We start from the raw sequence: 56,863 nt of genomic DNA on the forward strand, positions 1-56,863 counted from the left end.
GCGACCCGCTACGACAAGACCGCTGAGAGCTTCCTCGGCTTCATTGACATCACGTCGATCCGTCTCTGGGTCCGCCATTTGTCAACATGACCTAGTCCCGGGGCGTCCGGGCCGCCGCCTCGCGCGCCATTACCCTGCGGGTCCGGGCCACCAGCGCCGGCACCACGACCGTCAGCATCAGCAGGCGAAAGACGTGATGCGTGGTCACATAGGCCGGATCGGCGTTCAGCAGCAACGACATGGCGATCATCGTCTCAAGCCCGCCCGGAGCGAAGGCGATCAGCGCGCTCAGGATCGGCAGGCCCAGCAGCTTGGAGACCAGCGCCGCCGCCGCCAGCGAGACCAGCGTCGCGAACAGGGTCAGCAGGCTCGCGGCCCCCAGCGCCTTCCCCAGCATCCTTGGCGTCACGCCGGAAAAGCGGGTGCCGATCAGGGTGCCCATGGCGATGAAGGCCGGAACCGACAGCCAGGCCGGGACCGACCCCGGGATCGTCCCGGTCGCATGGCCCAGCGCAGAAAGCCCCATCCCGCCCAGCAAAAGCGCCGCCGGGACCCGCAGCCGCAGCAGCACAAGCCCGGCCAGGGCCGACAGCGCCACAAGCGGCAGCAGGATCCAGAGCGCCATCGGCGGCGCCCCTTGCGGCGGCAGCACCGGCAGGTCGCCATGGCCCAGCAGCGGCGCCAGGAACGGCACCAGCAGGGTCAGCGCCAGCACCCGGATCGTCTGGATCATCGTGACCTGAAGCAGGTCGGCCCGGACATCGGTCGACAGGCTCAGCACGAAACTCAGATGCCCCGGCGTCGCGGTCAGCAGCGCGCTCATCCGGTCGAAGCCGAACAGGCGCCGCAGCAGGCGCGATCCCAGCAGGATGATCGCCAGCACCGAGAGTGCCAGCACGACAAGGCTCAGCGGCCAGCGGATCGCGGTCTCGATCGCCTCGGGGGTGACGCTGGCCCCGAGATTGACGCCCACCAGCACGAAACAGGCATCGCGGAACCGGTCGGGAAGCCGGGCCTGCAGACCCGCCAGCGCGGCCAGCGTCACGCTCAGCGCCGGGCCGGTCAGGAACGGCGCGGGCATGTGCAAAAGCGCGGCGAAAGCCGCGCCCGCGGCGCCGATGGCGAGGGTCAGGAGGGCGGGGCCCAGCGAAGAGTCGGTCGATGTCATGCGCGCTTCCGCAGGCATCGTCCGCCTGCCGGGTCCAGAAACCTGTCTGCCGCCGGATTGTCAATTCCGGGTGGCCGCTCCGTACCCCGGCGACCACAGGCGTGCGCCCGCCGCAGGAGCGGCAGGCAAAGCACGGTTGACTTGAGCCGCGCGCCGTCGCATGCGGCGTTGCAACAGGTTTCGAGGAGACTTTGCATGAAGATCGCGATGGTGGGAACGGGCTATGTCGGGCTGGTCTCCGGGGTCTGCTTTTCCGATTTCGGGCACGAAGTCGTCTGCATCGACAAGGACCCCCGCAAGATCGAGATGCTGATGCGCGGCGAGGTGCCGATCTACGAGCCGGGGCTTGAGGACGTCATGGCGCGCAACGTGGCCGCGGGGCGGCTGTCCTTCACCGGCGATCTGGCCGCGGCGGTGGCCGGGGCAGATGCCGTCTTCATCGCGGTGGGCACCCCCACCCGGCGCGGCGACGGCCATGCCGATCTCAGCTATGTGATGGCCGCGGCGGAAGAAATCGCCAAGGCGCTGACCGGCTATTGCGTCATCGTCACCAAGTCGACCGTGCCCGTCGGCACCAACCGGCAGGTCGCCGAGGTCGTGTCGAAGGCCAATCCGGCGGCCGAGTTCGACGTCGCCTCGAACCCCGAATTCCTGCGCGAGGGCGCGGCCATCGACGACTTCATGCGGCCCGACCGGGTCGTGGTGGGGGTCGAGTCCGACCTTGCCCGGGCGGTGATGTCCGACATCTACCGGCCGCTTTTCCTGCGCGAATTCCCCATCGTCTACACCGATCTGGAATCGGCCGAGATGATCAAATACGCGGCCAATGCCTTCCTCGCGACCAAGATCACCTTCATCAACGAGATGGCGATGCTGTGCGAACGGGTGGGCGCCGACATCAAGGCCGTGTCCAAGGGCATGGGGCTCGACGGCCGGATCGGCAACAAGTTCCTGCATGCGGGCCCCGGCTATGGCGGCTCGTGTTTCCCCAAGGATACCAATGCCCTGGCCCGGATCGGGCAGGATCACGCCTCGCCTTGCGCGATCACCGAGACGGTGATCGAGGTCAATGACCGGGTCAAGCGGCGGATGATCGACAAGCTGGTCGATCTGTGCGGCGGGTCGGTCAACGGCAAGGCCGTGGCGGTGCTGGGCGTCACCTTCAAGCCCAATACCGACGACATGCGCGAGGCGCCCTCGCTGACCATCGTGCCCGCGCTGGTGGGCAGCGGGGCGAAGGTCCGCGTGGTCGATCCGCAGGGACGGCGCGAGGGTGAACACCTGCTGCCCGGCGTCGACTGGGTCGAGGACCCCTATGCCGCTGCGACAGGGGCCGATGCGCTGGTCATCCTGACCGAGTGGAACGAATTCCGCGCGCTCGACCTCGGCCAGATGGCCCGGTCGATGGCGACGCCGCGTCTGGCCGATCTGCGCAACATCTACCCGCCCGAGGATGTACGCGCCGCCGGGTTCGAGGCCTATGTGGCGGTCGGCCGCCGGGGCTTCGGCCTCGACGCCTGATCCGTTCGGGTTCGCGCTTCCCGCCCGGCGGGCGGGGGCGCCGATGCGCAAGGTCGCACGACGCGTCAGGCCGTCGCCAGCGCCTCCAGCCGGGCATGGGCAGAGACGCTGCGCGCATCCAGCGTCACGTCATGCAGGAACCGGCCCAGCGCGAGGCTGGTGATATGCATCCTCTCTTCGGTGAACTCGGCGTCGAACAGGGTGTCGCGGATCAGCTGGCGTTCTTCCTCGTCCATCTCCAGGATCTGGGGCTCCGGCGTCGCGGTCTGCAGCGACACCAGCGTGATCGGCGGAATTCGCGCCAGCGAGGACTGTTCGATCACCAGATGCAGATCGCCCGCCCGCATGCCGCGTCGGGCCGCGATCCGGGTCAGGATCTCGCGGCCGCGCACCCGGGCGATATCGGCGCCGCGTTCGGCCTCTTCCTCGGGCATCAGCCGGTGACGCCGGTCGGCATTGTCGACGGACAGCACCCGCGACTCGACCAGATAGACGACAAGGAACATGAAGGCCGGAAACTGCCCGATCGGCAGCGCCGCCTCGGGAAACAACAGCATCGCGACCGGAAAGGGCGTCAGCGCGGCGCAATAGCGCAGGAAGGAAATCTCGGTCGCCATGCGCCAGAAGATCGCGCGCCCGAACGAGCCGTGGGGCAACAGCCCCATCCCGTGCCCGATCAACTGGCGCGGTACTTTCCGGATCCGCATGACGGCCCGGTTGGTCACGGTCGACGGCGTCACGACATGAAGCATCGGCAGGACTCCGCAAGGTTGTCACTGATTAGATCTAACCGCCCACGGCCCCGCGTCCAGCCCGGCGCCCGTCCCCATCGACAGGCACGGGACGGGCCTGTTAGGCTGCCTCCGGGACCCGGTGGAACGGCCGCGCACGGCGCGATGCAAGAAGACTGCGGCAAGAGCGGGGCATTGACCTGACCCGGTCGGCCCCTTAACCCCTGATCGACAGTGACCGGAGGAAGGCCAATGCGACCCGCCAACGAAGCCCTGATCGTCGTCGACATCCAGAACGACTTTTGCACCGGGGGGGCGCTTGCCGTGCCGGGCGGCGAAGAGATCATTGCCCGCGTCAACGCCCTGCTCGACGAGTTCCAGCTTCGCGTCTTCACCCAAGACTGGCATCCGGCCGATCACAGCTCGTTTGCGGACAATCACGAGGGCCGCAAGCCCTACGAGGTGATCGACATGCCCTACGGGTCGCAGATCCTGTGGCCGGTGCATTGCGTGGCCGATACCGTCGGCGCCGCCTTTCATCCCGATCTTGACGTTGCGAAAGCCGATCACGTCGTGCGCAAGGGTGGCGATCCGGCCATCGACAGCTATTCGGCCTTCTTCGAGAACGATCACGAGACGCCCACCGGGCTTGACGACTACCTGTCGTCCAAGGGGATCGAGAAGATCACCCTGGCCGGGCTCGCCACCGATTTCTGCGTGCTCTATTCGGCGCTCGACGCCAACCGGCTGGGCTATGCGGTGACCGTTCTGGAAGGCGCCTGCCGCGGAATAGACCTGAACGGGTCGCTCGAGGATGCGCGCACCACCATGCTGGATGCCAACATCGTCCTGGAGCCCTGAGCGATGGCCGACATCGCGACCCGGGTCTACAATCACAAATGGAAGATCGACCCGATCGTCCGGTCCCTGCTGGATACGGACTTCTACAAGCTTCTGATGTGCCAGTCGGTGTTCCGCAACCATCCCGACACCCAGGTCCGGTTCTCGCTGATCAACCGCACGACCGATATCCGGCTGGCCGAGCTGATCGACGAAGGCGAACTGCGCCAGCAGCTGGACCATATCCGCACGCTGCGGCTGACCCGGGGCGAGTCGACCTGGCTCAGGGGCAACACCTTCTACGGCAAGCGCCAGATGTTCCGCCCCGAATTCATGGAGTGGTTCGAAGAGCTCCGCCTGCCGCCCTACACGCTGGAAAAGCGCAACGGCCAGTACGAGCTGACCTTCGAAGGCCGCTGGCCCGAGGTCATGATGTGGGAAATCCCGGCGCTGTCGGTGCTGATGGAGCTGCGCTCGCGCGCGGTGCTGGAACGGCTCGGCAAGTTCGAGCTGCAGGTGCTTTATGCGCGCGCCATGACCAAGCTCTGGGAAAAGATCGAGCGGCTGCGCGGGCTCGAGGACGTGAAGGTCGCCGATTTCGGAACCCGGCGGCGGCATTCGTTCCTGTGGCAGGACTGGTGTGTGCAGGCGATGATCGAGGGGCTGGGCGACCGCTTTACCGGCACCTCGAACTGCCTGATCGCGATGCGCCACGACATCGAGGCCATCGGCACCAATGCCCATGAGCTGCCGATGGTGCAGGCCGCGCTGGCCGAAACCGATGCCGAGCTGGCCCGCGCGCCCTACAAGGTGCTTGCCGACTGGCACGAAGAACATGACGGCAACCTGCGGATCATCCTGCCCGACACCTTCGGCTCGCGCGGGTTTCTGGAAAACGCGCCCGACTGGCTGGCGGGCTGGACCGGCATCCGCATCGATTCCGGCGACCCGGCCGAAGGCGCCGAGGCCGCCATTGCCTGGTGGAAGGCCCGCGGCGAGGACCCGACGCGCAAGCTCATCATCTTTTCCGACGGTCTCGACGTCGACAAGATCGTCGAGCTGCACCACCGCTTTGCGGGCCGCGCCAAGATCAGCTTCGGCTGGGGCACCCTGCTGACCAACGATTTCCGCGGCCTCGTGCCCGGCGACGGGCTCGCGCCGTTCAGCCTGGTCTGCAAGGCGGTCAGCGCCAACGGACGCCCCACGGTCAAGCTCAGCGACAACCCGAACAAGGCGATGGGACCGGCGGGCGAGATCGAGCGCTACAAACGGGTCTTCGCGGTCGGTGCCCAGGCGCCTATGGAGGTCGTGGTCTGACACCCTGACGGCCCGCCCTTTGCAAGCCTCGCGTATTGGGTATTTAAGCCAAGAAGAAGCAGAGATACGCGCTTCTTCTTGGTCCAAATACCCAAGGCGCACCACAGGCCAGAGGCGCGGCGTCTGGGCGGCTCACCCGATCCGGAACAGCGGGCGGCCTTCCATCACCGCATGGGCGGTGCGCACGGCCCGGTTCAGATACGCGCGGATGCGCGGGTCGTGGGGCTCGAGCCGGGGCATGGTCCAGCCCACCGAGGCCAGCGTACGCAGCATGACGAAGACCGGCAGCATCGCCAGATCGGCCTCGCTCAGCCCCCGTTCGGTGGCGTAGCCCTCGACGAGACCTGTCGCGATGGCATCGAGCCCGGGTTCCTCGAGATTGGGCACCAGCGCGGTCCCGAGGTCGTAGATCCGGAAGCCGAAGCCGCAATCGTCGAAGTCGATCAGATGCGCCTGGGCCCCGTCGAACAGCACGTTTTCCCGCATCAGATCGGCATGGATCAGCCCCGCGTCGCCGCCCGCCGCGGCATAGGCCGACAGCTTTTCGCGGGCGAAGCGGCGGGCTTCCTGCAGCAGGATCGCCTCGGCATCGCTGGCCGCCGGATGATCCCAGAACCGGCCCCAGAACGGCGCGGGGCCAAGCAGGCTGTCGGCGTCCCACCGGGGCCGGACAAAGCCCTGGGGCAGGGTCAGCCGGTCGGTCGCCACATGAAGCCGCCCGATGGCCCGCCCGAGCCCGGCGAACCGCGTCATCTGCTCGGCCGGGGTGCCGTCGAGCGGCCGTGCGCCAAGGCCGAGCGGCGCGCCCTCGACCCAGCCCAGAACCGAGGCCACGCGCCCGTCGCCCAGATGGGCCAGGAGGGCGCCGTCGCGGGTCGTCTCGGGGTCGGGTACCGGTATTCCGGCCTGCGCCAGGGCGGCCATCCACCACAGTTCCGACCGGATCGCGTCGACGCTTTGATAGCCGCGCCGGTGGAGCCGCAGCACGCCGCGGCGGTTCTCGGGCAGGGCGACGGCGAAGACCGCGTTCTCGCGATGCGACAACAGCCGGGGGGCGGTGCAGCCCTCCCAGTGGGTGGCGGCCTCCTCGGCCAGCGACAGCGTTTCGGCCTCGGTCATCGCGGCACCTCCGTACGGACCAGGACCCGGTCCAGACTATCGAGCGCAAGATCCGCATGCGCGCGCGAAAACGGCATCGGCGGGCGGAACTTGAGCGTGTTCATCGCGCGCCCGATCCGCCCCGCAAGGATACCCTCGGCGCGGAGCCCCTCGACCAGCCGGGCGGCGAATTCGGTGGCAGGCGCGCCAGTCTCGTCGACGAATTCGGCGCCGAAGAAAAGCCCCCTGCCCCGCACCTCGGCCAGCCAGGGATGGCGAAGCGCCCCGAGCCGTTCGAGTGCGTAGGCGCCGACCGCGCGGGCGTTTTCCATCAGTCCCTCCTCCTCGATCACCTCGAGGGTCGCCAGCGCCGCGGCCATCGAGACCGGGTTGCCGCCGAAGGTGTTGAAATAGCCGAAGGCGCCGCGGAAGGCGGCCATGATCTCGGGCCGGGTCACCGCCGCACCGACCGGGTGGCCATTGGCCATCGGCTTGCCGAGCGTCACCACATCGGGCGCGAAGCCCAGAACCTCGTGCCCCCAGAAGGCCGTGCCGAGCCGACCGAAGCCCGGCTGCACCTCGTCGGCGAGGATGAGTCCGCCCGCCTTGCGCACCGCCTCGACAGTCGGGTCGAGAAAGCCCGGGGCGAGGGTCGGGAAGCCCTCATTGGCGAAGAACGGGCAAAGCATGAACCCTGCGAAGCCGTAGCCCGCCGCGTCCAGCTCGGCGATGGCGCGGGCGACATTGGCGGCGAAGGCCCTGGGCTGGGCCTCGGCGCTGCCGCCCAGCGGAGCGAGGCTGTCGGGGGCCGGCACCAGCCGCACATGGGGCGGGTAGCCGCCGATCGGCGGGCGCCGGGTCGAGAGCGCGCTGACCGCAGCCGTATTGCCGTGATAGGTGTTGTCGGTCGCGATCAGCCCCGTCCTGCCGGTCGCGGCCTGCGCCATCCGCAGCGCGACGTCATTGGCCTCGGACCCGGTGCAGACCATCACCGCCTGGCTCAGCCCATGGCCGAGTGTGGCGGTCAGCCGCTCGACATAGTCGAGGATACCCTCATGCAGGTAACGGGTATGGGTGTTCAGCCGTGCGGCCTGGGCGGCAATGGCCGCGACCACCTTCGGATGGCAATGGCCGACATGGGGGACGTTGTTATAGGCGTCGAGATAGCGCCGCCCGGCGGCGTCCCAAAGCCACACGCCCTCGCCCCGGACGATATGGGCAGGCTCGTCGTAGAAGGTGGGCACATTCGGTCCCAGCAGGCGTGCGCGCCGCTCGATCAGGGGGTCGGTCATGAAAGGGCACCTCGAACGTCTGCGTCCCAATCAGAGCGCAGTGGCGGGGCGCTTGCAAGGCCCAGTTCAGGCGAAGCCCGGTGCCAGCCGCATCTGGCCGGTCTCGATGCCGCGCCAGTTGACGATCGGACCCACCATCCGCTTGCGCGCGGCCGGATGGGCCGGGTCGAGCGCCCCCAGATGGACCAGAAGCCCGGCAATGGCGGCCTCGGCCGCGCGGGTGGCGCCATCCTCGATCTTGACCGCGACGCCAAGGCCGCGTTCGGGCAGGAAGGCCACGAAGACGCCCTCGGCCCCGGTCTTGACCGCGACGCGGCCCTCTGTCGCCCGCATGAGCTCGGTACAGGCCCGGCCCTCGCCCGCGACCAGATCGGGATGGTGCCGCATCGCCTCGCTCAACCGTCCGGCGGCGCGGGACCGGGCGTCGCCCGCATCGGGCCGGGCGGCGGCAAAGACCGCCATCGCGCGGGCAAGCCCCGCGACCGTGGTGGCGAAGTTGGGCGCCGAACAGCCGTCGATGCCGAAACCCGGGCTCGCCCTCCCGGTGACCTCTTCGAAGGCGGCACGGACCGCGCGCTGCACCGGATGGGCGGGATCGACATAGTCGGGTCCCGCGCCCAGATGCCGGGCGAGCGTCAGAAAGCCCGCATGCTTGCCCGAACAGTTGTTGTGCAGCTGGCAGGCGCTTTCGCCCGCGCGGATCATCCGGACGCGCTCGTCGCGGTCGCGGGTCGGTTGCACGCCGCACAGCAGGTCGGCCTCGCCAAAGCCCACCCCGTCGAGCCAGGCCGCGACCTTGCCCACATGGAGCGGCGCACCCTGATGCGAGGCACAGGCCAGCGCCAGATGCTCGGCCCCCAGACCGGCCGCGTCGGCCGCGCCGCTTTCGACCAGCGGCAGCGCCTGCACCATCTTGCAGGACGACCGGGGCAGGATCAGCGCCTCGGGGTCGCCCCAGGCGGCCACAAGACCCGAGGCATCGCAAATCGCCGCATGGCCGCGATGGCAGGATTCGACCATGCCCCCGCGCAGCAGCTCGACCATGGCGACGGCACCGGTCATTCCTTGCCTGCCATCCGGTCCGGGTCCGGCATCGTGTCCCTGCTCCCCTTCAAGTCCGATTGACTTTGTGCCATGAAGACTTTCATTTCCCCGCGTGCCTAGGCTAGGCTGCGGATATCGAGTTCGGACCTGCCACGCCACTGGAAACGCTTCCCCAAAAGGCGGGCCGAGAGGCAACGACAGCTGGAGGCTGTAAGACGATGACATCCCTTTTCAGAGCGGCCATCGCGGGCGGCGCTTTGGCGTTGGCGGTGACAGCGGCACATGCCCAGGAGGAATCGACCAACAACGTGGCGGTCAAGACCGACTGGAACGTGTTCGTCGAGACCGATCCCACCGAATGCTGGAGCGTCTCGCCCCCCAAGAAGACGGTCAACAGCCGCGACGGTCAGGTCGTGTCCGTGCGGCGGGGCGAGATCCTTCTGTTCGTGACCTTCCGCCCCGGCGACGGCATCAAGGGAGAGGTGTCTTTCTCGGGCGGCTATCCGTTCAAGCCCGGCTCGACCGTGGCGCTGACCGTGGGCGACAGCAATTTCGACCTGTTCACCGAAGGCGAATGGGCCTGGCCCGCCTCGAAGGCGGACGATGCCAAGATCATCGAGGCGATGAAGCGCGGCGCCGAGGCCGAACTGGTCGGGTTCTCGTCGCGGGGGACCAAGACCGCCGACACCTTCTCGCTTTACGGCTTCACCGCCGCGATGGACGAGGCCGCGCGCCGCTGCTCGGGCAACTGATCCGGCCACCCGGTCGCCAAGGCATGACGTCGATGCCTTGGCCAGGGAAGCTCAGGACCGGCGGAGGACAAGACCGAAGGCCGCGAGCCCCGACAGCGGCAGGGGCGCGGGCACCGGCACGGGCGCCGGATCGTCCGCCAGGACATAGCGATAAAGCCGCGTATAGGCGTCGAGTTCGCCCTCGACAGCCTGCGGGTCGATCACCCTCTCGACATGCATCTCAAGGCCGCCATCGGCCAGTTCGCGCGGGGCAAGCCCCTCGGTTTCGAACCGGATGTCGCCCTCGAAGATCGGCAGCTGGAACAGCTCCGCGACATGGGCGGTCGCCAGATCGAGACTGTAGACCGATTTCGTGCCGATATCGGTGGAAAGATACATCCTCCCGTCCAGAACCTTGGCGCCCTGAACGCGCTTCAACTCCTGATCCATCGGCAGCGTGCCGAGATAGCTCCTGTCGGTCGTGTCATAGACGTTAAGCGTATCGCCAAGCGCCCATTCCTTGCCGTAGCCCAGCCCGGTCTCGGGGTCGATCGCCGTCCAGATGGCGACATCGTCGCGCCGGTTGGTCGAAGCGCCCATCATTTCGTGACGCGCGCCGGGATAGGCCAGGGTCGAGGCGTCGAAGGACGCCACGTGGCCGTTCTGATGGTCGCCTTCGGCACTGTCGGGAGAGGCGTGAACGATGCCGTCCTTGATCTCGAAATCGCCGATATGGTCGAAGCCCCGATCGGCCAGCGCAGCCGGAATGCCGCTGACGACCTGCCCGGTTTCAGGATCGCAATGCCCGCTGGCCTCGATGAACTGCCAGTCTTCGGTGAAGCGGGCGAGCCCGTATTGCTAGGAGGTGACCCATTCATTGGCCGCGACGTTCCAGGCGATGCGCTGGGTCATCTGAAGCCCGGTCTGGTCTTCTTCGAGGACGGGCATAAACGGCAAAGCTGTCGAGCGTCCAGCTTGCGGCATGAACCGAGCCGGCCGCCAGAACGCCCGCGGCAGTGGTGAACAGAAGACGCATTCGTCTCTCCAAGATCTGAGTCCTGCCCCAAGTGCGGGCGCCGCCAGCGGTAGGCGCGGCGCCTCACAGTCCGGTAACGTTCTGCGCCCCGGATTGTGACGCGATGCCGTTCCGTAGCGAAGCGGACCAAAGCTGCCCGCGGCCCTTTCAAAACGGGCACGACTCTGCTAAGGGGTACCGCTTTCCGAACAGGAGTCCTCCGATGTCCGCGCCCATCGTCCAGGATGTGCTGCCGCTGCCCCGCAAGCTGCCGGAAACCGACCGGGTCAATCTGGTCGGCCTGACCCGCCCGAGCCTGCGCGAGGCGCTGATTGCCGCCGGAACGCCCGAGGTCCAGGCCAAGATGCGGGTGAACCAGCTTTGGCAGTGGATCTACCAGAAGGGCGTGCGCGACTTCGACGCCATGACCAACCTGGCCAAGGACTACCGCGCGCTTCTGAAGGACCATTTCGCCATCGAGGTGCCCGAAATCGTCACCCGCTCGGTCTCGGCCGACGGCACCCGCAAGTATCTGGTGCGGATCGCGGGCGGCCATGAGGTCGAGGTGGTCTACATCCCCGAGGACGGGCGCGGCACGCTGTGCATCTCGTCGCAGGTGGGCTGTACCCTGACCTGCACCTTCTGCCACACGGGCACCCAGCGGCTGGTGCGCAACCTCACCGCGGCCGAGATCGTGGGCCAGGTCATGCTGGCGCGCGACGATCTGGGCGAATGGCCGAAACCCGGCCGCAACCCGAAGGACGAGACCCGGCTGATTTCGAACCTCGTGCTGATGGGCATGGGCGAGCCGCTTTACAATTTCGAGGCGGTGCGCGACGCCATGCTGATCGCGATGGATGGCGAAGGCATTTCGCTGTCGCGGCGCCGGATCACGCTGTCGACCTCGGGCGTGGTGCCGGAGATCGCGCGCGCGGGCCGCGAGATCGGCTGCATGCTGGCGATCAGCCTGCACGCGACCACCGACGAGCTGCGCAACAAGATCGTGCCGATCAACCGAAAATACCCCATCGCCCAGCTGTTCGAAGCGCTCCGGGCCTATCCGAAGCTGTCGAATTCGGAACGGATCACGTTCGAATATGTGATGCTGAAGGGGGTGAACGACAGCGATGCCGATGCCCGCCAGCTGGTCCGGCTGATTGCGGGCATTCCGGCCAAGATCAACCTGATCCCGTTCAACGAATGGCCCGGCGCGCCCTATCAGCGGTCCGACTGGGACCGGATCGAAGCCTTTGCCAATATCGTCTACAAGGCGGGCTATGCGAGCCCGATCCGCACACCGCGGGGCGAGGACATCATGGCCGCCTGCGGCCAGCTGAAATCGGCAACCGAGCGCGCCCGCAAGAACCGCTTCCAGATCGCGGCCGAGGCCGGTCTGCCCGAGCCCGAACGCATCGTCCGCCGCCCCGACGCCCCCGACGTTCACTGACCTCCAGCCATTGCGCGCGGCGGTCTCTGGCCGCCGGTTTGCGCAGCTTCCGGGTCGCCTGCGCTGGTCTGCAGCGCCAGTCTGCGCGAAAGCGGCAGGAGGGCATGACATGACAACCATCGCGGACCCGGCAGAGCGTCTGACCATGGGGCGGGCCGAATGGGCCATGCTACTGGCCCTGTCGGTTCTGTGGGGCGGGTCGTTCCTGTTCGTGGGCATCGCCGTGGCCGAACTGCCGACCCTGACGCTGGTCTGGCTGCGGGTGGCGCTGGCGGCGCTGGTGCTATGGGCGGCGGTCGCGGCGACCGGGCGGCGGCTGCCGCGCGCGCCGAGGGTCTGGGCAGCCTTCCTCGGCATGGGGCTTCTGAACAATGTCATCCCGTTCAGCCTGATCGTGGCCGGACAGCACAGCATCGCCTCGGGGCTGGCCTCGATCCTCAACGCCACGACGCCGCTTTTCACCGTGGCGGTGGCCGGGCTGCTGCTGGCCGACGAACGGCTGAGCCGATTGAAACTCTGCGGCGTTGCGGCGGGGCTGGCCGGTGTGGCCGTCATGATCGGCCCCGACGCGCTGGCCGGGCTCGGGACGAATGCGCTGGCCCAGCTGGCGGTGCTGGGCGGGGCGCTGTCTTATGCCTGCGCGGCGGTGTTTGGGCGGCGGTTCCGCCGGATGAGGGTCGATCCGCTGGTCACGGCAGCCGGCCAGGTCGGCGCCGCGACGCTGCTGCTGAGCCCGGCGATGCTGATTGTCGACCGGCCCTGGACGCTGCCGATGCCCGGTGCGGCCACCTGCGCCGCGGTTCTGGGACTGGCGGTGCTGTCGACCGCGCTGGCCTATCTGCTGTATTTCCGCATCCTCGCCCGCGCCGGGGCCACCAGCCTCTCGCTGGTGACTTTCCTGATCCCGGTCTCGGCGATCCTGCTGGGCGGGCTGGTGCTGGGCGAGCGGCTGGCCCCCACCGATTTCGCCGGCATGGCCTGCATCGCGCTGGGGCTTGCGGCGGTCGATGGCCGGATCTTCCGGCGCTAGCGCGGCGCGGTCCAGCCCTCGATGATCGCGACGGCCTCTTCGGCGGTCTCGACGAAGGAAAACAGCTTCAGGTCCTCGGGGCTGATGGTTCCGGCCTCGGCCAGGGCCTCCCAGTTGATGACGCTTTCCCAGAAGGCGCGCCCGAACAGCAGGAACGGCACCGGGTCCATGCGCCGGGTCTGGATCAGGGTCAGCGCCTCGAACATCTCGTCCAGCGTGCCGAAGCCGCCGGGAAAGATCGCGATCGCCGCCGCGCGCAGCAGGAAATGCATCTTGCGCATCGCGAAATAGTGGAAGTTGAAGCACAGCTCGGGCGTCACATAGGGGTTCGGCACCTGTTCATGCGGCAACACGATGTTCAGCCCGATCGACACGCCCCCCGCATCGGCCGCGCCGCGATTGCCGGCCTCCATCACCCCCGGCCCGCCGCCGGTCACGATCACATGGTCAAGCCGGTCGCCCTGCTGCCCCTTCAGCGTCATCCGCCGGGCGAATTCCCGCGCTTCGTCATAGTATCTCGACAGGTCCGCCAGGGTTTCGGTCCGGGCCGTGTCGCGATGCGCGGGGTCGGGGATGCGGGCGCCGCCGAACAGCACGATGGTGCTTTCGATGCCGTAGTCCCGCATCATCAGCTCGGGCTTCAGCAGTTCCAGCTGCACCCGGACCGCGCGCATCTCGTCGCGGCACAGAAATTCGGGATCGGCAAAGGCCAGCCGGTACGAGGCCGACCGGGCCTGCGCCGTGTCCGGGCTGTCCCGCGCGCTTTCGATATCGCGGAAGGCGTCGCGGAGCGGGCGGCGGGCATCGTCATGCATGGGGGTCTCGCTTGGATTGCGCGTTGAGCAACTAGCGTCTATAGCCTGACCGCCAACGAGACCAGAAACCTTTTGACGGGAGGTTACGCCCATGTCCAATGCCCAGCTCGAAACGGCCATCGAGGCCGCCTGGGAGGCCCGCGACACGATCACGCCCGCCACCCGGGGCGAGACCCGCGAGGCCATCGAGGCCACGCTGGAGGCGCTGGACAAGGGCACGCTGCGCGTCGCCGAAAAGCAGGCCTCGGGCGACTGGCATGTCAATCAATGGGCCAAGAAGGCGGTGCTTCTGGGTTTCCGGATCAAGGACATGGAGTGCCACGAGGGCGGGCCGCAGGACGGCGGCTGGTGGGACAAGGTCGACAGCAAGTTCAAGGGCTGGGGCCAGGCCGACTGGCGCGCCGCGGGCTTTCGCGCGGTGCCGAACTGCGTGGTGCGCAAATCGGCCTATATCGCGCCGGGCGTGGTCCTGATGCCCTCCTTCGTCAATCTCGGCGCCTATGTCGACGAGGGCACGATGGTCGACACCTGGGCCACGGTCGGATCCTGCGCCCAGATCGGCAAGGGCGTGCACCTCTCGGGCGGCGTCGGCATCGGCGGCGTGCTCGAACCGATGCAGGCCGGCCCCACCATCATCGAGGATAACTGCTTCATCGGCGCCCGGTCCGAGGTGGTCGAGGGCTGCATCGTGCGCGAGGGCTCGGTGCTCGGCATGGGCGTCTTCATCGGCAAGTCGACCAAGATCGTCGACCGCGAGACCGGTGAGGTGATGTATGGCGAGGTGCCGCCCTATTCGGTGGTGGTGGCGGGTTCGATGCCCTCGAAGGGCGGCGTCAGCCTCTATTGCGCGGTGATCGTGAAACGCGTCGACGCGAAAACCCGGTCCAAGACCGGCATCAACGAGCTTCTGCGTGACTGACAGACCCGCCAGCCGCCAGCAGGTCTACACCCTGTTGGTCGAGGTCGGGCGCAAGCCCGATGACGGCCTGCCCGACGGCGCCACCGGGGCGGGGCTGATGTGCTACGCCTCGGGCGTCGACGAGGCCGAGGCGGTGCGCGAGACGGTCGCCGTGCTGAAACAGGCGGGCCTCGCCCCGCTCGACGTCACCGGCTATGGCACCGCCGCAGACCGTCGCGAAGAAGGCCAAGAGATCGGCCCCGAGGAAGAGGCCCTGATGGCCCGCGCCCTGGCCGAGAACGCGGTCATCGTGGCCCAGATGGACCCCTTCTTCGACTAGAGCCGCCGATCCCCGAACAGCCCCGCGCCCCTCTTCTTCTTGGTCGAAATACCCCGGGGGTGCGGGGGCAGAGCCCCCGCCCTGCCGCCTCCCGCCTCAGCGCAGCGCCTCGACCAGCATCAGCGACAGCTGCGGCAGGCCCGCGACCACGGCAAGACCCAGCAGGCTCGTCAGCAGGAAGGGCGCCGCCCCCCGCGCGATCTGCTCGATGGAAAGCCGGGTCACGTTGGCCGCCACATAAAGGTTGATGCCGACCGGCGGGGTGAACAGCCCGATCCCCAGGTTGACCATCACCACCACCCCGAACCAGACCGGGTCCCAGCCCATCTCGCGCATCACCGGCAAAAAGATCGGCAGCGAGATGAACATCACCGTGATCGCATCCATGAACATGCCCGCGACCAGCAGGATCACCATGATCGCCAGCAGGATCACCCACTGGTTGTCGCTCAGCCCCAGCAGTGCGCCGGAATAGCTGCCGACCAGATCCTCGACCGTCACCACCCAGCCGAACAGCCCGGCATAGGCCACGACCAGCATCACCACCGCCGACGACGCGGCGGCATCGGCCAGCGCCTCGTACAGCCCGCGCAGGGTCAGGGTCCGGTAGGCCAGCGCCCCCACGCCCAGCGCATAGACCGTGGCGACAAGCGCGGCCTCGGTCGGGGTGAAGACGCCCGAATAGATGCCGCCCAGAATGACCAGAGGCGTCAGCAGGCCCCAGAACGCCTCGCGGAACGCGACTGCCAGCCGCCGCCCATAGGGCAGCCCGGCATGGGGCGCGGGGCTCAGCGCGTCAAGCGCCGCCCGCCCGGCGCCGCGCCGCCCGGCGAAGGGCAGCGTCGCCAGCATCACCAGCCCCATGAACAGCCCCGGCACCACCGCGGCGATGAACAGCTGCGAAATCGAGGTTTCTGCAATCACCCCGTAGATCACCAGCCCGATCGAGGGCGGGATCACGATGGACAGCGCCGCCCCGGTGCAGACCAGCCCCGCCGCATAGGCGCGGTCATAGCCGTCTTCCTCCATCCCCTTGACGATCATCGGCCCGATGGCCGCGACCGAGGCCGGGCCGGACCCGCTGACCGCGCCCCAGAACAGGCAGACCACGGTGCCCACGACCCCCATGCCGCCCGGCATCGACCCGATCAGCACGCGGAAAAACCGGATCATCCGCTCGGCAATGCCCAGCGTGCCCATCAGCGTGCCCGCCAGGATGAAGAACGGGATCGCCAGCAGCGAGAACTTGGTCACGCCCGCCGCGATCAGATCGCCCGCGATGTCGAAGCCGAAGCCCATCTGTCCCATCGCGTAGAAGGCCGACAGCCCCAGCGAGAAGGCGACCGGCACCCGCAGCGCCATCAGCAGGAAGAACAGGATCACCATTTCGGTGCCCGCGCCGAGACCGGGGAAAAGATCAGACATGGGGCGTCTCCGGCGGCAGCCTGTGCGGGCCGCCGCGCAGCGCCTCGCGGACATGCTGCAGATAGCGGATCAGGATCAGGGCAAAGCCGAAGGGAACTGCCGCCTGATAATACCAGGCCGGGATGCCAAGCGCATAGGACCGCATCCCGTTGGCGTGCAAATTGACCAGCACATCCCAGGACACCCGGGCCGACAGCGCCAGCAGCAGCGCCGAAAGCGCGGCGGCCAGCATGAACAGCGGCCTGCGCAGCACCGGCGGCAGGAGGTCCTGCACCAGCGTCACCGCCAGATGCTCGCCCCGCCGGGCGGCGATGGCGGCGCCGAACACGGTCAGCAGCAGAAAGCCGTTGGTCAGAAGCTCTTCGCTGGCGGCCAGCGAATAATGGGTGCCGTAGCGCACCACAACATTGGCAAAGCCGACCGCCGTCATGCCAAGAAACAGCAGGGCGCAGACGATCTTCTCGGCCTCTCGAAGCACAAAGCGCATGGGCAGGCTCACCGGGTTCCGCGAAATGCAGGCAGGCGCCGGACGGGCCCGCCTGTCGGCGAACCCGGCCCCGGCGCCCGCGGGCTCAGTTGGTGCCGACGATGGCCGACTGGAACGCCTCGACGATCTCGGGGCCGACCTTCCCGGCCCATTTGTCGAAGGCGGGCTTGGTCGCGGCGCGGAACGCCTGCAGTTCCTCGGCGGTCGGCTCGTAGACCTCCATGCCCTGATCGCGCAGGAACTCGATGCCCGACGCGGTCGCCTCGCGCGAGATCTGGCGTTGCCAGGCCATCGCCTCGATCGCGGCCTTGCGCATCTTTTCCTGCGTTTCTGCGTCGAGACTGTCCCATTTCGCCTTCGACACGCCCAGGAAGACCGGATCGTAGGAATAATGCCAGGCGGTCAGGTATTTCTGCATCTCGTAGACCTGCTGCGGGATGATCACCGCGCCGATCGGGTTTTCCTGCCCGTCGACCACGCCCTGCTGCAGCGCGGTCAGCGTCTCGGACCATTGCATCTGGGTCGGGTTGGCGCCAAGCGCGTTCATCACGTCGATATACATCGGCCCCGACACCCGCATGTTGAGGCCCTTCATGTCCTCGGGCGATTTCACTGGGCGGACATTGTTGGTCAACTCGCGAAAGCCGTTCTCGCCCCAGGCCAGAACGACGATCCCCTTCTCCAGCAGGATCTTCGCCATCATCTCGCCCGGCGCGCCCTGGGTCGTGGCGTCGACCTCGTCATAGGAGCTGTACAGATAGGGCAGCGAGAAGATCGCCATTTCGGGCACCAGAGGCGTCACATTGATCGCCGAGGTCACCACCAGATCGAGCGCCCCGCGCCCGACCATCTCGGCCTGTTTCATCTGGTCGCCGCCCGAAAGCTGCGCATTGGGAAAGACCCGGACGGTCATCTCGCCATCCGTGGCCTCGGACAGCAGCTCGCCGAACTTCTCGGCGCCCTTGTGCCAGGTCGTGGTGTCGCCGACATTATGCGACAGACGCAGGGTCTCGGCCGAGGCCGTCCCCAGCATCAGCGCCCCCGCAATCAGGGCGGCCAGCGCGCGCCCTCCCAGTTTCGCAGCCTTCATGGTTCTCCTCCGTCTTTTTGCCCGGCCCTGTGGCGCGGTGCCCGATGGCGGGCCGCACGGACCCGCGGGCAACATCAAGACCAGAAGCGGGACCGTGGCACAAGCCATCAGACGCCCTCTGATGGCGTCGGGCGTCGCATCACGTCAGCGCAGGACCCCGCCGCGGCCCCTTCGGCGAGAGCTTGCCCGCACGACGCGGCACCGATTGCCCCAGGCGGCATTTCCTGCAATCGAGGGGGCAAGCACGACGCGGGTCCCCGCGCGCCCCACGCATCCGGAGGATCGGCATGCCCACATTCCGCACCCCCTGGCGCGGCGCCGCGGCGGCATTCGCGCTGAACGGCTTCCTTTTGGGCGCCTGGGCCTCGCGCGTGCCCGCCGTGGCCGAGCGTCATGGCCTGTCCGAGGCCGAGCTTGGCTTCATGATCCTGCTGATGGGGCTCGGGGCGCTTGTCTCCTTCCCGCTGGCCGGCCGGCTCAGCGACGCCTTGGGCGCGGTGCGCCTGACCCGGCGGATGGCCCCGGTCTATCTGCTGAGCCTCGTTCTCGCCGGTCTGGCCCCCAGCCCCCTGACGCTGGGCGCGGCGCTGGTCCTGTTTGGCGCGGCCCATGGCGCGATGGATGTGGCCATGAACGGCTGGGCCGCCGAGGTCGAACGCCAGATGGGCCGCTCGGTCATGTCCTCGATTCACGCGATGTGGAGCTTCGGCGCCGGGATCGGCGCGGCATCGGGGCTGGCGGCGGTCGGCCTTGGCCTGACGGTCGGGCTGCATTTCGCACTGGCCGCCCTGGCGGTCGGGGCCGCGATGGGGCCCTTCCTGTCAGTGCCCTGGACCTCGCGCATCGCCCCGCGCCAGGGCCGGGCGCCGGTCTTCGCGCTGCCTCGCGGGCCGCTGATCCTGGTCGGGCTGATCGCGCTGTCCTCGGGCTTCGGCGAGGGCGCCATGGTCGACTGGAGCGCGATCCTGCTGCGCGAGGGCATCGGCGCCACCGAGGCGCGTGCGGCCCTGGGCTATACCGTCTATTCGGGCAGCATGGTGGCGATGCGGCTTTGCGCCGACCGGCTGGTGGTCCGCCTCGGACCGGGGCCGGTGGCGCGGGCGAGCGGGCTGACGGCGGCGCTGGGCGTGGCGCTCGTCACCGGACCGATGAGCTTTCCGCTGGCGCTGGCCGGGTTCGCGCTGATGGGGCTGGGGCTTGCGGTGCTGGTGCCTCTGGCCTTCAGCCGCGCCGCCGACGACCCCGAGATCCCGCCCGGGCAGGCCATCGCCTCGGTCGCGACCATGGGCTACGGATCGGTTCTGATGGGGCCGGCCCTGATCGGGCTGATCGCCGAGGCGACCTCGCTGCGCCTGGCCTTCATGCTGCTGGGGCTGTGCGCGCTGCTGGCCGCGGCCCTTGCGCCGGTGCTTGGCGGCAAGGGGACGCGGCCCCCCGTGGCGGCGGCCGGTCAGGACATCATGTCCTTCAGCCGGAAATAGGCGCCCACCACCGGCAGGAACCAGGGCTTGCCGGTATTGAACGGGATCGGCGGCCAGTCGAGCCCGCTCAGCGGGTTGGTGTCGTCCCGCCCCATCGCGATATCGGCCAGCGCCGACCCGATCAGCGTCGACATCTGCGCGCCATGGCCGGAATAGCCCATGCCATAGATCATGCCGTCGGCCCGACCCGCGCGCGGGAAGCGGTCCTTGGTCATGCCCACGAGCCCGCCCCAGCAATGGTCGATCTCGACCCGGGCCAGATCGGGGAAGATCGCCGCCATCGAGGCGCGCAGGATCTTGCCCGATTTCGCGTCCGAGCGCTGGTCGGACACCGCCGAGAACCGCGCCCGTCCGCCGAAGATCAGCCGGTTGTCGGGCGACAGCCGGAAATAGTTGCCGACATTCATCGAGGTCACGCAGGTCCGGTTGCCGGGCATGGCCTGCGCGGCTTCCTCGGCGCTCAGCGGCCGGGTCGCGACGATGAAGGACCCGACCGACAGGATGCGGCGCCGGAAATAGTCAAAGGTCCGGGGCGTATAGGCGCCGGTCGCGAGGATCACCCGGTCGGCGGTCAGCGTGCCCTTGGGCGTCGTCACGGCCCAGCCGGTCACGCCCTTTTCGCGTGCCGTCACCGGCGCGCCTTCCCAGATCACCGCGCCGTGGCGCCGGGCGGCCTCGGCCAGCCCGGTCCCATAGCGGCCCATGTGCATCATCGCCGATTTCGGATAAAGTACCGCTCCGTGAAACGCCTCGGACCCGACCTCGCCCGCCAGATCGGCGCGCTCGAGCCATCGCGTCTCGGGGTCGACCTCGCGGTGGATCAGCTCGTAATTCGCCTTCAGCCCGTCCACATGACCCGGCTTCGAGGCCAGCTTCAGCTTGCCCGACCAGCGGAAATCGCAGTCGATGCCTTCTTCCTGCGTGATCGCCTCGATCATCCGGATCGAGGCGTCATAGGCCTTGTAAAGCCGGTGCGCGGCCTCGGCGCCCAGCGCGGTCTTGGCCTCGGCATAGCCATGGGCCACGCCGTTGTTCAGATGCCCGCCATTGCGCCCCGACCCGCCCGCGCCGACATGCGCGGCCTCAAGCAGCGCGACCTTGACGCCCGCCTTGGCCAGCTGCCGCGCCGCGTTCAGCCCGGTGAAGCCGCCGCCGATCACCGCCACGTCGAAACGCCCCGAGACCTTGTCGGGGCAGGCGCCCGCAAAGCGTGGCGCGGTCTCGTGCCAGTACGAGGAATAGTCCATCGCCCGTCTCCGCCTACAGCCCGACGACGCCGGCCAGCCCCGAGATGTCGTTGATCTCGGTATAGCCGTAATAGGGGTTCGCCGGTTCGTGGCCGCGATTGACCCAGACCTTGTTGACGATGCCCAGATCATGCGCGGTCATCAGGTCGTAGCGGAAGGACGAGGACACATGCAGGATGTCCTCGGGCCCGACGCCGAGGCTGTCGAGCATGTATTCGAAGCCGCGCATCCGGGGCTTGTAGGACTGCGCGTCCTCGGCGGTGAATACATGGGCGAAGGGCGCGCCCAGCCGGGCCACGTTCTGGTGGATCTGGGCATTGTCGGCATTCGACAGGATCACCAGCGGGATTTCGTGCGCCACCTTCGAAAGCCCCGCCGGCACGTCGGGATGCGGCCCCCAGCTCGGCACCAGATCGTAGATCCTGGCGGCCTCGGCCGGGTCGAAGGGCAGACCGTTGGCCTTGCAGGTCCGCTCGACCGCATTATGGACGACCTCGGCATAGGGCTTCCAGGCGCCCAGCACCTCGTCCAGCCGGTAGGCCGCGAAATTCCTGATGAATTTTGCCAGTTTCTCGGGCGACAGACGGGGCCCCCAGATTTCGGTGGCGGCCTCGGCCATCGCGAAATGGATCAGCGTGCCGTGGCAATCGAAGGTGATGTATTTCGGGCGGAAGGTCATGGGGGTCTCCGGTCAGTTCCGCCAGAGCATGCGCCCGGCACGACGGAAGACCTTGCCGCCTTTGCCCGCAGGGGCGCATGAAATTGCGTATCGTCCCCGGGCCGCGGCAGGTCGTGCCGCCAGAGCGCCAAGAACGGCCGCATCGCGCGGGGCGCCGCGGGCATTCTGGGGACAGCGCCGCGGAGCCCCTGCCCCGCCCCACCCCGGAACCGGATCAAAGACCCCATGCCCCCCGAACTGATGCTTGCCCATCTCGTCGCCTTCCGCACCGTCGCCGGACGGCCGAACGGGGCGCTGATCGACTTCGTCCGCGACTATCTGATCGAGAACGGCGTGCCCTTCTCGGTGATCGCGGGGCCCGAGGGCGACCGGTTCAACCTCTTCGCCAGCATCGGCCCCGTGGGCGTGCCGGGCTATATCCTGTCGGGCCATGTCGATGTCGTCCCCGCGGGCGAGCCGGACTGGCGGGCCGATCCCTTCACGCTGCGCGAAGAGGCCGGGCGGCTGATCGGGCGCGGCGCCTGCGACATGAAGGGGTTTGTCGCCGCCGTGCTGTCGGCCGTGCCGGATCTGGCGCGGCGCGAACTGGCCGCCCCCATCCATATCGCGCTCTCTTATGACGAAGAGGCCGGCTGCCTTGGGGTGCCGCATCTGATCAAGCGGCTGCCGACGCTTTGCGCGGCACCTCTGGGCTGTATCGTCGGCGAACCGACCGGGCTGGTGCCGGTGCTGCGCCACAAGGGCAAGGCCACGATCCGCGTCTCGGCCGAAGGCATCTCGGGGCACAGCTCGCGCCCCGATCTGGGCTGCAACGCGATCCACCGGCTGATCCCGGTGCTGACGGCGGCCCGGGCGCAGTCGGCCGCGCTCGAGTCCGGGGCGCAGGACCCGCATTTCGCCCCGCCCTGGTCGACGCTGCAGGTCGGCACGGTTTCGGGCGGGCAGGCGGTCAATATCCTGCCCGCCGCAGCTCAGGCAATGATCGAGGCGCGCGCCATCGCGGGCGTCGATCCGCAGGGTCTGCTGGCCCCGGTCATCGCCGCCGCGGGCGAGGGTGTGACGGTCGAGCTTCAGTCCGCCTACCCTGCGCTCTCGCTTGACGAGGCCAGCCCGCTGGCCGCACTCGCCGCCGATATCTCGGGCCATACGCCGCTTGCGGCGGTCAGCTTCGGAACCGAGGCAGGGCTTTTCCAGGCAGCAGGTGTGCCGTCCGTGGTCTGTGGCCCCGGCGACATCGCCCGCGCTCACAAGCCCGAGGAATATCTGACGGTCGACGAACTGCATGCCGCGCGGGCAATGGCGCTGCGGCTTGGCGACCGGCTCGCGGCCGCCTGAACGCGGCATATCGTGTCGCGCGAGCAGGGCGCACCACAGAAAATGCCGCCCGGTCCGGCGATCCGGTGGCTTCTGCCGGGGTCGCGCCCCTAGCCTTCGGGGCAGGCGGCGCCCCGGCGCCCCACCCGGCGCCCGAACGGATGGAGGTTCAATGATCCCGATCGTGCCTTTCGACGACAGCCATCTGGCGGATGGCGTGCGGCTCTCGCAGCAGGCGGGCTGGCCGCATCGGCGCGAGGACTGGGCGCTGGTCCTGTCGGTCTCGACCGGCGTGGCCGCGCTTGACGCCGAGGGCCGCGTCGTGGGAACCGCCTTCTGTTCCACCTTCGGGGACCGGGCCGCGCTGAACATGATCATCGTCGATGCGGCGCTGCGCGGGCAGGGGCTGGGCCGCCGTCTGATGGAGGCGGTGATCGCGCTTGCCGGCGACCGCGCGCTGTCGCTGGTCGCAACCCCCGAGGGCCGCCCGCTTTACGAAAAGCTGGGCTTTGCCGCCACCGGCGAGATCGTGCAGCATCAGGGCGAGGTGGTCCGCCATCTGCCGCCGCCAGGGCTGCCGGTACGAACCGGCGGGGCCGATGATCTCGACCGGATCGCCGCCATGGACCGGGCCGCGACCGGCGCCGACCGGCGCGCGCTGCTGACAAGGATCGCCGCCTCGGGCCGGATCCTGATGGCCGAAGGCGGGTTCGCGATGCTGCGCGAGTTCGGCCGGGGCACCGTTCTGGGCCCGCTTGCGGCCGACACCCCGCTGACCGCCCGGGCGCTGATTGCGGCCGCGGCCCAGGGGATGCCGGGCCGGTTCCTGCGGATCGACACCCGGCCCGGCCTCGGCCTCGGGCCGCTTCTGCAAGAAATCGGCCTGCCGCATGTGGGCGGCGGGACGGAAATGCACCGGGGCCCCGCCCCCAGGCGCGACAACAGTTTCACAACCCATGCCCTCGCCTCGCAGGCCCTGGGCTGAATTTCGGAGACCGCAGCCATGTTGTCGAATTCGCTGATCGAGCTCGATCGCGCGCATCTTGTTCACCCGGTCGCCTCCTGGCAGGGCCACGAGGCGCGCGGCGTTCGTCTTCTGCAATCGGCCAAGGGCGCCACCGTCACCGATGCCGAAGGCCGCGAGTTGATCGACGGCTTCGCCGGGCTCTGGTGCGTCAATGCGGGCTATGGCCATGACAGCATCGTCGAGGCCGCCGCGGAACAGATGCGCCGCCTGCCCTATGCGACGGGCTATTTCGACCTTGGCGCCGAGGCCCCGATCCGGCTGGCCGCCGCTCTGGCCGAGCGCGCCCCGGGCGATCTGAACCACATCTACTTCGCTCTCGGCGGGTCGGATTCGGTCGACAGCACGATCCGCTTCGTGCGCTATTACTGGCATGCGAAGGGCCAGCCCGGCCGCGACCAGTTCATCTCGGTCGCCCAGGGCTATCACGGCTCGACCACGATGGGCGCAGGCCTGACCGCCCTGCCGTCCTTCCATACCGGCTTCGGCGTGCCCTATGAGTGGCAGCACAAGATTTCGTCCCATTACAGCTACCGCAATCCGGTGGGCGACGATCCCGAGGCCATTACCGCCGCCTCGGTCGCCGAACTGAAGGCCAAGATCGAACAGATCGGCCCCGAGCGTGTCGCCGCCTTCTATGTGGAACCGATCCAGGGTTCGGGGGGCGTGCTGGTGCCGCCGCCGGGCTGGGTCAAGGCGATGCGCGAGACCTGCCGCGACTATGGCGTGCTGTTCGTCGCCGACGAGGTCATCACCGGCTTCGGCCGCACCGGCCCGCTGTTCGCCTGCGAGGACGAAGGGATCGTGCCCGACCTGATGACCACCGCCAAGGGGCTGACCTCGGGCTATGTGCCGATGGGCGCGGTCTTCATGGCCGATCATGTCTACGAGACCATCGCCGAGGGCGCCGGCGCCGCGGCCGTGGGCCATGGCTTCACCTATTCGGCGCATCCGGTCTCGGCCGCCGTCGCGCTTGAGGTGCTGCGGCTCTACGAGGACGGCGGCCTGCTGGAAAACGGCCGCAAGATGGGGGCGCGGCTGATGGCGGGGCTGCAGGGGCTTGCCGATCACCCGCTGGTGGGCGACGTGCGCGGGCGGGGCATGCTGGCCGCCATCGAGATGGTGACCGACAAGGCCAAGAAGACCCCGGTTCCGGCCGAGCTGAACGCCGCGACCCGGCTTTTCGACCGCGCCTGGGACCAGGGCCTGGTGATCCGCGCCTTCGCCAACGGCATCTTCGGCTATGCGCCGCCGCTTTGCTGCACCGAGGCCGAGATCGACGCCATCGTCGAGCGCACCCGCAAGGTGCTGGACCTGACGCTGGACGATCCCGAGATCCGGCAGGCGATGGCCTGATGGCCTTTCTGCTGCTGTCCTACCCAGAACGCGGTGCCATCTGGCGCCGTGTTTTTCACGAGGCGGGCGAGGATCTGTGGGTCGGCACGGACGAGGTCCGGGACGCGGCCGCCGTCACCCATCTGGCCTGCTGGCAACCGCCGGACCTGTCCGCCTATCCCAACCTGCGGGTGCTTCTGTCGGTGGGTGCAGGCGTCGATCACATGCCGCCGCTGCCGCCGGGAGTGGCGCTGGTCCGCACCGTCGCGCCGGGGATCGACAGAATGGTGCGCGACTGGGTGGTGATGGGCACGCTGATGCTGCATCGCGACATGCCCGCCTATCTGGACGCCGCCCGGCAGGGCCGCTGGTGCCAGCGCCCGGTGCGACTGGCCGGCTCGCGCCGGGTCGGAATCATGGGGATGGGGCGGATCGGGCGGCTGGCCGCGGAAACCCTCGCGGGCCTCGGCTTCGAGGTCGCGGGCTGGAGCCGGTCCGGCACGCCGGTGCCCGGGATCGAGATCCATGGCGCGGCCGGGCTCGACGCCTTTCTTGCCCGCACCGACATCCTGATCTGCCTGCTTCCGCTGACCGGCAGCACCCGCGGCATCCTGAACGCCGGTCTCTTTGCGAAGCTGCCCCAAGGCGCGCATCTGGTCCATGCCGGGCGTGGCGCGCAGCTCGACATGGCGGCGCTGTCGGGCGCGCTCGATGCAGGCCGTCTGGCCTCGGCCATGCTCGATGTGACCGCCCCCGAGCCGCTGCCGGCAGACCATCCCGCCTGGGCCGATCCGCGGATCGTCATCACCCCCCATGTCGCGGCCAATACCGACCCCGAGGAAGGCGCCCGCCATGCGCTGGCGGTGCTGATGGCCTGGCGCGCAGGTCAGACCCTGCCGGGACTTGTCGATCCCGAGGCCGGGTATTGAGCCCGGTATCGCACCGGCCAGCGCCGCAACCGGATATGCCGCGTGCGGGCCGGATTCGGTAGTTTCTGCCGCGGCGCCCGGATCTTTCGCACATTCCGCTTTTGCGCCAGCGGCACACTCAGGCGAGGCGCAGGCGCTCCGGGATCGCGGACGGCCTGAAATACAAGGGCGAAACGACAGGAAACGTCCCACCCCGCCCCGGCAAGACACCCCCGGCGCCCGGGTGCCGCAGACAGAAGAATGTTCCATGGCGGATGCCATGGCCGCATGAAGGAGAGGCCGATCATGGACGACCAAACCGCCGAGACGCAGGTCATGCCGCTCACCCGGTTCGACTATGTCAGCTTCGACGTGGTCGGCACGCTGATCGACTTCGAGGGCGCCATCAAGGCCGGGCTCGACGCCATCGCGAAAGCCGCGGGCATCGATCTGGACGGCGAGGCTGCGCTGAGCGTCTATCGCGCCGCGCGCTACGAGCCCGACGCGCTGAAATTCCCCGACGATCTGGGCCGCTGCTACGGGCGCATCGCCGCCGCATTCGGTCTGCCCGACACCCCCGAGGCGCGCCAGAGCATGATCGACGCGGTGGGCGAGGCGCAGCCCTTCCCCGACAGCGCCGAGGCGCTGGCCCGGCTGGCCAGACGCTACAAGCTGATCGCGATGACCAATGCCCGCCGCTGGGCCTACGAGAAATACGCCGCCAAGCTGGGCGAACCGTTCTGGGCGGGCTTCACCACCGACGAGACCGGCACCGAAAAGCCCGATCCGGCCTTCTTCGAACAGGTCTTCGCCCATGTCGCGGCGACCGGCGGCAGCACGGACCGGATCCTGCATACCGCGCAAAGCCAGCATCACGACATCGGCATCTCGCGCGCGCTGGGCATGACCAATTGCTGGATCCAGCGGCGCCATGCCCAGAAAGGCTATGGCGGGACCATCGAGCCCGCCGAATTCACCAAGCCCGACTACCACTTCCACAGCCTCGCGGACCTTGCCGACGCCGTCGACCGGGCCTTCGCGGACTGATCCGCCCTCCGGGACAGGCACTCCCGGACACGGCACATCCGGGCCGCAAACGCATGGCAAAGGCGTCCGGCCCCCCTCCAACAGGGAGACGACAAGCCCATGACCTTCAAGCCCACCAACTGGACCGGACGCGACGACGCGGCGGTCGAACATGCGATCCGGCGCGGCGCCTCGCGTCGCGAGCTTCTGAAGATGCTGATGGCCTCGGGCGTGGCCGTAACGGCCGGGTCCTCGATCCTGCTGCGCGCCGGGGCGGCGGTGGCCGCCACGCCGGTGACGGGCGGCTCGTTTCGGGCCGCCGGCTGGTCCTCCTCGACCGCCGACACGCTCGACCCGGCCAAGGCGTCGCTCTCGACCGACTATGTGCGCTGCTGCGCCTTCTACAACCGCCTGACCTTCCTCGACGAAGCCGGTCAGGTGCAGATGGAACTGGCCGAAAGCCTTGAAACCGACGACGCGAAGGTCTGGCAGGTCAACCTGAAATCCGGCGTCACCTTCCATGATGGCAAGACCCTGACCGCGGCCGATGTGGTCTATTCGCTGAACCGCCACCTCGACGACAGCGTGGGCTCCAAGGCGAACTCGATCGCCAAGCAGATGACCGCCATCACGGCGGTCGACGACCTGACCGTCCGGATCGAGCTGGCAGCCCCCAATGCCGACCTGCCGACGATCCTGTCGCTGCACCACTTCATGATCCTGGCCGAGGGCACGACCGATTTCACCAAGGCCAACGGCACCGGCGCCTTCCTCTGCGAGGTGTTCGAACCGGGCGTGCGCTCGATCGGCACGAAAAACCCCAACTACTTCAAGGCCGAAGGCCCCTATCTCGACAGTTTCGAGTTCTTCGCGATCTCGGATGACAGCGCGCGGGTCAATGCGCTTTTGTCGGGCGACATCCAGCTGGCGGCCTCGATCAACCCGCGCTCGATGCGGCTGATCGACAGCCAGCCCAATGTGGTCAAGTCGGTCACCACGTCCGGCAACTATACCGACCTGAACATCCGGCTCGACATGGACCCCGGCACCAAGGCGGGCTTCATCGAGGGGATGCGCCACCTCATCAACCGCGAACAGATCGTCAAGGCGGTCCTGCGGGGTCTGGGCGAGATCGGCAACGACCAGCCCGTGTCCAGCGCGAACCGCTATCACAACCCCGACCTCAAACCGGCCGAGTTCGACCCCGAAAAGGCGAAACACATCTTCGACAAGGCCGGGCTTCTGGGCACCTCGATCCCGGTGGTGGCCTCGGATGCCGCAACCTCTTCGGTCGACATGGCGACCGTGATCCAGCAGGCCGGCGCCGAGATCGGCATGAAGCTCGACGTGCAGCGGGTGCCCTCGGACGGCTACTGGTCGAACTACTGGCTGAAGGCGCCGGTCCATTTCGGCAACATCAACCCGCGCCCGACCCCCGACATCCTGTTCTCGCTGCTTTACGCCTCGGACGCGCCCTGGAACGAAAGCCACTATGCGTCCGAGAAATTCGACAGCCTGCTGGTCGAGGCCCGCGGGTCGCTGGACGAAGCGCGGCGGACCGAGATCTACTGGGACATGCAAAAGATGGTCGCGACCCAGGCGGGCACGCTGATCCCGGCCTACATCTCGAACGTCGACGCGCTGTCGGAAAAGGTGAAGGGGCTCAAACCGAATCCGCTGGGCGGCATGCTGGGCTACGCCTTCGCCGAATATGTCTGGCTCGACGCCTAGGAGCCGGCCCTGAACGCGGGCGCGGGGGGCGATCCCTCCCGCGCCCAAAGTCGACGCCCCACGCAGGAGGAGAGCCACGTCCGTGCAGGCATCCCTGATCCCCTATATCCTCGTCGCCCGGCGGCTGGGCATCGCGCTGATCACCCTGATCATCGTGTCCTTCGCCGTCTTCTTCGCCACCGACCTTCTGCCCGGCGACGTGGCCGAGATCCTGCTGGGGCAGGCCGCCACCCCCGAGGCGGTCGCGGGCCTGCGCGAGGCGATGGGGCTGAACCAGCCCGCCTTCCTGCGCTTCCTGGGCTGGCTCGGCGGGCTTTTCACCGGCGATCTGGGCACGTCTTATGTCAACCAGATGCCCGTGGCCGACCTGATCGGCGACCGGCTGGCGAATTCGCTGAAACTGGCGGGCGTCACTTCCGCCGTCTCGGTGCCGCTGGCGCTGTTTCTCGGGATCACGGCGGCGATGTGGCGCGGCTCGGTCTATGACCGGCTGGTGACCGCGCTGACCATCACCGTGATCTCGGTGCCCGAATTCATGGTCGCGACGCTGGCCGTTCTGATCTTCGCGGTCTGGCTGAAATGGCTGCCCGCGCTCAGCTTCGGGGCCGAGGTCGGCACGTTCTGGGCGCTGCTGAAAGCCTATACCATGCCGGTCATCACCCTGACCTTCGTGGTCTCGGCCCAGATGATCCGCATGACGCGCGCGGCCCTCATCGAGACCATCGACACCCCCTATGTCGAGATGGCGCGGCTGAAGGGGGCGGGCCGTATCCGCCAGGTGCTGCGCCATGCGCTGCCGAACGCGCTGGGGCCCATCGCCAATGCCATGGCGCTGTCGCTCTCTTACCTCGTCGGCGGGGTCATCATCGTCGAAACCATCTTCAACTATCCGGGCGTCGCCAAGCTGATGGTCGACGCGGTCGCGACCCGCGACCTGCCGCTGATCCAGTCCTGCGCGATGATCTTCTGCGTCAGCTATCTGACGCTCATCACCCTGGCCGATCTGGTCGCGATCCTGTCCAATCCGAGGCTCCGCCGCTGATGCCCAAACCGATGTTCCTGTCGCCCGCCCGCCATGGCTTTCGCTTCAACTGGGCCGGACGGATCGGTCTGGCCATCGTCCTGCTCTGGGGCGTCATCGCGCTGGTCGGGCCGCTGATAACCCCCTACCCGGTGGGCGAAATCGTCGACTGGGACTATTTCGGTCCGATGTCGCAGAAATTCCTGCTGGGCACCGACTATCTGGGCCGCGACATGCTTTCGCGCATCCTGATGGGCGCGCGCTACACGGTGGGCATCTCGCTCGCCGCCGTCACCATCGCCTGTTCGGTCGGCGTCGTGCTGGGGATGATCGCCGCCGTGCTCGGCGGGATCTTCGATATGGGGCTCTCGCGGCTGCTGGATGCGATCAACGGCATTCCGGGGCTGCTGTTCGGGCTGGTGGTGGTCGCCGCCGTGGGCTCGTCGCTGACCGTGCTGATCCTGACGCTGGCCGCGATCTACATGCCCGGGGCCTACCGCTTTGCCCGGTCGCTTGCGGTGAACGTCAACACCATGGACTTCGTCACCGTCGCCCGGGCGCGGGGCGAGCGCACCCCCTATCTGATCGCGCGAGAGATCTTTCCCAACATCCTCGGCCCGGTGCTGGCCGATCTGGGCGTGCGTTTCGTCTTCATCGTGCTGGTGCTGTCGGGCCTGTCGTTCCTCGGGCTCGGGGTGCAGCCGCCCAATGCCGACTGGGGCGCGCTGGTGCGCGAGAATATCGGCGCGCTCAGCTTCGGGGCGCCTGCGGTGGTGTTCCCGTCGCTGGCCATCGCGTCGCTGACCATCTCGATGAACCTCTTCATCGACAACATGCCCACCCGTATCCGCGACAGGAGCGCCTGATGCCCGACGCCAGCCAGCCTCTTGTCACCGTCCACGACCTGCATATCGGCGCCGTGACCGATGCCGGCCGCCAGGTCGAGATCATCAAGGGCGTGTCCTTCGACATCCGGCCCGGCGAGTTCGTCGCGCTGATCGGCGAATCCGGGTCGGGCAAGACCACCATCGCGCTGTCGCTGATGGGCTATTGCCGACCCGGCTGTTCGATCACGGGCGGCACCGTCACGCTGGACGGCCGCGACGTCACCGCGATGACCGAGGCCGCGCGCGCCGAGCTGCGCGGGACCGAGGTGTCCTACGTGCCGCAATCGGCCGCCGCCGCCTTCAATCCGTCCAAGCGGATCATGGATCAGGTGGTCGAGATCACCGGCATCCACCGCCTGATGCCGCGCGCCGAGGCCGAGGCCAAGGCGGTCTCGCTCTTTCGCGCGCTTGCCCTGCCCCAGCCCGAGACCATCGGGCGGCGCTATCCGCACCAGGTCTCGGGCGGCCAGCTGCAGCGGCTGGCCGCGGCGATGGCGCTGATCGGCGACCCGAAACTGGTGATCTTCGACGAACCGACCACGGCGCTTGACGTCACCACCCAGATCGAGGTGCTGCGCGCCTTCAAGGCGGTGGTACAGAAAGGCGGCGTCTCGGGCGTCTATGTCAGCCACGATCTGGCCGTGGTCGCCCAGATCGCCGACCGGATCATCGTGCTGAAGGGCGGCGAGATCCAGGAAGAGAACACCACGCCGAAGATCCTGACCGAGGCCCGCCACCCCTATACCAAGGCGCTGCTGGCGGCGGTCGATCCGGTGCCGCACCAGCCGCGCAGCATCGCCGGCCTGCAGCCCCGCCCGCCGATCCTCGAAGCGATCGGCCTGCATGCGGGCTATGGCACCTTCCAGAACGCCGAGCCCGCCATAAAGGTCCTGAAGAACGTCAATTTCCGGCTGGAACGTGGTCGCAACCTTGGGGTGATCGGCGAATCCGGGTCCGGGAAATCGACCCTCGCCCGCGCCGTTTCGGGGATCCTGCCGCCCTATCGCGGCGCGGTCCTGCTGGACGGGCACGAGCTTGACGGCGATCTGAAAGAGCGCCGCAAGGAAGACCTCAGGCGCATGCAGATCGTGTTTCAGCTGGCCGATACCGCGCTCAATCCGGCCCAGACGGTCGGCAGCATCCTCGCGCGTCCGCTGAAATTCTACCACGGGCTCCGCGGCGCGGCCCGCGACGCCCGGGTCGATGCGCTGCTGGACATGGTGCATCTGCCCGCCGCGCTGAAATACCGGCTGCCGCGCGAGCTGTCGGGCGGTCAGAAACAGCGGGTGAACCTCGCCCGGGCGCTGGCCGCCGAGCCCGAGCTGATCCTTTGCGACGAAATCACCTCGGCGCTCGACACCGTGGTCGCCGCCGCGATCCTGAAGCTGCTGGAAGAGCTGCAATCCGAACTGAACCTCAGCTACATGTTCATTTCGCACGACCTTTCGACGGTCGAGGCGATCTGCGACGACGTGCTGGTCATGTACAGGGGCGAAGTGGTCGAGGAACTGCCCGCGGCCCGGATGTCGGCCGAGGCCGCGCATCCCTATTCGAAACTGCTGATCTCGTCGGTGCCGCAGCTCGACCCCGGATGGCTCGACAGTCTCGACCAGGACCCCGAATTGCTGGCCGCCTTCTCGCGCCGCTAGGTGTCGAGCTTGCCCGCGAACAGGCTGGTCAGCGGGATCTGCGACTTGATGAAGGGCGACTTGATCACGACGAAGCTGAAATACTTGTCGATGCCGATGTCGCGGTCGATCAGGCTTTCCATGATGGTCTGATAGTCGACGATGCCCGCGGTCACGAATTTCAGCAGATAGTCGTAGCCGCCCGACACCAGATGGCATTCGATGCAGGATTCTATCTTGGCCACGGTCTGCTGGAACCGCGAAAAGTCGATATGGCGGTGGTTCTTCAGCGTGACCTCGGTGAAGACGGTCAGGGTCTCGCCCAGCTTCGCCAGATCGATCTGCGCCGAATAGCCGGTGATGTAGCCCGCCGCCTGCAGCTTCTTGACCCGCATCAGGCAGGGCGAGGGCGACAGGTTGACCAGTTCGGCCAGCTCGACATTGGTGATCCGTCCGTTCTTCTGCAACTCGGACAGGATCTTGATGTCGATGCGGTCAAGCTTCTGGCGGCTGTCCATGGGCGGTCCTCGGCGGTAAGGCGTCATCGGGGGGCGTCCTCGGCCCCGGCGGGCGGTCTGCGGCCGTCTGACGCAACGTCCGAGAAACGCCTTCTCACGCTGTTCGGCAAGGGCAATTCCGCAGGAAATGCTGTTTCCGGCGCGGTTTCTGGCAGGTACGGGCGCGGCGGCTGGCCTAACGTCGGCCCCGAACAGACCGGAGTCCCCTCATGCCCGCGCCCCTTCACCGGATCGAAACCCCCGATATCCTGCCCGAATCCGCCGATTGCGTCGTCATCGGCGCAGGCATCGTGGGCGTGTCGGCCGCCTATTGGCTGGCCGCGGCCGGACAGAAGGTCGTGCTGCTGGAAAAGGGACTGGTCGGCGCCGAACAGTCCTCGCGCAACTGGGGCTGGTGCCGCCAGCAGAACCGCGACGCGCGCGAACTGCCGCTGGCCACCAGAAGCCTCGAGCTGTGGGAGCGCATGACCGTCGAAACCGGCGTCGATCTCGGCTTCCGCCGCTCTGGGCTTCTCTATCTCTCCAACGACCCTGCCGAAATCGAGGGCTGGGCCGACTGGGGCCGCTTTGCCCGGGGCGCGGGCATCGATACCCGGATGCTGAGCGCCGCCGAAGCCGCCGAGCGCGGCGCCGCGACCGGGAAATCCTGGGCGGGCGGGGTCTGGTCGCCGACCGACGGCATCGCCGACCCGGCCCGTGCCGCCCCCATGATCGCAACCGGCGTGACGAAGCTGGGTGGCACCGTTCTGCAGAACTGCGCCGCCCGCGGGATCGAGCGCGAGGCGGGCGCGGTCAGCGGCGTCATCACCGAAAAGGGCGTGATCCGCACCCGTCAGGTGGTGCTTGCGGGCGGCGCCTGGGCCGCGAGCTTCCTGCACCAGCTTGGGCTGCGCTTTCCGCAGGCCTCGGTCCGCAGCTCGATCCTGTCGCTCGCGCCCGGCGGCGGCGATCTGCCCGCCGCGCTTCATACCGCCGCCGTCTCGGTCACCCGGCGCGGCGATGGCGGGCATACGCTGGCGATCTCGGGCAAGGCCAGTCTCGACCCGACGCCCGGCGCGCTGATGGGCGCGCGGCACTTCCTGCCGATGTTCGCCAAGCGCTGGCAGGCGCTGGCCCCGGGCGGGTTCCAGGCCTGGGCCGCAGGCGTCGAGACCCGGCGCCGCTGGGCGATGGACGCGCCCACGCCGATGGAGACGGTCCGCATCCTCGACCCGCGCCCGGCGCCGAAGCTGATCGCCGAGACGCTGACCCGCGCCCGCCGGCTGCTGCCTGCGCTGAAGGCGCTGCCGGTACAGGCCGAATGGGCGGGCTATATCGACAGCACGCCTGACGGGGTGCCGGTCATCGATGGCGAGATCGGCGTGCCGGGCCTGTTGCTGGCGGCCGGGTTTTCCGGGCATGGCTTCGGCATCGGCCCCGGTGCTGGCCATCTGGTGGCCGACATCCTGCTGGGCCGCCCGCCGATCACCGAAATCGCGCAATACCGGCTGGCGCGCTTCGATCGCGCGCAATGGGGCAAGGTGTCGGACTTCTGAGCCGGTCATCGGACGAAACGCCCGATCCCGAACTCGGCCAGCGGGGTCGCGCAAGCCCCGGTCGCGATCAGCTCGGCCATGGCATCGCCGACCCCGGGGCCAAGCTGAAAGCCGTGCCCGCAAAAGCCGAAGGCATGAAAGAGACCCGGCGTCGTGGCCGAGGCGCCCATCACCGGCAACCCGTCAGCGACATAGCCCTCGCAGCCCGACCAGGTGCGGATGATCGCGGCATCCCTCAGCGCAGGCAAAAGTCGCACGAGCGCCTGTGCCTGTCCCGGCAGCCGCGCCGGATCGGCATGGGCATGGCCGGGGTCAAGCGCCACCGGCACCCGTTCGGCCGCACCGCCGAAGACGATGTTGCCGCGCTCGACCTGCCGCAGATACCCGTTCCGGCCCGCATCCCGGGTCCAGATCCCGACCACCGGCAGCACCCGGTGCGGCAGCGGCTCGGTCACGCCCATCTGCGGGCCGAAGGCCGTCAGCGGCACCGGCTCGCCGAACCGCGCCGCGATCCCGGCGCCCCAGGCCCCGGCCGCGTTCAGCAGGACCCCGGCGCCAAAGGTGCCTTGCGCGGTGTCGACCTCGAAGCCCGCGGCGGTCTGGCGGATCTCGGCCCGCCCCGCCTCTTCGACGATCCGCACGCCCAGCGCGCGGGCGGCGGCGGCGAAGGCGGGCGCGATCAGACGCGGATTGGCCGCCCCGTCCTCGGGCGAGAACGAGGCCGCGATGGCCTCGGGCCCGACCCCCGGAAAGCGCGCGCGGATCTCTGTCGGCGACAGTTCCTGAAGGTCGAGCCCCCAGGGACGGGCGGCCTTTGCAAAGGCGCGCATGTCCGACAGGCTGTCGGTGTCGAAGATCAGCCGCAGATGGCCGGTCGCCCGAAACTCGACATCGCGGCCCAGCAATGCCTCAGCCTCGCCCCACAGCGCCCGGGCGCGATGGGCCAGCGGCAATTGCGGCAGGTAGCGCCCGGTCCGGCGGATATTGCCAAAGGACGCAATTGTTGCGCCAGTGCCGATCCGGCCGCGTTCGACCAGCGTCACCCGAACCCCGCGCCGGGCCAGGAAAAAGGCCGAGGCCGTGCCCATCAGCCCGCCGCCCAGAACCAGTGCATCCATGCTGCCGCCACCTGTCTTTGCCATCTGCAAGCTTGGCGGCGACGGGACTTTGCGTCAAAGACGGGTTCGGAATAGCCTTATAAGCCCAACGTATGGAAAGCCGATGCGCGCACGCCAGCTGGAAGTCTTTACCGCCATCATGCGGGCGGGCACCGTCACCGCCGCCGCGCGGATGCTGAACATCTCGCAACCGGCACTCAGCCAGATCCTGTTGCATACCGAGGACGAACTGGGCTTTCGGCTGTTCGACCGGATCAAGGGCCGCCTGCATCCCACGCCCGAGGCCATCGAGATCTTCCCCGAGGCCGAACGGATCTTCGCCGATCTCGAAGGGCTGCGCCGCAAGACCGCCGATCTGCGGCATGGCCGGGCCGGGCTGGTGCGGATCGCTGCCTCGACCCCGCCCGCAATGGCGGTGTTGCCCGGCGCGCTGGCCGCCTTCCGGGCGCGCCACCCCGAGATCCTGCTGCGGTCTCACATCGCGCCGCTGGCCTCGATGATCCGGATGCTGCGCGAGGGCGATGCCGGGCTGGCGCTGGCGCTTGACGACCGCCATGCCCCCGATATCGCGGCCGAGGTTCTGGGCCGCGTTGGCTTTGTCTGCCTGCTGCCTTCAGGCCATCCGCTGGCCGCGCAACACAGCCTGAGCCTTGCCGATCTGGCCGAGGCGCCGCTGATCTTCTATCGCAGCGACACCCGCCCCGCCGAAGAACTGGCCCGCGCGGCCCGCACCGGAGGCGTGACCCTGACCCCCAGTCTTGAAATCGACGTCTCGATCTCGGCCGTGGGCTTCGTGCAGGCGGGGCTTGGGCTGGCCCTTGTCGATGCGCTGCTGCCCTGGGCACAGTTTCAGGGCATTGCCGTGCGGCCGCTGGCGGCCAGCCCGACCGTGCCGCTGGCATTGCTGTCGGCCCGCAACCGCCCGCTGTCGCAGGCCGAAACCCGGCTTTGCGGCCATCTGCGCCAGACCTGCCGCGCCCTGCCCACGCTTTTGGCATAAGCCCAACTTATGCCGCCGGTCAGGATGCGTCTTGGACCGCGCCCCGGCCCTCGTGCCAGCCTGCGGCCCGACACAGCAAGGGACAGATGGCCATGGATGCAAGCGGCGCTTTGCCAGCCGACTGGAAGGTCGGCGTCGATATCGGCGGCACCTTCATCGACTTCTGCGCGCTCGAGACGCGCTCGGGCCGGGTGGCCTCGCTGAAGGTGCTGACCACGCCCGACGAGCCGGGGGCCGAGCTGATGACGGGCCTCACCCTGCTGGCCGAGCGCGAGGGGCTGGCGCCCGCCGACATCACCCGCTTCGTCCATGGCACCACGGTCGGGATCAACACGGTGATCCAGCGCAAGGGCGCGCGGCTCGCACTTGTGACCAATGCGGGCTTCGAGGACGTGATCGAACTGGCGCGCCTCAGGATGCCCGACATGTATTCGCTGTTCTGTGCGCGCCCCGATCAGCTGATCGCCCGCGACATGGTGTTCGGCATTCCCGCGCGGCTGCGGGCCGACGGGCGGGAAACCCGCGCGCCGGACATGGCCGCAGTCGCCGGGGCCGTCGCCACGGCCCGCGCCCGGGGGGCCGAGGGCATCGTCGTGGCACTGCTGCATGCCTGGCGCGATGGCGCGCAGGAGACCGCGATCAAGGCGGAAATCGAACGGCTTGCGCCCGACCTTTTCGTCTTCACCTCGTCCGAGGTCTGGCCGGTGATCCGCGAATACGAACGCACGACGACCGCAATCCTCAACGGCTATGTCCACCCGCGCGTCGCGGGCTATCTGGGCGCGCTCGAAGACCGTCTGGCCGCCCGCGGCGTGCCCGCGCGCGCGCTTCTGACCAAGTCCAATGGCGGGGTGATGAACGCCGCCGAAGGCAAGACCGCCTGCGTGAACATGCTGCTGTCGGGCACCGCCTCGGGGGTGATCGGAGCCGCCTGGCTGGCGCGGCAGGCGGGCGAGGACAAGGTGCTGACGCTCGATATCGGCGGCACCTCGGCCGATTTCGCGCTGATCGTCGACGGCGCCGCGCAATTCGGCACGGGCGAGCTGGTGGGCGAGTTTCCGTTGCACATTCCGTCGGTCTCGGTCAGCTCGATCGGGATCGGCGGCGGGTCCATCGCCTGGATCGACGATCACGGCGTGCTGCGGGTGGGGCCTGACTCGGTCGGGTCGAGCCCCGGCCCTGCCTGCTATGGGCGCGGCGGCACCAAGGCGACGGTCACCGATGCGATGGCCGTCTGCGGCTGGCTTGGCCATGCGGAAATGGCCTATGGGCAGCTCGACATGGACCCCGCGCTGGCCCGCGCGGCGGTGGGCGATCTGGCCGCGATCCTCGATCGGCCGCTGGCCGAAACGGCGCAGGCGATCCTCGATATCGCGGTTTCCGAGATGTTCGTCGAGGTCGAGAAACTGGCCTCGCGCGCGGGGGTCGACCTGCGCGAATTCACCCTGATGCCCTTCGGCGGCGGCGGCCCGATGCTGGGTGCGTTCCTGGCGCAGGAAATGGGCATCTCGCATGTGATGGCGCCGCGCCGTCCCGGCGTCGTCTCGGCGCTGGGCGGGCTGGTGGCCGATCTCAGGGGCGATTTCATCCGCACGGTCTTTGCCCTGCCCTCGCCCGAGGTCCTGCCAAGCCTTCGGGCCTCGCTGAAAGACCTGATCGCCGAAGGCTGCCAATGGCTGACCGATCAGGGCCATGATGGCGCGATCGATCTGATCCTGTCGGCCGACATGCGCTATCACGGGCAAAGCTACGAGATCGAGGTGACGCTCGACCCCGCCTGGATCGAGGCGGGCGATCTGGGCGCCATCGCGGCAACCTTTCACGCGACCCATGCCCGGATCTACGATTTCGACGACCCGACGGGCACGGTCGAGATGGTCAACCTGCGCCTGACCGCCATCGGCGCCGGTCCCGCGCTGAGCCTGCCCGAGGCCGACCCCGCAGAGGCCCCCGCGACGCCATTGAAGACCGTGCGGGTGCACACCGGCGGGGCCCTGCGAGACGTAACGCTCTATTCGCGGGACGATCTGACCCCGGGCACCGGGTTCGAAGGCCCCGCCGTCATCGTCCAGGAAGACACCACCGTCGCGATCCCGCCCGGCGCGCGGGCCCGTGTCGACCGCCACCTGAACCTTCATCTGCAGATCGAGGAGCGCGCCTGATGTTTGATCGCATGACCCTTCAGGTTCTCGCGAACCATGCCCGTGCCGCGGCGGAGAACATGGCCCATACGCTGCACCGCACCGCCCATTCCGCCTTCGTGAAAGAGACGCAGGATTTCACGGTGATGCTGATGGACCGCGCGGGTCAGACCTTTGCCGTGCCGATGGAGCTGGGTGCCACCTGGTATCCGGGGCTGACCTACGGGCGCGCCATCGACATGGTGGACGACTACCGCCCCGGCGATGTGGCCTTCACCAACGACCCCTATTCGGGCCATGTCGCGACCCACGCCCCCGACACCCATCTGTGGAAACCGATCTTCGCGGATGGCGAGATCGTCGCCTGGTCGGGCGGGCATATCCACAATACCGACATGGGCGGCGCCGTGCCCGCCTCGCTGTCGCGCGCGCTGACCGAGATCCATCAGGAGGGCCTCCGCTTTCCGCCGATGAAGCTGGTGAACGAAGGCGTCTTCGACGCGCAGATCCTGCGGATAATGTCGACCAACGTGCGCAAGCCCGATCTGAACATCGGCGACATCAGGGCGCTGGTCGGCGCGCTGAACACGGGCGAACGCAAGGTCCATGCGATGATCGCCAAGTTCGGCAAGGCGGCGTTTCTGGACGGGGTGGCGGGGCTTCTCGATCATGCCGAGGCGCAGGCCCGCGCGGTTCTGGCGGCGATGCCCGACGGGACATGGGAGTTCGCCGACTACGCCGACGAAGATTCCGAAAAGGCCAATCCCTGCCGGCTGAAGCTGCGCCTCACGATCCGGGGCGACGAGGCCATCCTCGATTTCACCGGGTCCGATCCGCAACTGGCCAGTTCGCTGAACGTGCCTTCGGGCGGCGATCCGCGCCATACGATGCTTTTGGTGGGCGTCTATTACGTCCTTTACACCCTGAACCCGCAGATCCTGCTGAACACCGGGCTCACGCGCCCCTTCACCTGCATCGCGCCCGAGGGCACGGTGCTGAACCCGGTGGCACCCGCCGCGGTCGGCATGCGGTCGCTGACCTGCGCGCGGCTGCGCTCGGTGATCTTCGGCGCCTTCTCGCAGGCGGTGCCCGACCGCCTGCCTGCAGCACCGGCGGGCAATAACTGCATCGTCAATGTGATGACGACGGACGACCGCAGCCGCCGGACCGTTATCGCGGCGGTGAACCCGGTCGTGGGCGGCGGCGGCGGCATGCCCCATCGCGACGGCACCAATGGCTCGGGCGCCGATGCGGCCTACCTGAAAAACACGCCCATCGAGATCACCGAAACCGAAACCCCGGTCGAATTCGTGAAATACGGGCTCGCGCGCGATTCCGGCGGCCCGGGGCGCTGGCGCGGCGGGCTTGCGACCGAGATGGCGTTCCGCGTCTTCGCCCCGGATACCCGCATCACCGCGCGCAACCGCGACCGGTCCTTCTTTCGCCCCTGGGGCGTGCTGGGAGGCCGGGCGGCGGGGCTGTCCGATATGGTCGTCAATCCCGGCACCCCGGACGAGAGGCGTCTGGGCAATGTCGATACCGCCGTGCTGCAACCGGGCGACGTGCTCGAGATCCGGTCGGCCGGGGGTGGCGGGCGCGGCGATCCGATGGCGCGCGAGCCCTGGCGGGTGGCCGAGGATGTGGCGCGCGGCTATGTCTCGGCCAAGGCCGCCGAACGGGACTATGGCGTCGTGCTGCGCGACGGCACGGTCGACGGCCCCGCGACGGCGGCACTCCGCGCCCGCGCCACGCCCGCGCCGGGCCATTTCCATTTCGGCCCCGAGCGCGACGGTTACGAGGCGCAATGGACGCCCGCGGCCTATGACGCGCTGACCGCGATCCTGTCGGCGCTGCCGATCCACTGGCGGTTCTTCGCCAAGACCGAGATCTTCGCGCGGATGGAGGGGCGCACCGGCGCCGAAGGGGTCGCGGCCGCGTTCGAGGCCGTCTGCACCCGCTTTCCGGAGCTGCCCCGGCCCCGCGCCGAAGCCGCCGAGGCCGCTGAATGACCGGCAGGCTCGTCCGGCTTGCGGAAAAGGGCCGCCTGCCCGTCCGCTTCACGCTGGATGGCAGCCCCTTTCAGGCGCTGGCGGGGGATACGGTTCTGACGGCGGTGCTGACATCGGCGCGAAGCCTGCGCGCGGGCGATGCAGGCCCCGAACGGCGCGCGGGCTTCTGCCTGATGGGCGCCTGTCAGGATTGCTGGATCTGGCAGGAAGACGGGCCGCGTCTGCGTGCCTGCTCGACACCGGTCGCGCCGGGCATGCGGCTTCTGTCGCAGCCGCCGGAAAGCTGGCCATGACCAGGGTCGTCATCGTCGGTGCGGGCCCCGCGGGCATCCGCGCGGCCGAAACGCTGGCCCAAGCCGGGCTTTGCCCTGTCGTGATCGACGAGGGCGCGCGCGCGGGCGGCCAGATCTACCGCCGCCCGCCCGAGGGCTTCACCCGCCCGCCCACCAGCCTTTATGGCAGCGAGGCCGCCAAGGCCGTCGCGCTGCACGGCTGTTTCGACGGGCTGGTCGCCCAGGGCCGGATCGACCATCGCCCCGAAAGCTCGGTCGTGGCGATCCGGGACGGGGTGCTGCATGTCCTCGGGCCAGTCGGGCTTTTGCCCTGCCCCTTCGACCGGCTGATCCTTGCGACCGGCGCGACCGACCGGCTGGCCCCGGTGCCCGGCTGGCAGGCGCCCGGTGTCTTTTCGCTGGGCGCCGCGCAGATCGCGCTGAAGGCCCAGGGCGTGGCGCTGGGGCGGCGGATCGTGCTGGCCGGTAGCGGGCCGCTTCTGACGCTGGTCGCGGCACAGCTGCAGGCGGCCGGCGCCGGGGTCGCCGCCGTTCTCGACACCGCGCCGCTTGGGGCTCAGGCCCGGGCGCTGCCTCTGCTGGCGGCCCGGCCCGTCGTCACGCTGCGGGGGCTGGCGATGCGGGCCCGGCTCGGGCGGCTTTACCGCGCGGGCGTCACGCTTGAGCGGATCGAGGCCGATGGCGATGGCCCGACCGCGCTCTACTGGCGCGATGCGCGCGGACGGGCGCGGGAGACCCCTTGCGATGCAGTCGCGCTTGGCTGGCATCTGCGCTCTGAAACCCATCTGGCCGAACTGGCGGGCGCGCGCCTTGTCCACGATCCGCTCTGGTCGCAATGGCGGCCCGGGGCCGACCCGATGGGCCGGGCGGGTGCCGGGCTTTATCTCGCGGGCGACGGGCTCTGCCTGCTTGGCGCCGACGGTGCCGAGATCGCCGGGCGGCTGGCCGCCATCGCCTGCCTTCAGGATCTGGGCCTGCCCCACCCCGCCCCCGATCTGCGCCGCCTCAGGCGCCTGCACCGCTTTGCAACCGGCCTCGCGCGGGCCTTTCCCTACCCCGCCGCCGGGGTCGCGGCGCTGCCCGACAGCGCCGTCATCTGCCGCTGCGAGGGCATTACCGCGGGCGCGCTGCGCGAAAGCGCCGCCCATGGCGGGGCCGAGGCCAACCGGGTCAAGTCGCTGTCGCGGGGGGGCATGGGCCGCTGTCAGGGCCGCTATTGCCAGATCGCGGTGACCGAGATCCTGGCCGCCGCCACCGGGATCGCTCCGGCCGAGGCGGGGCGGATGCGGGCCCAGGCCCCGGCGCGGCCGCTGCCGGTCTCGGCCTGCCTGGCCGATCCTGCCCCATCGCAGACGATCCTGCCATCCGGGCGGCGCTGACAGCGGAATATGCTGCGCGCCCCGGCGCTTCGGCAGGAAGATACGGGGGCCATCGGCTAGGATCGGCCCAAGATCACAGCGGAGGAGCCATGTCGCTCAGTTTCGACCCGGCACGCCTGTCCCTGCCGGAGGGCCATTTCATCGGCGGGCGCTATCTGCCCGGCCCCGACGCCATCGAGATCCGCGCGCCCTCGGACGGCCGCATCCTTGGCGCGATCCCGCAGGCCGATGCCGAGACCGTCGACCGCGCGGTCGAGGCCGCCCGCTCAGCGCTCGGCCGTTCGGGCTGGGGCGATCTGCCCCCGCGCGACCGGGTCCGGGCGCTGCAGGCCTGGGCCGATCTGATCGAGGCCGAGGCCGAGGACCTGGCCCGGATCGAGGCCGTGGCCTCGTCCCGGCCGATTGCCGAGGCGGTGCCGGGCGATGTCGCGATCCTGGCCGAACAGATCCGCTTTTTCGCCGAATTCGCCGACAAGGAGGGCGGCAGCCTGGTGCCGACCGGCGCCGGGCGGATGGGGATGATCGCGTCCGAACCCTATGGCGTGGTCGGCGCCATCACGCCCTGGAACTTCCCGCTGTCGATGGCGGGCTGGAAGCTTGGCCCGGCGCTGGCCGCGGGCAATGCGGTGGTGCTGAAACCCTCCGAGATGACGCCGTTCTCGACGCTGCGCCTGGCCGAGCTGTCGGTGCGCGCGGGCCTGCCGGAGGGGCTGATCAACATCGTGCTCGGCGACGGGCCGAACACCGGCGCGGCGCTGGTCGCCCATCCCGGCATCGCCAAGGTGTCGTTCACCGGCTCGACCCGGGCGGGCGCCGCGATCATGGAGAACATCGTGCGCAGCGGCATCAAGCCGATGACGCTGGAACTGGGCGGCAAGTCGCCGCAACTGGTCTTTGCCGATGCCGATCTGGACCTTGCCGCCGACTGCATCCTGCGCGGCATCACCGCCAATGCCGGGCAGGTCTGCGTCGCCGGATCGCGCCTGATCGCCGAAGCCTCGGTGGCCGAGGCGTTGACGGCGAAGATCGCCGCGAAGATGGCCGGGATCGTTCCCGGCCCGACCTGGGAGGCGGCCACCGGCTATTCGCCGATCATCTCGGAGGCGCAGTTGTCGCGCATCGACAGCCTCGTGCAGGCCGCCCGGGCCGGTGGTGCCGAGGTGCTGTGCGGCGGCAACCGGCTCGACCGGCCGGGCAGCTTCTATGCGCCCACGATCCTGACCGGGCTTGGCGCGGACTCGCCCGCCATCACCGAAGAGATCTTCGGCCCGGTCCTGACCGTCGAAACCTTCAAGACCGAGGACGAGGCGCTGGCCCTGGCCCGCCATCCGACCTATGGGCTCTGTTCGGGGGTCTTCACCCGCGATCTGTCGCGCGCGCTGCGGATGACCCGCGCGATCGAGGCGGGCACGGTCTGGGTCAACCGCTATGGCCGGTCGCGCGACCATATCCTGCCCACCGGGGGCTGGAAATCCTCAGGCCTCGGCAAGGATCTGGGCCGCGAGGCCTATCTGGCCAACCGGCGCCAGAAATCCGTTCTGATCGACCTTTGAGCCGCGCTTTTCAGGAGACGACCATGACCACTCACAAGATCGCCCTGATCCCCGGCGACGGAATCGGCGTCGACGTGACCGATGCCGCGATCGAGATCGCCACCGCCGCCGCCCGGCGCTTCGGCTTCACGCTGGCGACCGAGACCTTCCCCTGGTCCTGCGACCACTACCTGGCCACGGGGCGGATGATGCCCGAGGACGGGATCGAGACGCTGCGCGGCTTCGACGCGATCTATCTGGGCGCGGTCGGCTGGCCCGCCACGGTGCCGGATTCCGTCTCGCTGCACGGGCTTTTGCTGCCGATCCGCAAGGCCTTCGCGCAATATGCCAATATCCGGCCGCACCGGCTGCTGAAGGGCGTCGAGGGGCCGCTGAGATCGGACGGCTTCGACATTCTCTGCATCCGCGAAAATACCGAGGGCGAATATTCCGGCGCGGGCGGGCGCGTGCATCAGGGCACGCCCGGCGAGGTCGCGATCCAGACCTCGGTCTTCACCCGGATGGGCGTCGAACGCATCCTGCGCTTTGGCTTCGAACAGGCGCGCGCGCGGCGCGGGCACCTGACCTCGGTGACGAAGTCGAACGCCCAGCAGTATTCGATGGTCTTCTGGGACGAGGTCACCCGCGAGGTCGCGGCCGACTATCCGGACGTGAGCGTCGAACCCATGCATATCGACGCGATGGCCGCGCGGATGGTGATGGCGCCCGAAAGCCTTGACGTGATCGTCGCCTCGAACCTCTTCGGCGACATCCTGACCGACCTGGGGGCGGCCATTCAGGGGGGCCTGGGCTTTGCGGCCTCGGCCAATATCAACCCCGACCGCAGCGCGCCCTCGATGTTCGAGCCCGTGCACGGCTCGGCCCCCGATATCGCAGGCAAGGACATCGCCAACCCCATTGCCGCGATCTGGTCGGCGGCGATGATGCTCGATCATCTGGGCGAGGCCGAGGCCGCCGCCGCGATCCTTGCCGCCATCGAGGCCGCCACGGCGCAAGGCATCGGCACCCGGCCCGGCAGCCATTCCACATCCGCGATCACCCAAGCCGTCAAGGCGGCGCTGGAGGCCTGAGATGACCCTGAACGATCCCGAACTTTTCCGCGAGGCCGCGCTGATCGGCGGCCAGTGGACCGCCCGCGCCGACATGGCGGTGACCGATCCCGCGACGGGGGCCACCATCGGCCACATGCCCGATTGCACCGCCGCCGAGACCGAGGCCGCCATTGCCGCCGCCGCGGCCGCCATGGGACCCTGGAAGGCCCGCAGCCATGCCGAACGCGCCGATCTGCTGATGGCCTGGTACGACCTGATGCGCGCCCATGAGGCCGATCTGGCCCGGATCCTGACCGCCGAGCAGGGCAAGCCACTGGCCGAGGCCCTGGGCGAGATCCGCTATGGCGCCAGCTTCGTGCGCTGGTTCGCGGAAGAAGCGCGCCGGATCAATGGCGGCATCATCCCCTCGCCCACGCCCGACAAGCGCATCCTGACCCTCAAGGAACCCGTGGGCGTCTGCGCCATCATCACGCCCTGGAACTTCCCCAACGCGATGATCACCCGCAAGGTCGCCCCGGCGCTGGCCGCGGGCTGCACCGTGGTCATCAAGCCCTCGGACTTCACCCCCTATTCGGCGCTGGCGCTTGGGGTTCTGGCAGACCGCGCGGGCATCCCCGCGGGCGTCATCAACATTCTGACCGGCCGCCCCGAAGAGATCGGCGCGACGCTGACCGGGTCCCCCATCGTGCGCAAGCTGTCCTTCACCGGCTCGACCCGGGTGGGGTCTCTGCTGATGGAGCAATGCGCGCCCACGGTGAAACGCCTCAGCCTGGAACTGGGCGGCAACGCGCCTTTCATCGTCTTCGACGACGCCGATCTCGACGCGGCGGTCGAGGGCGCGATGGCCTCGAAATTCCGCAATGGCGGGCAGACCTGCGTCTGTTCGAACCGGATCCTCGTGCAGGCGGGCATTCACGACGCCTTCGTCGGGAAACTGGCGGCCCGGGTCGCGGCGCTGAAGGTGGGGGCGGGCACCGAGGACGGCACCCAGATCGGCCCGATGATCAACGCCGCCGCCATCGCCAAGATCGAGGCCCATGTGGCCGACGCGCTGGCGAAGGGCGCAACCCGCGCGACGCCCGCCCGCGATCTGCCGCCGCAATTCGCCGATCCGGTGGTCCTGACCGGCGCCACGACCGCGATGCGGCTGGCCTCGGAGGAAACCTTCGGCCCGGTGGCGCCCATCTTCCGCTTTAAGACCGAGGCCGAGGCGCTGGCCATCGCCAATGGCACGCCCTACGGGCTGGCCGCCTATTTCTACACCCGCGATCTGGCCCGCGCCTTCCGGGTCGGCGAGGCGCTCGAATTCGGGCTCGTCGGGCTCAATACCGGCGCGGTCAGCCACGAGGTCTCGCCCTTCGGCGGCGTCAAGACCTCGGGGCTCGGGCGCGAAGGCGCCCAGGCCGGGATCGAGGAATACCTTGAAACCAAAGCCTTCCATCTGGGCGGCCTGCTCTGATCGAGGCAGGGGCGCGCCCTCCGGCGCGCCCTTTCCGGGGCCCGGCGACAGAGCCCCGGCGCGGTTAATTCTTATTTCGGATGTGAGGGATAGGCAGGGATTCGTGCAAAAGAGTGAGCCCTGTTCATGCAAGCTGTCCTGGCGGTTCTCGCCACCCTCCTGATCCCTGGGATTGCAACTGCCGAGACCGAGCGTTTCGCGCTTCATACCGACCTCGACCATGTCTGGACGATGACCGCCGCGGCGCTGGTCTTCTTGATGCAGGCGGGCTTCCTGCTGCTTGAGGCCGGGCAGGTCCGGTCCAAGAACTCGATCAACGTCGCCCAGAAAAACCTGGTCGATTTCATCCTGTCGACCCTGGCCTTCGGCTCGGTCGGCTTCGCGCTGATGTTCGGCCCCAGCCTCGGCGGATGGATCGGGTTTTCGGCCGATTACGCCTTCTTCAACACACAAGGCGACTGGTCGCTGACCTTCTTCGTCTTCCAGCTGATGTTCTGCGGCACCGCCGCCACCATCGTCTCGGGTGCGGTCGCCGAACGCGCGACGATGTCGGGCTACATGATCTGCACCCTGCTGATCGGCTGCCTGATCTACCCGGTCTCGGGCCACTGGGCCTGGGGCGGGCTTTTGTCGGGCGAGTCCGAGGGCTGGCTCGCGCGGCTCGGATTCATCGACTTCGCGGGGTCGACCGTGGTGCATTCGGTCGGCGCCTGGGTGGCCCTGGCCGCGATCATCCTTATCGGGCCGCGGCTCGGGCGCTATGACGCGGCGGGGCGGCCCGTCGCATTGCACGGGCATTCGCCGGTGCTGTCGACGCTGGGCGCGCTGATCCTCTGGATCGGCTGGATCGGGTTCAATGGCGGGTCGACCAATATCGGATCGGGCGCCATTGCCGGGATCGTCGCCAACACCATCGTCTCGGGCGCGGCGGGCGGCGCGGCCGGGCTGATCATCGGCGCGCGCAAGACCGGCATCTACCGGCCCGAGCATCTGATCAACGGCTCGCTGGCCGGTCTGGTCGGCATCACCGCGGGCTGCGACGCGGTCACGACGCAATCGGCCTTCCTGATCGGGGCCAGCGCGGGCGCCGTTGCCTTTCTCGCGCATGAGATGCTGGACCGGGTCTGGCGGCTCGACGACCCGCTCGGGGCGATTTCGGTGCACGGCGTCGCAGGCGCCTGGGGCACGCTGATGGCGGGCGCCCTGGCCCGGCCCGATGCGTTGATGGCAGGCGGCCGCCTGACCCAGGTCGGTGTGCAGGCGCTGGGCGTGGGCGCGGTCTTCGTCTGGGCCTTCGGCACCGGCTTTGTTCTGCTCCGGATTGCGGACGCTCTGCTGCCCGCGCCGGACGGGCCGCGCGGCGGGCTGCGCGTTTCGCGCGAGGCCGAAGAGGCCGGGTTGAACATTTCCGAACATGACGCGCCGCTGGGGCTGTCGGGGCTGGTGCGGGCGATGGCCCGCATCGCCGAGAACCCCTCGGCCGAAATCGGCCGGATCGACACCGAACCGGGCGAGGAATCGCACGAGGCCGCAACGCTGTTCAACGGCATCGCCGAGAACATCCGCCTCAAGGCCGAAACCGACCGGCGGCTTGCCGACCAGTCCGAAGCGTTGCTGGCCGATCTCGCTGGCACCATCGAGGCGGTGCTGGACGGGCGGCTCGACCGGCGCATGCGGATCGGGCATGAGGGCCCCTTCGCCCGGGTGCCGGGGTCGATCAATGCGATGATCGGGTCGGTCGAGACGATGGTCGGCGAGATCGCCGCCTCGGCGCAGTCGGTCGCCGCCCATGCCGCGCAGCTGAGCGCCCAGAGCGTGACGCTGACCTCAGGCTCGACCGATCAGGCCCGCCAGATCGGGTCCGTTTCGGAAGAGATGGCCGAGCTGCGCGCCGAGGTCGACCGCAACGGCGCACGGCTGGAACAGGCGTTGCTGAATTCGGAACTGGCGCGGCAGGGCGCGGCCGATGCCGCCGAGATTTCGCGGCGCGCCGTGGCCGGGATGGAACGGGCCAGCGCCGCGATCGGGCGTATCGCCGCCGGGCTCGAGATGATCGACGAGGTCGCCTTTGCCACCCGCCTGCTCAGCCTCAACGCCTCGGTCGAGGCGGCCCGGGCGAGCGGCACGGCCGGCGCGGGCTTTTCGGTGGTGGCGCAGGAGGTGCGCAGTCTTGCCGAAACCACGACCGCCTCGGCCCGCGATATCCGCGGGATGCTGAACGGCGTGCGCGAGACCGTTTCCGGCGCGGTCCGCGAGGTCGCGGGCACCGACCACGCGCTGGAGGACATTCGCGGTCGCATCGCCTCGAACGCGACGCTTCTGGCCGAGGTCGAACAGATGGAGACGCGCTCGCGCACCCTCCTGGCCCGTGTCGAAACCACGCTGTCCGATCTGGCGCAGTCCTCGCGGAGGGTACTGGAAGAGGCGGACCAGACCCGGCAGGTGGCACGCGAGCTGCATTCGAACGCCGCGCGCACAACCGCCACGGTCGAACGCTACCGCGCGGCCTGAGCCTGCGCGCGAAGCTGTAAGCTGCCAAGAAGTCCGCGAGGTGCGTCTGCAGCTGGTCGTGGCTGTCGTGATGGTCCCGATTGACGTTCAGCGGGAAGACGCGCCACTGGTGCCTCGCCTGATCCGCTTCACCCGCCCTGATCGTGCGGTGCATCCGTTCGACCTGTCCGCCGCTCGGGAAAAACAGTCCCCCCGGACTGTTTTCCGATCCTCCGAACTCCCGGGATGGTTGGGGTTGGTCCGCCGGTGCTCGATCCCGTTTGCCTCGCAGATCATGTCAAAGCGCATCGGCCGCGAAGACGCGGTATTCCGGCTCCGGGGCTGCTCGGCGAACTGAATGCCCCTCGCCATTGTCTCTCAAACCAATGGCGCTCCAATGGCTCGATCGGTGAGGACGGTGTGGACCTGATAGGGCACGGCTTCGAGCATGCATTGCAGGACCTCCCGGGCCGTCTTCCTGTCTGCGCCTCGGCGATGTTGATCTGGATCGAGCCTGCGTGGTCGCCATCGGTTCGAGACCCGCTGGCGAGGGCCGACAGGGCAGCGTTTGAACGCCGACCGCTTCGGCTTGTCGCCCTCGACGTCCGGCAGGCGCGAGAGGCATTCGCCATCGGGCTTGAACCAATGGCACCGCAATGGCTCAGCGCTGCGGTGCAGAGCGTGTCAGATGCGGGATGGACGGCTGCAGGGCACGGAGGCCGTCATCAAGCGGCAGCAGCGTGTGGCGCCGAAACGCGACGATGGCCGCCTCCTCGGCCTCGGTGAGGACCGTCGAACGTGGATCCTTAGGGCCGGTCTTGCGATCATCGACCGTCTGCCGTTTGCGCCGGTTCGCAACCGTCTCGGGGGTCGTCGGGAAAACGATTCACCGGATCGTTTTCCGATCCTCTCCACTCCGCAGGTCCCGGCTCAGCGTCGCGAGCGACGCCTGCGATCACTGTATCGCGGCTCTGACCGCGTACGTGGTCGTGGCGCTTCCGTGAGGAACTTGTCCCATAGGGCCTCCTTCCATTCCTTCGAAAGGATCACACCATCAAACCCTGGGATCGAACAGCTAGCCCGCCTGTGCGCTGCGCATGGGCGGAAGGACCGGGGTCTCTTCGACGCCGAGCCCCGGAAAGACACCCGCCGCCGACCGGCCCTCGACCTCGAGGAAGTCCTCGCGCGAGAGCGGGTGGCCCAGAAGGTACCCCTGTGCCTCGTTGCACCCGGCCTCCATCACCTGAAGCAGTTGTTCGCGGGTCTCGATCCCCTCCGCAACCACGTCGATCCCCATGCTGCCGCAGAGCATGCAGACCGCGCGCACGACCGCGGCGCCGCCCAGATCGCTGTCGATCTCCTGCACGAAGGAGGCGTCGATCTTGACCTTGTCGAAGGAGAAGATCCTGAGATAGCGCAGCGACGAATACCCGGTGCCGAAATCGTCGAGCGAGATCCGGACGCCCATCCCCTTCAGGGCGGTCAGCTTGTCCTTCACATCGTCGGTATCCTCGAGCAGCACGCCTTCGGTGATTTCCAGCGCCAGCCGCGCGGGCGGCAAACCGCTCGATTTCAGGGCCTGGGTCACATCGCCGACGATGTCGTGGCGCCGGAACTGCACCGGCGACAGGTTGATGGCGACACTCAGCCGGTCGGGCCAGGAGGCCGCCTCGGTGCAGGCCATCCGCAGCACAAGCGCCCCGAGCGGCACGATCAGCCCCAGTTCCTCGGCCATGGGGACGAATTCGCAGGGCGGGACCAGGCCGCGCGTCGGGTGCCGCCAGCGCAGCAGCGCCTCGGCCCCGGTGATCCGCCCGGTATCGAGATTGACCAGCGGCTGGAACAGCATCGAGAACTGGTCCAGCTCGATGGCGCGCTTGAGATCGGCTTCCAGCTTGATCAGCGCATTCTGCCGGTCCAGCATGTCCCTGTCGAACAGAAGGCACTGGCCCCGGCCCGCGGATTTGGCCGCGTAAAGCGCGATATCGGCCCGCGACATGATCTTTTCGGCGCGATCGCCATGCTCGGGCGCGAGCGCGATGCCGACGCTGGCCCCGATATCCGCCAGACGCCCGTCGATCCTGAAGGGTTGCGACAGCAGGTCGATGATCCGGTCGCCAAGCCCAAGCGCGCTGTCGGGTTGCTGCTGGCCGATCTGGATCACGGCGAACTCGTCGCCGCCGAACCGCGCCACCGTGTCGCCCTCGCGCACCGCGCCCTGCAGACGCTCGGACACATGGCGCAACAGCTGATCGCCTGCGGCATGGCCAAGCGTGTCGTTGACATGCTTGAACCGGTCGAGATCGACGAACAGGATCGCCGCAGGCCGGTTCGGGTCGGCGGTGGCAATGGCGTAATCGATGCTGTCGGCAAAGGCCCGCCGGTTCGGAAGCCCGGTCAGCGTGTCGTGCCTGGCCATGTGGAGGGCCTGTTCTTCCTGATCGACCCGTTCGGAAATGTCGCTGGCAATCATCATCCAGCCGCCGGGCACGGGCTGGACCTGCAGCAGGACATGCCGACCGTCGTCCAGTTCCCACGATGCCGAATCCGACCCGCGCTGCGCGATCAGGGCCTTCATGCGGCTGGCAAAAGCCGCCCCGCCGCCGGGGCGCGCGGCGCTCATCCGGCAGCCGACCTGCGTCAAAAGCCGGTCCAGCGTCACCGAACCCTGCCCGGAAGACAGCTCTTTCGGCATGCCGAAGAAGGACCAGAACATCGCGTTCGCCACCAGAAGCTTGCCGGTTCCGTCGAACATGCACAGGCCCGCCGGCATGTTCTGCACGGTCTCGGACAGAAGCGCCCGCTGGGTCTTCATCTCGGCGGCCAGCCGCCGGGTCTCGACGATGCTGTCGCGCAGCGCATGGGCCGAATGGGACAGGGTCGACAGCTCGTTCCGTTCGGTGCCGAAATCCGGCAGCCGGACCGTATCGTCCCCGCCAAGAAGTCGGCGCAGCGCATCGTTCAGAGCGATCAGCGGAAGGCTCAGGCGCCGCACGACCCAGATCGCCGCGCCAAGGGCGAGTGCTCCGGCGGCCGCCAGCGTCAGCACGATCAGCCGCAGGCTTTGTTCGACGATGATGTCCTGGCGCTCCAGCGCGACCGCCGTATCGGCACGGGTCAGCGTGGTCATGTCAGTGATTCGCGCGGTCAGATCGGCCGCCATCTGTTCGACGCCCACTTCGAAATGCTCTTTTGCCTTCTCGAAGTCCCCGTCCTCCGCCAGCCTGTCGGCCACGCGAAAACTGGCAAGATAGCCGTCCCAGTCCCGTTGAAGATCGTCGACGATCCGCGTTTCCTCGACCGACAGGCCGAGCGACCTGAGCCGCAGCAGCGCCTGTCCGAAGGCCGAGGTCGCCACGCGCTGCGCCTCGCGCAGATCCTCACGCTCGAACGGATCGACCTCGAGCACGGAGCGTTCTGCGGCAATTTCGTGATCGCTCAGCGCATTCTCGATGTCATTGATGGCAAAGAGACGCGAGACCGAGACATCGCCGACAGACCGCGCCGAGGCGCCCAGTGCCTTGAATTCCACATATCCCACGACGCCAAGCGTCACGCTTGTCAGGAAAAGCGCCAGCATGATCCCGATCAGGCGCACCCCGAGCCCCGTCGCCGCAAGGCGATTGACGAGCCGCCCCCGCCCGCTGCGCGTTTCCGTCATGTCCGTCTCCGTACACTGGCGGGGCTTTCCTCCTGCCCCGGGTCTGCGCGCCTCGGCCCGTCGCCCGGTCCGCCCTACGCCCCGTCACATCAAGGGACTGACGCCTGTGGCTTAAATCCGCTTTAAGACGCCCGGGTTTGCGAACTGCAAAAACCAAGAATTTTTATAGTCCTCGAATGGGTCAAGTTGATGGCATCTATGGGCGGCGGAGGCCGGTCCTTGCGCGGTCCGCGAAAACCGCCGACCGACAGCCCTGAGGGCGGGCGTCGGCTTTGCCCGGCCTGCTGGAAAAGCCCGTCCTGACGCTGCAGGATCGCGGCCCGGATCGGCGCGCGGCGCGCACGCGGCGACCGGTCCTTGTCGTTCCGTCTTCCGCCCTATTCCGGGATCAGAACGAAACCGTGCGTCGCGCCGTTCGGCGCGATGCCATAGCCGGTGATCCAGCCATTGTCATTGATGTCCTTGGCCAGCACGAGATGCCAGCCGCTGTCGGGGTCGATGCAGTCGTTGAGATCGACCAGCCGCCGGTCGGCCCGGGTCCAGAGCACGGCGGCATTGCCGTCCCCGGCGGCGCTGTAGCCCACCACCTCGCCCCGGTCGTTCAGCCCGAAGGCGTGGCTCATGTCCTTGCCGCCGGGCAGGTCGCCGATGTCGTGCAGAACCGCCCCATCCCAGAAAAAGCCGCGATCCGTGCCGCTGTCGCCAATGCCCTTGCCGACGATCTCGCCCAAGCGGTTCATGTCGTTGACGAGGCTCGCATAGCCGCCGCCCGAAAACCCGGGCAAAAGCGTCCAGACCCCGGCTTCGTAGCGGAAGGCGCGAACCTCGTCATGGAGCGCGGCCTGGCCCGCGATCTGGCCCGCGTCGTTGATGACCATGCCATGGGCGGTGTCGAATTGCGGCCCCGGCAGGCCGATCTCGACCAGCCGCCCGCCCTGCCAGAGTGCCACGCTTTCCTTGCGGTCGGGGCGGCCGACATAGCCGGTGATGTCGCCCCGGGCATTGATCGAATGCGCCTGCCCCGGATCGGCGTCGGGTTCCAGCGCGGGCAGCAGCGAGATGCCCGACTTGTCCCAGAGCGCGACCGCCGGGCCCGCGTCGGTATAGGTGGTCCCGACGATCTGCCCGGCCTCGTTGATATCCTCGGCCTGGCTGTAGATCGGCTCGCCCATCAGCCGCAACACGCCCAGATCGCGCATCTGCCCGCCTTTCCAGTAGAAGGCATGGGTGGCGCCGGTCATGTCGACGGCCGCGCCGACCACGGCATTGTCCTCGCTGATCGCATGCGGAACGCTGGTCGCGCTGCCATCCGCCAGATCGCCCAGATCGACCACGAAATAGAAGGGCCGCTCCGGAGCGTCGGTCAGCGGCGGCATCGCGACCGCCGGTCCCGCCGCCAGGTCCGAGCCCCCCAGCACCAGAGCCAGCGGCAGGAGCGCGGCCCGGCAGGGTCGCGGAACACCGGCCGGTTCGGCAGTCTTGACGGCAGTCTTGACGAGGGCGGGCATGAGAGGTTCCTGATCCGGGCCGCCCGCGATGCGGAGGGGGCGCGATGGCGGGCGACATAGCCCGAGCCATGTCACGGAGTCCTTGATCCAGGATAAACTTCTCTTGCGACACGAGCGCTCATATCGTACCCGGCCAGACGGAAGACGGCGTCGCCGCCCGGTGAAAGGCATTCATCACCCTTTCGCCGGGTTTCATGCCGACGAGCCCGTTCGCCACGGAGACCGCCCGCCATGCCAGACCGCGCCAGCCGCACTCCCGCCCGCCGGTCCTGCCCCGGATCCTGCCGCTCGCTCTGTGCCCTGCCGCCCGCCAGGGCGCTGCCGATCCTCGCGGTCGCGCTTGGCGCCTCGGCCTTCCTGTGGCTGGGGCTTGGCGCCGGTCTCGGCCGGCTTGCGGCGGGCGCCGACAGTTCTCCCGTGCTGGCCGAGTTCTGCGTGCTCGGGATCCAGGGCTTCGGGATCTGCGCACTGGCGCTGGCGCTGCTGATCGGCCTGGCCCGCCCGCCCCGCGCCTCGCGGAACTGAAGCGCCCCGCCTCAGGACTGCGCGACCGGCCCGAGGACGGGAAGATCGAGCCCGAAGGCGCCGGCCAGCAGCACCGCGTTGAGGCTCAGCACCACGACCGCGCCCGCAACCGCGAGGCCCCGCACCAGTGGCCCGGCGGCATAGGTCCCCATCACGTCGCGCCGCCCGGCAAAGACGATCAGCGCGATCATCGGCACCGGCAGCGCGATCGACAGGATCACCTGGCTGACCACCAGTGCCTGGGTCGCGTTGACCCCGGCGGCCACAACCGCGAAGGCGGGCAGCATCGTCACCAGCCGCCGCAGCCAGATCGGGATACGCACTCTCAGAAAACCCTGCATGATCATCTGCCCGGCCATGGTGCCGACGACCGAGCTGGAAATGCCCGAAGCGATCAGCGACAGCAGGAACACCCCCGCGGCGGCCGCCCCCAGAAGCGGGGTCAGCGTGTGATAGGCGGTCTCGATCTCTGACACTTCGCTATGGCCGGTGTGAAAGGCGCTGGCCGCCATCATCACCATCGCCATGTTGACGATCCCGGCAACGGCCAGCGCCGCCACCACCTCGACATCGGAAAACCGCAGCACCTTGGCGCGCTCGGCCTCGCTGTGGATGACCGCCCGGGTCTGGGTCAGGCCCGAATGCAGATAGATCGCGTGCGGCATGACGGTGGCGCCGATGATGCCGACGGCAATGGTCAGCGCGGCAGTATCGGGCATCGCCGGTGTCACGAGCCCCAGCCCGGCCGCGCCCCAGTCGATGGGCGCGATCAGGATTTCGGCCAGATAGCAAAGCCCGATGACGCCCACGAGCGCGCCGATGATCAGCTCGATCGGCCGGAAGCCCCGGCCCTGGGCCAGCAGGATCGCATAGGTGACGATGGCGGTGATCGCCATCCCGACGATCAGCGGCAGGTCCAGCAGCAGCGACAACCCGATGGCGCCGCCCAGGAACTCGGCCAGATCGGTGGCCATGGCCGCGACCTCGCTGACCGCCCACATCACGCCCACCAGCGGGCGCGGAAAGTGGTCGCGGCACAGTTCGGCCAGGTTCTTGCCGGTAACGATGCCAAGCCGCGCCGAGAGGCCCTGAAAGAGCATCGCGATCAGGTTCGCCAGCAGAACCACCCACAAAAGCGCATAGCCGTAGCCCGCCCCGGCCTGAATGTTCGTCGCGTAGTTGCCGGGGTCCATATAGGCCACCGAGGCGATCACAGCCGGACCCACGAACAACAGCCGGGCACGCAGCCCGTGACGCTTGCCCGCGAGAACGGCAGACATTTCCAGACGGGTACGGTCGCTCGGGCTCACGGTTTCGTCCTGCGGGCAGGGGGTGAAAGGATGACGGTCGAAATTTAGCCACAGCTATATTTCGTGCAAGTGTATTCATCATGATGATGCGCCTTTGTTTTCCTCCCGCCACGGCAAGAGGGGCTGGTCTGGACCGCCCGGCCCGGGTATATATCGGGGTCTGACAGTCCGGTCGGCCGCGGCGCCGCCCCGGGAGAGGAGACCCGATGCCGCCCGACGCGCCCCCGACCTGCGACCCGCAAACGGACCTCGCCGCCGATGCGCAGCCCGACCGGTTCCAGCGCGCCCGAGAGGCGCAGGCCGTCGCGCTGCTGGAGGATTATGTCGAGATGATCGGCGATCTGATCGCCGAGCATGGCGAGGCGCGGGTGGCCGACATCGCCCAGCGGATGGGCGTGGCGCATCCGACCGCCACCAAGGCGGTCTCGCGGCTCAAGCGCGAGGGGCTGGCGGTGTCGCGTCCCTATCGGGGTGTGTTCCTGACCGAAGACGGCGCGGCCCTGGCCGACCGGGTGCGCCAGCGCCACCGGGTGGTGGTCGATCTGCTGGTGGCGGTGGGGGTGCCGCGCGAGACCGCCGAACTTGACGCCGAAGGGATCGAACATCACGTCTCGGACGCGACGCTGCATGCCTTCGAGGGGTTTCTGGACGCGAAGGGCTGAGCGCGGCCGTCACTTCACCCGCAGCGGCAGGCCCGACACCACGAATTCGACCTCGTCGGCCACCGCGGCCACGCGCTGGT

The 56,863-nt window shown here is 68.6% G+C and carries 49 protein-coding genes and 2 pseudogenes (1 of these 51 cut by a window edge); 32 read left to right on the plus strand and 19 right to left on the minus strand.

Features of this window, described 5'->3' with window-relative positions:
* A pseudogene (locus tag EV657_RS14965) lies at nt 1-90 on the plus strand (IS5/IS1182 family transposase); the annotation flags it as partial.
* A gap of 1 nt (nt 91) precedes the next feature.
* Here the strand turns inward: EV657_RS14965 and EV657_RS14970 are convergent.
* Nucleotides 92-1,168 (minus strand): AbrB family transcriptional regulator, encoded by a 1,077-nt coding sequence (locus EV657_RS14970; RefSeq protein ID WP_166673715.1) that lies wholly within the window; start codon nt 1,166-1,168, stop codon nt 92-94.
* A gap of 195 nt (nt 1,169-1,363) precedes the next feature.
* Between EV657_RS14970 and EV657_RS14975 the strand changes: the two genes are divergently transcribed.
* The gene (locus EV657_RS14975; protein ID WP_134078653.1) at nt 1,364-2,689 is read left to right on the plus strand and encodes a UDP-glucose dehydrogenase family protein; all 1,326 of its coding nucleotides are present in this window, start codon (nt 1,364-1,366) and stop codon (nt 2,687-2,689) included.
* Between the two features lie 65 nt (nt 2,690-2,754).
* Here EV657_RS14975 and EV657_RS14980 read toward each other — a convergent pair whose 3' ends face one another.
* Entirely contained in the window at nt 2,755-3,441 is a 687-nt protein-coding gene (locus tag EV657_RS14980) for a hypothetical protein (RefSeq protein ID WP_075784496.1), read from the minus strand.
* Between the two features lie 231 nt (nt 3,442-3,672).
* Here EV657_RS14980 and pncA point away from each other — a divergent pair, with 231 nt between their 5' ends.
* Both pncA and pncB read left to right on the plus strand, forming a co-directional pair.
* On the plus strand, nt 3,673-4,281 hold the full coding sequence (gene pncA, locus EV657_RS14985; RefSeq protein ID WP_075784497.1) for a bifunctional nicotinamidase/pyrazinamidase: 609 nt from the start codon (nt 3,673-3,675) through the stop codon (nt 4,279-4,281).
* Nucleotides 4,282-4,284: 3 nt separating this feature from the next.
* On the plus strand, nt 4,285-5,577 hold the full coding sequence (gene pncB, locus EV657_RS14990) for a nicotinate phosphoribosyltransferase (RefSeq protein ID WP_113670955.1): 1,293 nt from the start codon (nt 4,285-4,287) through the stop codon (nt 5,575-5,577).
* Nucleotides 5,578-5,709: 132 nt separating this feature from the next.
* Here the strand turns inward: pncB and EV657_RS14995 are convergent, their stop codons facing one another.
* The 3 genes from EV657_RS14995 to EV657_RS15005 form a co-directional block, all read right to left on the minus strand.
* A complete protein-coding gene (locus tag EV657_RS14995) occupies nt 5,710-6,696 on the minus strand; it encodes a phosphotransferase enzyme family protein (RefSeq protein WP_134078655.1) in 987 nt (328 codons plus the stop codon).
* Complete coding sequence (locus EV657_RS15000) at nt 6,693-7,967, minus strand: aspartate aminotransferase family protein (RefSeq protein ID WP_134078657.1); 1,275 nt, start codon at nt 7,965-7,967, stop codon at nt 6,693-6,695. Before EV657_RS15000 ends, EV657_RS14995 begins: the two co-directional genes overlap by 4 nt.
* Before the next feature lie 66 nt (nt 7,968-8,033).
* A complete protein-coding gene (locus tag EV657_RS15005; RefSeq protein ID WP_134078658.1) occupies nt 8,034-9,029 on the minus strand; it encodes an asparaginase in 996 nt (331 codons plus the stop codon).
* A gap of 200 nt (nt 9,030-9,229) precedes the next feature.
* Between EV657_RS15005 and EV657_RS15010 the strand changes: the two genes are divergently transcribed.
* Complete coding sequence (locus EV657_RS15010) at nt 9,230-9,763, plus strand: invasion associated locus B family protein (RefSeq protein WP_075784502.1); 534 nt, start codon at nt 9,230-9,232, stop codon at nt 9,761-9,763.
* Between the two features lie 51 nt (nt 9,764-9,814).
* On the opposite strand, the gene EV657_RS15015 is transcribed toward EV657_RS15010, so the two are convergent.
* Complete coding sequence (locus EV657_RS15015; RefSeq protein ID WP_134078659.1) at nt 9,815-10,396, minus strand: hypothetical protein; 582 nt, start codon at nt 10,394-10,396, stop codon at nt 9,815-9,817.
* On the opposite strand from EV657_RS15015, the gene EV657_RS15020 reads away from it, so the two are divergent.
* From EV657_RS15020 to EV657_RS15030, 3 genes are all read left to right on the plus strand, one after another.
* Entirely contained in the window at nt 10,397-10,765 is a 369-nt protein-coding gene (locus EV657_RS15020; protein WP_134078660.1) for a hypothetical protein, read from the plus strand.
* A gap of 215 nt (nt 10,766-10,980) precedes the next feature.
* Nucleotides 10,981-12,204: a dual-specificity RNA methyltransferase RlmN gene (gene rlmN / locus EV657_RS15025; protein WP_134078661.1), complete on the plus strand. Its 1,224-nt coding sequence runs from the start codon at nt 10,981-10,983 to the stop codon at nt 12,202-12,204.
* A gap of 109 nt (nt 12,205-12,313) precedes the next feature.
* On the plus strand, nt 12,314-13,234 hold the full coding sequence (locus EV657_RS15030; protein WP_243837649.1) for a DMT family transporter: 921 nt from the start codon (nt 12,314-12,316) through the stop codon (nt 13,232-13,234).
* Here the strand turns inward: EV657_RS15030 and EV657_RS15035 are convergent.
* Entirely contained in the window at nt 13,231-14,049 is an 819-nt protein-coding gene (locus EV657_RS15035; RefSeq protein WP_113670960.1) for an LOG family protein, read from the minus strand. The genes EV657_RS15030 and EV657_RS15035 overlap by 4 nt on opposite strands.
* A 91-nt stretch (nt 14,050-14,140) precedes the next feature.
* Between EV657_RS15035 and dapD the strand changes: the two genes are divergently transcribed.
* Together dapD and EV657_RS15045 are read left to right on the plus strand one after the other, a co-directional pair.
* Entirely contained in the window at nt 14,141-14,968 is an 828-nt protein-coding gene (gene dapD, locus EV657_RS15040; protein WP_075784508.1) for a 2,3,4,5-tetrahydropyridine-2,6-dicarboxylate N-succinyltransferase, read from the plus strand.
* Nucleotides 14,961-15,287 (plus strand): hypothetical protein, encoded by a 327-nt coding sequence (locus tag EV657_RS15045; protein ID WP_113670962.1) that lies wholly within the window; start codon nt 14,961-14,963, stop codon nt 15,285-15,287. Before dapD ends, EV657_RS15045 begins: the two co-directional genes overlap by 8 nt.
* 96 nt (nt 15,288-15,383) lie before the next feature.
* Here EV657_RS15045 and EV657_RS15050 read toward each other — a convergent pair whose 3' ends face one another.
* From EV657_RS15050 to EV657_RS15060, 3 genes are all read right to left on the minus strand, one after another.
* A complete protein-coding gene (locus EV657_RS15050; RefSeq protein ID WP_134078662.1) occupies nt 15,384-16,712 on the minus strand; it encodes a TRAP transporter large permease in 1,329 nt (442 codons plus the stop codon).
* On the minus strand, nt 16,705-17,199 hold the full coding sequence (locus tag EV657_RS15055) for a TRAP transporter small permease (protein WP_134078664.1): 495 nt from the start codon (nt 17,197-17,199) through the stop codon (nt 16,705-16,707). The genes EV657_RS15050 and EV657_RS15055 overlap by 8 nt, the downstream gene beginning before the upstream one ends.
* An 85-nt stretch (nt 17,200-17,284) precedes the next feature.
* Nucleotides 17,285-18,289 (minus strand): DctP family TRAP transporter solute-binding subunit, encoded by a 1,005-nt coding sequence (locus EV657_RS15060; RefSeq protein WP_113670964.1) that lies wholly within the window; start codon nt 18,287-18,289, stop codon nt 17,285-17,287.
* A gap of 287 nt (nt 18,290-18,576) precedes the next feature.
* Between EV657_RS15060 and EV657_RS15065 the strand changes: the two genes are divergently transcribed.
* Entirely contained in the window at nt 18,577-19,770 is a 1,194-nt protein-coding gene (locus tag EV657_RS15065) for an MFS transporter (protein ID WP_134078666.1), read from the plus strand.
* Here the strand turns inward: EV657_RS15065 and EV657_RS15070 are convergent.
* Both EV657_RS15070 and EV657_RS15075 read right to left on the minus strand, forming a co-directional pair.
* Nucleotides 19,740-21,017, minus strand: coding sequence for an NAD(P)/FAD-dependent oxidoreductase (locus EV657_RS15070; protein ID WP_134078668.1), 1,278 nt, complete (start codon nt 21,015-21,017; stop codon nt 19,740-19,742). The two genes, EV657_RS15065 and EV657_RS15070, sit on opposite strands and share 31 nt — an antisense overlap.
* A gap of 13 nt (nt 21,018-21,030) precedes the next feature.
* Nucleotides 21,031-21,696, minus strand: a complete 666-nt coding sequence (locus EV657_RS15075; RefSeq protein ID WP_075784515.1) for a haloacid dehalogenase type II — start codon at nt 21,694-21,696, stop codon at nt 21,031-21,033.
* Nucleotides 21,697-21,921: 225 nt separating this feature from the next.
* Between EV657_RS15075 and argE the strand changes: the two genes are divergently transcribed.
* The 9 genes from argE to EV657_RS15120 all read left to right on the plus strand — a co-directional run bounded on the left by argE (nt 21,922) and on the right by EV657_RS15120 (nt 32,591).
* Entirely contained in the window at nt 21,922-23,031 is a 1,110-nt protein-coding gene (gene argE, locus EV657_RS15080; protein ID WP_134078669.1) for an acetylornithine deacetylase, read from the plus strand.
* A gap of 151 nt (nt 23,032-23,182) precedes the next feature.
* The gene (locus EV657_RS15085; protein ID WP_134078671.1) at nt 23,183-23,995 is read left to right on the plus strand and encodes a GNAT family N-acetyltransferase; all 813 of its coding nucleotides are present in this window, start codon (nt 23,183-23,185) and stop codon (nt 23,993-23,995) included.
* Nucleotides 23,996-24,013: 18 nt separating this feature from the next.
* Nucleotides 24,014-25,390 (plus strand): aspartate aminotransferase family protein, encoded by a 1,377-nt coding sequence (locus EV657_RS15090; protein ID WP_134078673.1) that lies wholly within the window; start codon nt 24,014-24,016, stop codon nt 25,388-25,390.
* Entirely contained in the window at nt 25,390-26,298 is a 909-nt protein-coding gene (locus EV657_RS15095) for a 2-hydroxyacid dehydrogenase (RefSeq protein ID WP_134078674.1), read from the plus strand. The genes EV657_RS15090 and EV657_RS15095 overlap by 1 nt, the downstream gene beginning before the upstream one ends.
* A gap of 285 nt (nt 26,299-26,583) precedes the next feature.
* The gene (locus tag EV657_RS15100; RefSeq protein ID WP_208323287.1) at nt 26,584-27,324 is read left to right on the plus strand and encodes an HAD-IA family hydrolase; all 741 of its coding nucleotides are present in this window, start codon (nt 26,584-26,586) and stop codon (nt 27,322-27,324) included.
* A gap of 99 nt (nt 27,325-27,423) precedes the next feature.
* Nucleotides 27,424-29,034: an ABC transporter substrate-binding protein gene (locus EV657_RS15105; RefSeq protein ID WP_134078676.1), complete on the plus strand. Its 1,611-nt coding sequence runs from the start codon at nt 27,424-27,426 to the stop codon at nt 29,032-29,034.
* An 82-nt stretch (nt 29,035-29,116) separates the two neighbouring features.
* Nucleotides 29,117-30,076 (plus strand): ABC transporter permease, encoded by a 960-nt coding sequence (locus EV657_RS15110; RefSeq protein WP_075784522.1) that lies wholly within the window; start codon nt 29,117-29,119, stop codon nt 30,074-30,076.
* Nucleotides 30,076-30,921 (plus strand): ABC transporter permease, encoded by an 846-nt coding sequence (locus EV657_RS15115; protein WP_075784523.1) that lies wholly within the window; start codon nt 30,076-30,078, stop codon nt 30,919-30,921. Before EV657_RS15110 ends, EV657_RS15115 begins: the two co-directional genes overlap by 1 nt.
* On the plus strand, nt 30,921-32,591 hold the full coding sequence (locus EV657_RS15120; protein WP_113670971.1) for an ABC transporter ATP-binding protein: 1,671 nt from the start codon (nt 30,921-30,923) through the stop codon (nt 32,589-32,591). The genes EV657_RS15115 and EV657_RS15120 overlap by 1 nt, the downstream gene beginning before the upstream one ends.
* Here the strand turns inward: EV657_RS15120 and EV657_RS15125 are convergent.
* Nucleotides 32,588-33,088, minus strand: coding sequence for an Lrp/AsnC family transcriptional regulator (locus EV657_RS15125; protein ID WP_075784525.1), 501 nt, complete (start codon nt 33,086-33,088; stop codon nt 32,588-32,590). The two genes, EV657_RS15120 and EV657_RS15125, sit on opposite strands and share 4 nt — an antisense overlap.
* A 209-nt stretch (nt 33,089-33,297) precedes the next feature.
* Between EV657_RS15125 and EV657_RS15130 the strand changes: the two genes are divergently transcribed.
* Entirely contained in the window at nt 33,298-34,623 is a 1,326-nt protein-coding gene (locus EV657_RS15130; protein ID WP_075784526.1) for an NAD(P)/FAD-dependent oxidoreductase, read from the plus strand.
* A gap of 5 nt (nt 34,624-34,628) precedes the next feature.
* On the opposite strand, the gene EV657_RS15135 is transcribed toward EV657_RS15130, so the two are convergent.
* Nucleotides 34,629-35,741: an NAD(P)/FAD-dependent oxidoreductase gene (locus tag EV657_RS15135; RefSeq protein WP_134078678.1), complete on the minus strand. Its 1,113-nt coding sequence runs from the start codon at nt 35,739-35,741 to the stop codon at nt 34,629-34,631.
* Between the two features lie 103 nt (nt 35,742-35,844).
* Here EV657_RS15135 and EV657_RS15140 point away from each other — a divergent pair, with 103 nt between their 5' ends.
* The 9 genes from EV657_RS15140 (at nt 35,845) to amt (ending at nt 49,138) form a co-directional block, all read left to right on the plus strand.
* Entirely contained in the window at nt 35,845-36,741 is an 897-nt protein-coding gene (locus EV657_RS15140) for a LysR family transcriptional regulator (RefSeq protein ID WP_113670973.1), read from the plus strand.
* Nucleotides 36,742-36,827: 86 nt separating this feature from the next.
* The gene (locus EV657_RS15145) at nt 36,828-38,903 is read left to right on the plus strand and encodes a hydantoinase/oxoprolinase family protein (protein WP_134078679.1); all 2,076 of its coding nucleotides are present in this window, start codon (nt 36,828-36,830) and stop codon (nt 38,901-38,903) included.
* Entirely contained in the window at nt 38,903-40,891 is a 1,989-nt protein-coding gene (locus EV657_RS15150) for a hydantoinase B/oxoprolinase family protein (RefSeq protein WP_075784530.1), read from the plus strand. The genes EV657_RS15145 and EV657_RS15150 overlap by 1 nt, the downstream gene beginning before the upstream one ends.
* Complete coding sequence (locus EV657_RS15155) at nt 40,888-41,184, plus strand: (2Fe-2S)-binding protein (protein ID WP_134078681.1); 297 nt, start codon at nt 40,888-40,890, stop codon at nt 41,182-41,184. Before EV657_RS15150 ends, EV657_RS15155 begins: the two co-directional genes overlap by 4 nt.
* The gene (locus tag EV657_RS15160) at nt 41,181-42,563 is read left to right on the plus strand and encodes an NAD(P)/FAD-dependent oxidoreductase (protein WP_134078683.1); all 1,383 of its coding nucleotides are present in this window, start codon (nt 41,181-41,183) and stop codon (nt 42,561-42,563) included. Before EV657_RS15155 ends, EV657_RS15160 begins: the two co-directional genes overlap by 4 nt.
* Before the next feature lie 89 nt (nt 42,564-42,652).
* Entirely contained in the window at nt 42,653-44,116 is a 1,464-nt protein-coding gene (locus EV657_RS15165) for an aldehyde dehydrogenase family protein (RefSeq protein WP_134078684.1), read from the plus strand.
* Nucleotides 44,117-44,139: 23 nt separating this feature from the next.
* Nucleotides 44,140-45,186 carry a tartrate dehydrogenase gene (locus tag EV657_RS15170; RefSeq protein ID WP_134078686.1) on the plus strand — a complete coding sequence of 349 codons (1,047 nt, stop codon included), beginning with the start codon at nt 44,140-44,142 and terminating at the stop codon, nt 45,184-45,186.
* Nucleotide 45,187: 1 nt separating this feature from the next.
* On the plus strand, nt 45,188-46,627 hold the full coding sequence (locus EV657_RS15175; protein WP_134078687.1) for an NAD-dependent succinate-semialdehyde dehydrogenase: 1,440 nt from the start codon (nt 45,188-45,190) through the stop codon (nt 46,625-46,627).
* A gap of 126 nt (nt 46,628-46,753) precedes the next feature.
* Complete coding sequence (gene amt / locus EV657_RS15180; protein ID WP_134078689.1) at nt 46,754-49,138, plus strand: ammonium transporter; 2,385 nt, start codon at nt 46,754-46,756, stop codon at nt 49,136-49,138.
* Here the strand turns inward: amt and EV657_RS22745 are convergent.
* From EV657_RS22745 to EV657_RS15195, 3 genes and pseudogenes are all read right to left on the minus strand, one after another.
* Nucleotides 49,110-50,135 (minus strand): annotated as a pseudogene (locus EV657_RS22745) (transposase family protein); the annotation flags it as partial. The gene amt and the pseudogene EV657_RS22745 sit on opposite strands and share 29 nt — an antisense overlap.
* A gap of 57 nt (nt 50,136-50,192) precedes the next feature.
* A complete protein-coding gene (locus tag EV657_RS15190; protein WP_113670980.1) occupies nt 50,193-52,778 on the minus strand; it encodes an EAL domain-containing protein in 2,586 nt (861 codons plus the stop codon).
* Nucleotides 52,779-53,155: 377 nt separating this feature from the next.
* Nucleotides 53,156-54,286 carry a hypothetical protein gene (locus tag EV657_RS15195; protein ID WP_166673716.1) on the minus strand — a complete coding sequence of 377 codons (1,131 nt, stop codon included), beginning with the start codon at nt 54,284-54,286 and terminating at the stop codon, nt 53,156-53,158.
* A 231-nt stretch (nt 54,287-54,517) separates the two neighbouring features.
* On the opposite strand from EV657_RS15195, the gene EV657_RS15200 reads away from it, so the two are divergent.
* On the plus strand, nt 54,518-54,811 hold the full coding sequence (locus EV657_RS15200) for a hypothetical protein (RefSeq protein ID WP_075784415.1): 294 nt from the start codon (nt 54,518-54,520) through the stop codon (nt 54,809-54,811).
* A gap of 11 nt (nt 54,812-54,822) precedes the next feature.
* Here the strand turns inward: EV657_RS15200 and EV657_RS15205 are convergent, their stop codons facing one another.
* On the minus strand, nt 54,823-56,091 hold the full coding sequence (locus EV657_RS15205) for an Nramp family divalent metal transporter (protein WP_134078715.1): 1,269 nt from the start codon (nt 56,089-56,091) through the stop codon (nt 54,823-54,825).
* Nucleotides 56,092-56,327: 236 nt separating this feature from the next.
* On the opposite strand from EV657_RS15205, the gene mntR reads away from it, so the two are divergent.
* Nucleotides 56,328-56,783, plus strand: a complete 456-nt coding sequence (gene mntR / locus EV657_RS15210) for a manganese-binding transcriptional regulator MntR (protein WP_075784413.1) — start codon at nt 56,328-56,330, stop codon at nt 56,781-56,783.
* A gap of 9 nt (nt 56,784-56,792) precedes the next feature.
* Here mntR and cobU read toward each other — a convergent pair whose 3' ends face one another.
* Nucleotides 56,793-56,863: the 3' end of a bifunctional adenosylcobinamide kinase/adenosylcobinamide-phosphate guanylyltransferase gene (gene cobU / locus EV657_RS15215; RefSeq protein WP_075784412.1), read on the minus strand. 436 nt of this gene lie beyond the right edge of the window; the window shows 71 of its 507 coding nt (coding positions 437-507); its start codon lies off the right edge, out of view; it ends in the stop codon at nt 56,793-56,795.

The sequence above is a fragment of the Rhodovulum visakhapatnamense genome (assembly GCF_004365965.1).
GTDB lineage: Bacteria > Pseudomonadota > Alphaproteobacteria > Rhodobacterales > Rhodobacteraceae > Rhodovulum > Rhodovulum visakhapatnamense.

Bases quoted from the DNA above. Each gene is read 5' to 3' on its own strand.
- EV657_RS14970 (WP_166673715.1), bottom strand. From the start codon at position 1,168: ATGACATCGACCGACTCTTCGCTGGGCCCCGCCCTCCTGACCCTCGCC.
- EV657_RS14975 (WP_134078653.1), top strand. From the start codon at position 1,364: ATGAAGATCGCGATGGTGGGAACGGGCTATGTCGGGCTGGTCTCCGGG.
- EV657_RS14980 (WP_075784496.1), bottom strand. From the start codon at position 3,441: ATGCTTCATGTCGTGACGCCGTCGACCGTGACCAACCGGGCCGTCATG.
- pncA (WP_075784497.1), top strand. From the start codon at position 3,673: ATGCGACCCGCCAACGAAGCCCTGATCGTCGTCGACATCCAGAACGAC.
- pncB (WP_113670955.1), top strand. From the start codon at position 4,285: ATGGCCGACATCGCGACCCGGGTCTACAATCACAAATGGAAGATCGAC.
- EV657_RS14995 (WP_134078655.1), bottom strand. From the start codon at position 6,696: ATGACCGAGGCCGAAACGCTGTCGCTGGCCGAGGAGGCCGCCACCCAC.
- EV657_RS15000 (WP_134078657.1), bottom strand. From the start codon at position 7,967: ATGACCGACCCCCTGATCGAGCGGCGCGCACGCCTGCTGGGACCGAAT.
- EV657_RS15005 (WP_134078658.1), bottom strand. From the start codon at position 9,029: ATGACCGGTGCCGTCGCCATGGTCGAGCTGCTGCGCGGGGGCATGGTC.
- EV657_RS15010 (WP_075784502.1), top strand. From the start codon at position 9,230: ATGACATCCCTTTTCAGAGCGGCCATCGCGGGCGGCGCTTTGGCGTTG.
- rlmN (WP_134078661.1), top strand. From the start codon at position 10,981: ATGTCCGCGCCCATCGTCCAGGATGTGCTGCCGCTGCCCCGCAAGCTG.
- EV657_RS15030 (WP_243837649.1), top strand. From the start codon at position 12,314: ATGACAACCATCGCGGACCCGGCAGAGCGTCTGACCATGGGGCGGGCC.
- EV657_RS15035 (WP_113670960.1), bottom strand. From the start codon at position 14,049: ATGCATGACGATGCCCGCCGCCCGCTCCGCGACGCCTTCCGCGATATC.
- dapD (WP_075784508.1), top strand. From the start codon at position 14,141: ATGTCCAATGCCCAGCTCGAAACGGCCATCGAGGCCGCCTGGGAGGCC.
- EV657_RS15050 (WP_134078662.1), bottom strand. From the start codon at position 16,712: ATGTCTGATCTTTTCCCCGGTCTCGGCGCGGGCACCGAAATGGTGATC.
- EV657_RS15055 (WP_134078664.1), bottom strand. From the start codon at position 17,199: ATGCGCTTTGTGCTTCGAGAGGCCGAGAAGATCGTCTGCGCCCTGCTG.
- EV657_RS15060 (WP_113670964.1), bottom strand. From the start codon at position 18,289: ATGAAGGCTGCGAAACTGGGAGGGCGCGCGCTGGCCGCCCTGATTGCG.
- EV657_RS15065 (WP_134078666.1), top strand. From the start codon at position 18,577: ATGCCCACATTCCGCACCCCCTGGCGCGGCGCCGCGGCGGCATTCGCG.
- EV657_RS15070 (WP_134078668.1), bottom strand. From the start codon at position 21,017: ATGGACTATTCCTCGTACTGGCACGAGACCGCGCCACGCTTTGCGGGC.
- EV657_RS15075 (WP_075784515.1), bottom strand. From the start codon at position 21,696: ATGACCTTCCGCCCGAAATACATCACCTTCGATTGCCACGGCACGCTG.
- argE (WP_134078669.1), top strand. From the start codon at position 21,922: ATGCCCCCCGAACTGATGCTTGCCCATCTCGTCGCCTTCCGCACCGTC.
- EV657_RS15085 (WP_134078671.1), top strand. From the start codon at position 23,183: ATGATCCCGATCGTGCCTTTCGACGACAGCCATCTGGCGGATGGCGTG.
- EV657_RS15090 (WP_134078673.1), top strand. From the start codon at position 24,014: ATGTTGTCGAATTCGCTGATCGAGCTCGATCGCGCGCATCTTGTTCAC.
- EV657_RS15095 (WP_134078674.1), top strand. From the start codon at position 25,390: ATGGCCTTTCTGCTGCTGTCCTACCCAGAACGCGGTGCCATCTGGCGC.
- EV657_RS15100 (WP_208323287.1), top strand. From the start codon at position 26,584: ATGGACGACCAAACCGCCGAGACGCAGGTCATGCCGCTCACCCGGTTC.
- EV657_RS15105 (WP_134078676.1), top strand. From the start codon at position 27,424: ATGACCTTCAAGCCCACCAACTGGACCGGACGCGACGACGCGGCGGTC.
- EV657_RS15115 (WP_075784523.1), top strand. From the start codon at position 30,076: ATGCCCAAACCGATGTTCCTGTCGCCCGCCCGCCATGGCTTTCGCTTC.
- EV657_RS15120 (WP_113670971.1), top strand. From the start codon at position 30,921: ATGCCCGACGCCAGCCAGCCTCTTGTCACCGTCCACGACCTGCATATC.
- EV657_RS15125 (WP_075784525.1), bottom strand. From the start codon at position 33,088: ATGGACAGCCGCCAGAAGCTTGACCGCATCGACATCAAGATCCTGTCC.
- EV657_RS15130 (WP_075784526.1), top strand. From the start codon at position 33,298: ATGCCCGCGCCCCTTCACCGGATCGAAACCCCCGATATCCTGCCCGAA.
- EV657_RS15135 (WP_134078678.1), bottom strand. From the start codon at position 35,741: ATGGATGCACTGGTTCTGGGCGGCGGGCTGATGGGCACGGCCTCGGCC.
- EV657_RS15140 (WP_113670973.1), top strand. From the start codon at position 35,845: ATGCGCGCACGCCAGCTGGAAGTCTTTACCGCCATCATGCGGGCGGGC.
- EV657_RS15145 (WP_134078679.1), top strand. From the start codon at position 36,828: ATGGCCATGGATGCAAGCGGCGCTTTGCCAGCCGACTGGAAGGTCGGC.
- EV657_RS15150 (WP_075784530.1), top strand. From the start codon at position 38,903: ATGTTTGATCGCATGACCCTTCAGGTTCTCGCGAACCATGCCCGTGCC.
- EV657_RS15155 (WP_134078681.1), top strand. From the start codon at position 40,888: ATGACCGGCAGGCTCGTCCGGCTTGCGGAAAAGGGCCGCCTGCCCGTC.
- EV657_RS15160 (WP_134078683.1), top strand. From the start codon at position 41,181: ATGACCAGGGTCGTCATCGTCGGTGCGGGCCCCGCGGGCATCCGCGCG.
- EV657_RS15165 (WP_134078684.1), top strand. From the start codon at position 42,653: ATGTCGCTCAGTTTCGACCCGGCACGCCTGTCCCTGCCGGAGGGCCAT.
- EV657_RS15170 (WP_134078686.1), top strand. From the start codon at position 44,140: ATGACCACTCACAAGATCGCCCTGATCCCCGGCGACGGAATCGGCGTC.
- EV657_RS15175 (WP_134078687.1), top strand. From the start codon at position 45,188: ATGACCCTGAACGATCCCGAACTTTTCCGCGAGGCCGCGCTGATCGGC.
- amt (WP_134078689.1), top strand. From the start codon at position 46,754: ATGCAAGCTGTCCTGGCGGTTCTCGCCACCCTCCTGATCCCTGGGATT.
- EV657_RS15190 (WP_113670980.1), bottom strand. From the start codon at position 52,778: ATGACGGAAACGCGCAGCGGGCGGGGGCGGCTCGTCAATCGCCTTGCG.
- EV657_RS15195 (WP_166673716.1), bottom strand. From the start codon at position 54,286: ATGCCCGCCCTCGTCAAGACTGCCGTCAAGACTGCCGAACCGGCCGGT.
- EV657_RS15200 (WP_075784415.1), top strand. From the start codon at position 54,518: ATGCCAGACCGCGCCAGCCGCACTCCCGCCCGCCGGTCCTGCCCCGGA.
- EV657_RS15205 (WP_134078715.1), bottom strand. From the start codon at position 56,091: ATGTCTGCCGTTCTCGCGGGCAAGCGTCACGGGCTGCGTGCCCGGCTG.
- mntR (WP_075784413.1), top strand. From the start codon at position 56,328: ATGCCGCCCGACGCGCCCCCGACCTGCGACCCGCAAACGGACCTCGCC.